Below are 57671 nucleotides of genomic sequence, written 5' to 3'. Positions count from 1 at the left end.
TTCGGGCGGCGTCATGGGCGGTGACCTGGTCCGTGATGCGATGGCCGCGCTCAATGCGGGCATGAACATCGCCGCCGGTCTCCACCAGCGGCTGCGCGACGTGCCCGAGCTGGCCGCGCTGGCCCGGGAGAAGAACCTGCAGCTGTTCGACGTGCGCGATCCGCCGGCGGATATGAAGGTGGGCAATGGCTATGCCCGCGCCGGCCGCCGCATCCTCACCGTCGGCACCGATTGCTCGGTCGGCAAGATGTACACCACGATCGCCATCGCCGATGCGCTCAAGGCGCGGGGCGAGAAGGCCGATTTCCGCGCGACGGGCCAGACCGGCATCCTGATTGCCGGCTCGGGCGTGCCGATCGACGCTGTCGTCGCCGATTTCATCTCGGGCGGGATCGAGGCGCTGGCGCCCGAGCGCACCGATGGCGGCTGGGACGTGATCGAGGGCCAGGGCTCGCTGTTCCACCCGAGCTTCGCCGGCGTCTCGACCGGCCTGCTCCACGGCGCCCAGCCCGAGGCGCTGATCCTCTGCCACGATCCGAGCCGCAGCCATATGCGCGGCATTCCGGGCCGTGCGCTGCCGGGGCTGAAGGAGTGCCTGGAGGCCAACCTCCAGACTGCGCGCCTGACCAGCCCGAACGTTCGCGCCGTCGGCGTCTGCCTCAACACTTCCCGCATGGAGAAGGTCGAGGCCGAGGCTTTGTGCCGGCGGATCGAGGCCGAGCTTGGACTTCCCTGCACCGATCCGATCGCCTTCGGGGTCGAGGCGATCATCGACGAGTTGCTATGCACCGAAGTCTCGCGGCCCGTCACGACCGCTTCCTCCTGACCAGGCCGTTCCGCATCTCGCGCGGGGTGAAGACCGAGGCCGATGTGGTCACGGTCACGATCCGCGCGGGCGCGCTGGAAGGGCGGGGCGAGGGCGTGCCCTATGCCCGTTATGGCGAGAGCGTCGAGAGCGCGCTGGAGGCGATCGAGGGCATCCGCCCGGCGATCGAGGCCGGCGCGGGGCGCGAGGAGCTGCTGTCGCTGCTGCCGGCCGGCGCCGCCCGCAATGCAGTGGACTGCGCGCTGTGGGATCTTGAGGCGCGGGAGGCGGGCAGGAGCGTTGCCGAGCTGATCGGTGCGCCCGAGCCGGGGCCGCTGGCCAGCGCGCTCACCATCGTGATCGACACGCCGATGATGATGGGCGTCGCCGCGCGCCGTGCCGCTGCCGCGCCTTTGCTCAAGGTAAAGGTCGATGGGCGCCTGCCCGATGCGCAGATTCGCGCGGTCCGCAACGCCGCGCCCGATTCGAAGCTGATCGTCGACCCCAATGAGAGCTGGGACGCCCGGCTGGTCGAGGCGATGCAGCCGGTGCTGGCGGAGCTGCGGGTTGATCTGCTCGAGCAGCCCGTCTCCGCCGAGATCGATGCCTGCCTCGAGACGTTCCAGCACCGCGTGCCGATCGCTGCGGATGAATCGATCCACACCAGCACGGAGCTGGACCTGGTCGCCCGCCGCTACGAGGTGGTGAACGTCAAGCTCGACAAGGCCGGCGGGCTCACCGAGGGGCTGCGGCTCGCCAACGCTGCCCGTGCGCGCGGGCTCGGGCTGATGACCGGCTGCATGGTCAGCTCATCGCTGTCGATCGCGGCCGCGCTGCACATCGCGCGCATGTCCGATTTCGCCGACCTTGACGGTCCCCTCTGGCTCGCCAAGGATCATCCGGGCGGCGTCGAGGATCGGGACGGCACGCTTTATCCGCCCGTCAAAGGATTTTGGGGAACGCCATGAAGGTCGCGCTGCTGCTGGGTATTGCCGCTGTCTCACTGGGAGCAGCCGCCGCGCCGCTCCCGCCGCAGAAGGTGGACCTGCTGATCCGCGGCGGCACGATCTATACCGGCTCGGACGCGCCGTTCATCGGCGATGTTGCGATCAGTGGCGATCATATCGTTTCGGTGAGCCGGCACGCCACCGTCACTGCGGCGCGGATCATCGAGGCCAAGGGCATGATCGTCGCGCCGGGCTTTATCGATCCGCACACCCATATGGGCGGCGACCTAGCCTCGGACGACCAGGCCAGGCGGCTGGTCCCGGCCTTCCTGATGCAGGGCGTTACCACCGCCTTCATCGGCAATGACGGCGGCGGCGATCCCGATGTCGCCAAGGTGCTCGGCAGCGCGAAGACCAAACCGGTGGGCATCAACTATGCGGCCTGGGTCGGCTTCGGTGCGATCCGCGAGAAAGTGGTGGGCGAGGACAATCGCGCACCGACGCCGGAAGAGCTGGCCAGGATGAAGGGGCTGGTCGCCTCGGCGATGTGCCAGGGCGCGCTTGGTCTCTCGACCGGCCTGTTCTACGCGCCGCAGAGCTTCGCCAAGACCGAGGAGGTCATCGAGCTGGCCAAGGAAGCCGGCAAGCGCGGCGGCAGCTATGACAGCCATATCCGCGACGAGAGCAGCTACACTGTTGGCCTGGTCGCGGCGATCGACGAAGCGATCCGCATCGGCCGCGAGGGCGGGCTGCCCGCGCATATCAGCCATATCAAGGCGCTCGGCGTCGACGTGCAGGGCGACGCGCCGAAGATCATCGCGACGATCAACGCGGCGCGTGCCCGCGGCGAGAAGGTGACGGCGAACCAGTATCCCTGGTCGGCATCGGGCACGAGCCTGGTCGCTTCGCTGGTGCCGCTCTGGGCGCAGGATGGCGGCCGTCCGGCGTTGCTCAAGCGCTTCGACGATCCGTCGCTTGCCGAGAAGATGCATGCCGGCATGGTCGAGAACCTCCGCAAGCGCGGCGGGGCGGACAAGCTGCTGATCGTCGAGGGCAAGTACAAGAACCGCTATCTCGATGCAGTCGCCAAGGAAATGAACCTGGCGCCGGTCGATGCCGCGATCGCGGTGATCCGCATCGGTGATCCCGGCACCGTCTCGTTCAACCAGAGCGAGGCCGATATCGCCGCCTTCATGCAGCAGCCCTGGGTGATGACCGGGTCGGATGCCTCGGGCGGCCATCCGCGCGTCTATGGCTCGTTCGCCCGCAAGTACGACAAGTACGTCAAGACCGACCATGTCATCACGCTGCGCCAGTTCATCGAGCGCAGCTCGTCGCTGACCGCCGACACCTTCGGGCTGGCGGGGCGCGGGCATCTGCGCGGCGGCGCCTATGCCGATGTCGTGGTGTTCGATCCCAGGACCTATGCATCGCGCGCCACTTATGAGCAGCCGGCGCTGCTCGCGGCCGGTGTGCGGACCGTGGTGGTCAACGGCGTGGTCGCGGTCGACAGGGGGGCGATGACCGGCAAGGCGGCCGGACGTTCCATTGCCCACAAGCCGAGCGCGGGGAGCTGCAACTGATGGCCTGGTGGTTCGGCACGGCGCTGTGGAAGCGCGTCCTCGCCTTTCTCGTCCTCGGCGTGGTCTTTGCGCTGGTGCTGCCGCAGGGGGCTCCCTATCTCCAGTTCATCGGCGACCTGTTCGTCCGGGCGATCCGCATGCTGGTCGCGCCGATCGTGCTGGTCACCATCGCCTCGGGCATCACCTCGCTCGCCGATCCGAAGCGGCTGGGGAGCCTGGGCGGGCGGACGGTGGGCATGTTCGCACTGACCACCTTCATCGCCGTCTCGGTCGGCATGCTGGTCGCCGCGATCGTCCAGCCGGGCGTGGGCGCGCCGCTCGGTACGGCCGAGGCACATGTACTCGGCAAGCCGGTTACGCCCTATGAGCAGCTGATCAACATCATCCCCACCAACATCTTCGACGCGTTGGCCAAGGGCGATATGCTGGCGCTGATCTTCACTTCGATCCTGATCGGCTGCGGCACCGTGGTGGCCGGCGAGCCCGGCAAGCCCTTCGCCAATCTGCTGCAATCGACGTCCGCAGTGCTGCTCCGCGTCGTCGGTATCGTCATGGAAGCGACGCCCTTCGGCGTGTTCGCGCTGATCGCCAATGCGGTGGCCGCCAATGGCGCGGCGGTGTTTGTCCATGTCGGCTGGCTGGCGCTGGCGGTGGTGCTCGGCTCGCTGATCCAGATGCTGGTGGTGCACAGCCTGCTGCTGCGCTTCGTCGCGAAACTGCCGCTGCTGCCCTTCTTCCGCGGCATCGTGGATGCGCTGGCGGTGGCCTTCTCCACGGCGTCCAGCGGCGCGACGTTGCCGGTGGCGATGCGCGTCTCCGAGCAGAATCTCGGCATCGGCCGCCCGGTCTTCTCGACCGTGCTGCCGCTTGGCGCGAGCATCGGCAAGGACGGCACGGCGATGTATGTCGGCCTGCTGAGCATGTTCGCGCTCCAGGCATTCGGCGTTCACCTGACCCCGACCGTCTATGCCACCGTGCTGCTGACCGGCGCGCTGGCGGCGTTCGGCACCGCGCCGGTGCCCTCGGCCTCGCTGTTCATGCTGGCGGCGGTGCTGAGCGCGGTGGGCGTCTCGCCGGAACAGACTGCGCTCGTGGTCGGCTTCGTGCTGCCGTTCGACCGGCTGCTCGACATGACCCGCACCGTGCCGAGCGCCTCGGCGAACCTGACCGTCGCCACCTTGGTCGCGCGCTGGGAAGGGGAGCTGGACGAAGAGGTCTATCGCGCGCCCGATATGGCCTGAGCCTTTCATCGTCATTCCCGCGCGGGCGGGGAGGACGACGGTCCTACACGGGATGCGGGTGCGACCCGTCAAAGTACACGAAGGACAGGCCAAGAGCGGGTTTTCCGGCCCGAAATCTTCCCTGTTTCCTCGGGTATGCGCCGCATCTCGCAACATTGTTGCGTGCGCGTGATCCTATTTTTCCTGCGGGGTCAAAGAGCGGCTGGGGGTAACCCCGGCTGTGGGAGCCGAGCAGGCAAAATCCTACATTGCAAGTTCAGCCCACTCCCGCAGGCGGGAGAGGGAGATCAGTCCGCCAGCGAAACCTCACGCCCGCCAACCCAGACCCGCTTGACCGCGTACAGGTCCCGGAACGTCACATCCGGCGCGCCGGCGACCAAGACGAGGTCGGCGCGGGCGCCCTTGCGGATCACGCCTTCGTCCTTGCGGCCCATGATCTCGGCGCTGACCTTGGTGCCTGCCTCGATCGCCTCGGCGGGGGTGAAGCCCAGTTCGGTGAGGATGCGCATCTCGCGCAGTGCGCCGAAGCCGGGATAGACGCCCTCGATGCCGGTATCGGTGCCCACACCGATGCGGATCCGGGCGACCTGGAGCCGGCGGATATTCTCGCGCATGATCTCCCAGCGCTTGCTGTCATAGGGGGCGATTGCCTCGCCCTTGGCCAGCCGGGCGGTCTCGCGTGCCTGCTGCTCGGGCGTGAGCAGGGCCAGTTCCTCGGGCGCCAGCACGCGCGCCTCGAGCGGCTCATAGGTCGCGAGCGTCGCGACATAGGCCATGTGGTGCTTCTTCATCAGGCCGATCAGCTCATTGTCGACCAGCGCATCGCCGACGCCGTGGGCCAGCGAGTCCACGCCCGCGCGCGCTGCGATCTTGGCGCCTTCGAGCGTGACGGTGTGGGTCATCACCTTGATGCCCGCCTTGTGCGCATCCGCGACGATCGCCGCCAGGGTCGGCTCGTCGATGCTCGGCTTGTCGGGGCGGGCGGGATCGCCATAGCGCCAGCCATCGGCGAACACCTTCACCATGTCCGGCTTGTAGGGCAGCGCCCTGGCCATTGCCGCATGCGCCTCCTCCGGACTGGTGACCTGGAGCGTGATCGCATTGGTGAACTGGCTCTCGGTGCCATGCCCGTCAGGCACGCCCAATCGCACCGCCAGCGTCAGGCGCGGCGTATCGGCGCGGAGCGCGCGGATGCCGGCCATCATCTCGCCCGAGACAGAGAATTCGTTGATGCTGGTCACGCCCGCGCGCAGGTACGGCGCGTAGAAACGGTGCAGCGACGCGGCGTCGGTAAAGGCCTCGCGCCTTGTGTGGATGTGGAGGTCGTGCAGACCGGGGATCAGCGTCAGCCCGGTCGCGTCGATCACCTCGGTGCCTTCGGGCACGCGCAGCTTCCTGCCGACGCGCACGATCCGGTCACCCTCGATCAGCACGTCGCTCAGCTTCGCCTTGCCGCCGGTGCCGTCGAACACCCGGGCGCCGTGGATCAGCGTCGCGCGCTCCTGCGTCTGTGCCTGGGCAGTGCCCGCTCCGGCCAGTGCCGCCGCTGCCATGATCACCCTCATTTCAGATGCGCGTCGAAGAAGGAGATGGTGCGGCCATAGGCGGCGAGCCAGTCTGCATTGCGGAAGAATTCGTGGCGTTCATTGGGGAATACGAGCTCCTCATGCGGGATGCCGCGCGCCGCCAGCTCGCGGGCGAGCAGCAGCGACTGGGCGAAATCGACATTGCGGTCATCGTCGCCGTGCACGAGCAGCACCGGCGAGCGCCAGGTCGCGATCGAACCCATGGGCGAGCTCTCCCATTGCTTCTGGCGCGCCGCGACCTGCGCATCGGGCGAGAGATTGCCATCGACATTGCGCAGCAGGGTGTGGACGCCATGGAAGTCGGCGCCCGCCTTGAACAGGTCACTGTTGCGGGCGAGGGCGAGGGCGGTGAGATAGCCGCCCCAGCTGCCACCCCAGATGCCGATCCTGTCGGCCTCGACATCCTTCTGCGCCGCGAGCCAGCGCCCGCCGGCGAGCACGTCGCGATATTCGGTGGCGCCGTCGCGGGCGATGCCGGGGGCTTCGCGGAACGCCTGGCCATAGCCGGTGCCGCTGCGATAATTGACCGACAGCACGGTATAGCCCTTCGCCGCCAGCACCTGGTTCATCACATAGGCGTTCGAATAATATTGGCCGTGATGGAAGCCGAGCAGCATCTGGCGGCGCGGCCCGCCATGGACGAAGATCAGCGCGGGATGCCTGCCCTTGCCCTGACCACGGAACAGCTGGGCATGGACGGTCACGCCGTCCTCGGCCGTGTAGGTCACCGCCTCGGGCGTGATTGCGCCCTTCAGCTCGGCGACCTCGCCCAGCGGCGCTAGCCCCCTTGCGAGGACCGGATGCGCCGTGTGGCTGGCATCGGCCGCGATGCCGGCAAGCTGGCCGCCGCCGAACAGGGGCAAGCTCTCGCTGCCCTTGCCCTGGGTAACCCGCTTCGCCGCGCCACCGCTGGCCGGCACTTGCCAGAAATGGCGGCGATCGGCCTCATCGGCATTGGCGGCGAAGGTGACGACATCGTCGGCGCCGAGGAGGAAGGTCTCGACCTCGAACTTGCCCGGAGTCAGCTCCCTGGGTTCGCCGCCCCTGGCGGCGTCGATCGCATAGACATGGAGGAAGCCGGTGCGCTCCCAGGGGAAGAGCAGCTGACCGGCCTTGCTCCAGTAGAGATTGTGCTGGCGGGTGCCGTAATAGCGGCCGCCCATGCCTTTCGGCGCGCTCCACAGCGTGCGGGCCTTGCCGGTGGCAGCATCGGCGACGCGGATCGACCAATAGGGCCCGCCGTCACCCGCCGCGCCGGCGGGCGGATCGAGATACTGGATATAGGCGACCTGGCTGCCGTCCGGCGACAGCGCCGGCTCGGCCGAATAGCCGAGCGCCGGGTCCATGTATGTCAGTTTGCCGGCATCGACGTCGAGCAGGGCGACGAAGCCGTGCCCGTCGCGATTGTCGACGAAAAGCAGCTTCCTGCCGTCGGGCGTCCATTTCAGGTCGCTGACTCCGCCGCCGACCGCGCCGATCCGCGCCGCCTTGCCGCCGGCCCAGACCCAGATCTCGCCGCGCTTCGTGAAGGCGATGCGCTGCCCGTCGGGCGAGAAGGCGGGCATATGGCCTTCGCCGATCGCGACCGGGGGCTGGCCGTCCTCGGCGAGGAAGAGCTGCTGGTTGGGCGTGAAGGGCAGCGAGGCGGTGTTGGGGATCTTGCCGTCGGGGAACTCGTCATCGCCGCCGCGCACGAACGCGATGCGCTTGCCGTCCGGGCTGAGCGCCACGTCGTAGAGCATCATGCCGTCATCCTCGGCATAGCCCGTCACCTGGCGCGCCTGCTGGCCGGCATCGGCCACCCAGAGGTTGCGTGCGCCGGCCCGGTTCTCGACCCAGGCGAAGCGCGGCACGTCGCGGGCGCCGGCCATCTGGCTCGCAGTCGGCAAGGCGAGCGCGGCGGCCAGGTCGTTGGTCTGGGCAAGCGCGGGAGCGGCACTTGCGAGCATCGTCGCGCAGGACAGGTTGAGGGCGATCCGGATCATCTTCATTACGCGAACGTGCCGGTGCCATGTTGCCGGTACAATGCTGGCATGCGCGGTGGTTATGCCGGGGCCATGCCTCTGAATGATCGCGGGTTTGCACGCCGCACGGGCGCGGTTACGCTTGCGGCATGAAGCACATCGCACTTGGTCCTGTCGCGCTCGGCATCGCCCTGACGCTCGCCACCCCCGCGCTCGCGCAGCAGACGCTGGAGCAGCGGGTCGCCGCCAAGCTGGCCGAGGCGCCGCAGGGCACCCGCTTCGGGCTGGTGGTGGTGGACGACAGCGGCAAGGAGATCATCGCGATCAACCCGGACGGCCGCTTCATCCCCGCGTCGAATACCAAGGTCTATACGACGGCCACCGCCTTCGCGAACCTGGCCGACATCAACGCGCCCGATGCGGCGGCCGGTACCGCGGTGCGGTTGCAGGGGCAGGATGTCGTGCTGGAAGGGCGGGGCGACGCGCGGCTGTCGAGCGCAGACGATTGCACCGTCGATTGCCTCGCCACGCTGGCCGATGCGATCGCGGCGAAGACGAAGCATGTCCGCAACATCATCGGCGACGACACGCTCTTCCCGGACCAGCGCTGGAGCCCGGGGATGAGCTGGAACAACATCCCCAGCTCGTCGGGCACCGGCATCTCGGCGCTGACGCTCGACGATAACGAGCTGAAGCTCACCGTTGCGCCCGCCAAGGCCGGAGAAGCCGCGAAGGTCGAGCTCTGGCCCTATTTCACGATCGACAACCAGGCGAAGACGGTGCCGGGCGACAAGACCGAGCTGGGCTGGGACCGTGATCCCAACAGCAAGCTGCTCCACATCACCGGCACGATCGGCGCGGACGCCAAGCCGCGGGTGTGGAAGCTGGGGATCGACGATCCGGCTGAGTACGCGGCGTGGCGGCTCAAGGTGCTGCTCGAGGCACGCGGGGTGAAGGTGAAGGGGGCGATTCAATCGCTGCATCGGCGACTGACCCCGCAGGATGATCGTGCGAACCGCACCTTCCCGCCGGTGGAGGTCACGGTGCCCGGCATCCCCGCGCTCGCGCGGCTGACCCCGGCGCCGTTCGCCGAGGACCTCAAGCATATCAACAAGGTCAGCCAGAACCTTCATGCCGAGCTGACCTTGCGTCGGGTCGGCCTGCTCGACGGCGGCAGCGGTTCGATCGCGGACGGGGTCGCGAAGGTCGAGCAGGTGCTGGTCGCCGCAGGCGTGCCGCGCACCGCCTGGGACTTTTCCGACGGATCGGGCATGTCGAGCTATAACCGGGTGAGCCCGCGCGGTTCGGTGCTGCTGCTGCGCTGGGTGGCCGCACAGCCCTGGGGCGCGCAGTTCCGCGACACGCTGCCGATCGCCGGCTTGGACGGCACGCTGTCCCGCCGCTTCAAGGGCACGCCGCTGGAGGGCAGGCTGTTCGCCAAGACCGGCACGCTCAACCAGACCAACGCGCTGGCCGGCTATTTCACCGGGGCGAGCGGGAAGAACTACACCTTCGCCTTCTACGCCAACGACGTGCCGCAGGATGCGAGCGGTACGAAGTATATGGACGACGCGCTGAACCTGGTGGCTTCCGCCAACTGAAAGCCGTCATCCCCGCGAATGCGGGGATGACGTTTCCTAAGGTTACTTGTTCTTCGCTGCCCAGTCCTCGGCCTGCTTGAGCACGCGGAGCACATTGCCGCTCCAGATCTTCTCGATGTCGGTATCCGAGAAGCCTTCCTTCTTCAGCCGCGCGGTGATCTTCGGCAGCGCGGTGATGTCCTCCATTCCGCGCACGCCGCCGCCGCCGTCCCAGTCGGCGCCGATGCCGACATGGTCGACGCCCATCACGGCGATGCAGTGGAGCAGGCTCTTCATGAACAGCTCGAAATCGGCGCCCTGATAGGGGTTGGTCGCGTCCGCCTTCGCCTTGTCGGCGATCAGCTTCTTCTGCTCGGCATCCGACAGCGCGTGCCAGTCGTCCTGGCGGTTCGAGATCTTGTTGCGGGCATCGTCATGGTCGCCATCGACCAGATAGACGCTGTTGACCTGGAGCACGCCGCCCGCCTTGGCGAGCTTGCGCATGCGATCGTCGTCGAGGTTGCGCGGGTGGTTGTAGATCGCCTTGGGGCCCGAGTGCGAGGCGATGATCGGGGTCTTGGACAGCGCCATCGCCTGGTCGAACACGTCGTCCGACGAGTGGCTGACGTCGATCACCATGCCCAGCCGGTTCATCTCGGCGACCCATTGCTTGCCGAGCGGGCTGAGGCCGTTCCACTGCTTGACCTTGTCGGTGGCGCTGTCGCCGAACTGGTTGTTGCGGAAGTGGATCGGGCCGGCCATGCGCACGCCCTGGTCGTAATACCACTTCAGCAGCGTGAGGTCGGTGCCGAGCGGGTAGCTGTTCTCGATCGACTGGAAGACGACGCGCTTGCCGGCCTTGGCGATGCGATAGGCATCCTCGGGCGTGGTCGCGAATTCCATCTTGTCGCTGTTCGCGGCCACGACGCGCTGGATCCACATCTCGCGGGTGAGCGCGGCGTCGCGGGCCTTGGCATAGCCTTCGGGGGTGAGCGGGCCCTGGCCGGTGTAGATCACGAAGAAGCCGCCATCGAGGCCGCCCTGCTCCATGCGCGGCAGGTCGATCTGGCTCTTGTCGAAGTCGCGGTCGTGCCACTCGTCGAACTTCCAGCCGGGATGCTCGAACAGCTCGGGCGTGTCGAGATGGGTGTCGAGCACCAGCATCTGCTGATGCGCCAGCCGGTCGGCGGGGGTGGGCGTGTCGCTATCGGGCCCGGACAGGGCGATGGCGAGAGCGAGGAGCGAGATCATAGGGCCTCCCAGGCAGTGATGACGGCATCCCCCGTCGCGGGGCGCAGCACGAAGATGCCGCTGTCGAAATGGCGCGTCGGGTGGACGCGGTTGGTGAGCAGGGTCCAGGCGAGGCCGCGGTCGAAGTCGATCCACAGGCCGGTGCCGGTGAAGCCGGTGTGGCCGATGGTCTCGTCCGAGCAGGCCTGGCCGCCCGACCAGCCGGCGAACTTGCGTTCCCAGCCGCAGGTACGGTGGCTGTATTGTGGGGTGCGGATCGCCGCGAGCATCGCGCCCGAGAAGCTGCCGGACAGCACCCCTTGCGCGAAGTCGAGCACGCCGGCGACGGTGCCGAACAGCCCGGCATGGCCGGTCTGCCCGCCCATCGCCGCGCAATTCTCGTCATGGACCTCGCCCTTGAGCACGCGGTTGCGCCACATGCAGCGCTCGGTCGCGACGGCGGGGCCGGGGGGCGGGCCGTAGCTGAGGCCGGGGCCGAGCGGCCATTCGCCCAGGGGTTTGCCGGTCACCCGCTCGATCGCGATGCCGAGCAGCAGGAAGTTGATGTCCGAATAGACCGGCTCGGCGATATGCTTCCACTCGCGCTGGAGCACGAAGGCGCGGAGGCGGTCCGGATCGTCGCCATAGGTGTAGATCGGCTCGACGGCGGGGAAGAGCGTGCGGTGCGCCAGGCAGTCGCGGAACGTCAGCGTGCGCTCATAGGCGCCGGCGACGTCGTACTGGCGGAGGTCCGGGATCACGCTGGTCAGCGGGGCGTCGAGATCGATCCGGCCCTCGTCGGCGAGGCGGAGGATCATCGTCGTGGTCGCCACCACCTTGGAGACCGAGGCGAGGTCGAACCAGTGGTCGAGCGTCAGCGGCTCGGGCTCGGGGACGAGGGCTGCCATGCCGGTATGCGTCACCCAGCGCCGCCCGTCCGCCGCGACCACGCCGAGCGTCGCGCCCGGGATGCGGCCCGAGGCGACGGCCTCGGCGGCGGGTGCGAAAGCGCGCTCGATCATGCCGCGGCGCCTGCGGGCGTGTCGTCCGGGCGCGGCTTCGCCTTCACGATGAAGGGCAGGAACACGAGCGCGCCGAGGCTCATCGCGCCGGCCATGATGAAGAAGCCATCATAGCCGATCGCCTTCTGGAACACGCCCGACAAGCCCGCGAGCAGCCTGGGGATCAGGAAGGCGAGGCCGGAGAACAGCGCGTACTGCGCGCTGGGGAAGCGCGGGTTCACCAGCAGCGAGAGATAGACGACGAACACCGCGCCTTCGAAGCCGTGGCCGAACTGGTCGATCGCCATGGCGAGATACAGGTCGAAATCGCCGGCGGTCACCTGCACGCCGAACAGCGAGAACCACACCGGCCCGCCCGGCGACTGATAGGCCAGCCAGGCGAAGATCCAGTTGGACAGCGCCGACATCACCGCACCGATCACCAGTGCCCAGCCCATCGGCGCCTTGGCGGCGAGGATGCCGCCCATCGTCACGCCGAGCATGCCCGCGATCAGCGCGACGAAGCCGTCGGCGACGCTGATCTGCTCGAGCCCATAGCCGAGATGGTTGAACATCGGATGGGAGAGCGCGTTCGCCATCACGTCACCGGTGCGATAGACCGAGATGAACAGCAGGATCGGGATCACGACGAGCCCATAGCGCCATGCCACATCGACATAGGGACCGACCGCGGCCGAGCGGCGCAGCGGCGCGTCCCAAGGCAGTTTCTTCAGCCAGGGCACCGAGGCGCCGAGGATGATGAAGGGCAGCAGGCAGACCGCGAACACCCAATAGCTCACCACACCCGGGTTGCTGATTCCGACCGAACCGATCGCCGAGAGCAGCGCCCAGCCGACCAGTCCGACCGCGACGATGCTCGCCACCATCGCCACCGCGCTGGCGACGATGCCCGTGACCAGCGCGACCGAGCGCCCGCCGCCGCCTTCGGCCTCGGGCCGCATCGCGGCGAGGATCGGGAAGGGCACGAAGGCCAGCACCGCGACCGACAGATAGGCGATCGTCCAGTCGAACTTCGCCGCCATGAAGATCGCGCCGCCGCTGGCGATCACCATCGAGGCGCGATAGCCCCATTGGTTGGCGGCGACGAGCGGGCCCTGTTCCTCGGCATTGGGTGCCAGCTCGACGCGCCAGCCATCGGCGGCGATCTCGAGCGTGCTGGTCCAGAAGGCGAGCAGCACCGCAAACAGCGCGGTCATCGGCAGATTGGTGTCCGAGGCAGTGAACGCCATGCCGATCGTCGAGGCGAAGATCGCGAGCTGAGACAGCATGATCCAGCCGCGACGCTTGCCGAAGAAGCGGCCGAAGCCGGGGACGTCATATTTCTCAAGCAGCGGCGCCCAGGCGAACTTGATCGTCGACATCAGCGAGACCCAGGCGAAGAAGCCGATGATCACGATGTCGACGCCGTGCCGCGCGAGGCGCAGCGAAAGCGTGGCGCTGAACAGATAGAAGGGCAGGCCGGCGGCAAAGCCGAGCAGCAGGTACAGGCCCATGCGCCCCCAGCCGGGGCGGACCGCTGCCGCAGCGGGACTCGGCGCCTCAGTCACGCGGCACCGGGCAATAAAAACGCTTCATGCAGGCTCCCTCGCCCTGGTTTCCCTAACGCTCGGACGGGGCGGCGGCGCAGTCAATGGCGACGCTAGCACGCTTGTGTTGCAGTCGTGTCACGCTTTCCCGCAGAAACGTCTCATTTGATGCCACTGGGTTATGCCCCGGTGCACAGAAACTATGGCGCGGCGCAGCATTCTTGATACCTAATGCCCTCTCACCGCGCGGGAAACGCGGTTTCAGGGGGTAAGACAACATGATCGAAGCGAGGACTCTCAGGAGGATTCTTGTCTCGGGCGTTGCGTTCGCCGCCATGGCGAGCGCCATGCCGGCCTGGGCGCAGAGCACCGACACCACGACGCAGGAAGCCGCAACGCCAACGGGCGCGGTTCCCACCACGGATTCCGACGAGAGCGGCAAGCCGAGCAAGGGTAACGAGATCATCGTCACCGGCTCGCGCATCAAGCAGGACCCGAACAATTCGGCGCTGCCGCTGCAGATCATCACCCAGCAGGAAATCACCCGCAACGGCATCAGCAGCCCCGAGCAGCTGATGATGTTCCTGACGACCAGCGGCAGCGGCGCGGACAATCTCGCTTCGAACTCCGACGTGGTCACCGGCGCGCAGCGCGGCACCAACGGCCTGTCGGCGGCGAACCTGCGCGGCCAGGGCGCCGGCGGCACGCTCGTGCTGCTCAACGGCCGCCGCGTCGCCGCGCACGGTCTTTCGGGCTCCGCGGTCGACGTCAACCAGATCCCGTTCGCGGCGATCGAGCGCGTCGAAGTCCTCAAGGACGGCGCCTCGGCGATCTACGGCACCGACGCGGTCGGCGGCGTGATCAACTTCATCACCAAGAAGGACTTCCAGGGCCTCAGCCTCAACGGCTTCACCGACACCACCGAGCAGGGTGGCGGCAACATCTATCGCATCGGCGGCGTCGCGGGCTTTGGTGACCTCGACGAGGACGGCTTCAACGTGATGGGCGCCGTCGCCTATAGCTGGAACAAGATGCTGCGCGGTTCGGAGCGCAGCTTCGTCAACGGCAGCCAGCCCAATCGCGGCCTTTCGGTCGATACGCGCGGCACCCCGGTGGCGACGGCATTCAATATCGGCGCGAACACCCAGCCGGGCAGCATCACTGCCGGCGGCACGCTGCTCACCGGCCTGACGCTGACGCTGCCGAACGGCGCGAACGGCGCGTCGGGCGGCATCAACATCCTCGACCTGCCGGGCGGCGCGGGCTGTGACTCGATCGACGGCGGCATGGCCTATGACGAGCAGCTGTGGAACACGCCCAGCGCGCAATATGCCTGTTCGTGGGATACGGGCCGCGCCGCGGTGATCCAGCAGCCGATCCAGACGCTGACCTATTACACCAAGGCGACCTGGCGCATCTCGGGCGACCATATCGTCGCCTTCGAAGTGACCGGATCGGACGCGGACTCGGCCAAGAGCTTCTCGAACGCGCAGCTCACCGCGAACACCACCAACCTGCCGATCGCCTATCCGCGCAATGCGGCGACGCAGGCGCAGTATGACTCGGTGTTCAACGCGATCCGTTCGGCGTTCGACGTCCCGACCAACCCGAACCGCACCGCGCAGATCGCGGCGCTCAACGCGCGCTTCGGCCAGCCGATTTCCTATCGCTGGCGCTGCATCCCCTGCGGTCCGCGCGAGTACAAGACCAACACCAGCACCTTCCGCGCCGCGCTCGGCTTCGAAGGCCCGCTCTGGACCGGCTGGGACTATCGCGCGGGCGCATCCTATGCGCGCAGCGAAAGCTCGTCGGTGCTCGGCAGCGGCTATTATTATCGCGGCACCAACGCCAACGGCAGCTATGACGTCAACGCACCCGCGGTTGCCGGCGCCGGCCTGATCAACGGCCAGCAGGCGCGCGGCCTGGTCGGCGTGATGAACTCCGGCCTCATCAATCCGTTCAGCCTCACCCAGACCGCAGCCGGCCTTGCCGCGCTGGAATCGGTCTCGGCCTATGGCGCGACGCTCTATGGCGGCCGCTATGAAGTGAAGCAGGCCGATGCCTCGATCTCGGGCCCGCTCTTCCCAATTTGGGGTGGCGACGTCCAGCTCGCCGCGGGCGTCGATTATCGTCGCGAGACCTATGAGTTCAACGGCTCGGCGGCGGCTGCCGCGGCGGCGCCGGTGATCTTCCTGGCCGCGTTCGACAACGTCAACGCGCTCACCCCGAAGAAGCGCGACGTGAAGGCGGCCTATGCCGAATTGCTCGTGCCGCTGTTCAAGGGCTTCGAGCTGACGCTGGCCGGCCGCATCGACGATTACACCGGCTTCGGCAGCACCAAGAACCCGAAGATCGCGTTCAAGTACCGTCCGATCAACGAGCTGATGTTCCGCGGTTCGTACAACACCAGCTTCCGCGTCCCGACCTTCAACCAGATCTACAACGGCATCACCGAATCCCCCTATGCGGGTTCGGACATCGCCGATCCGGTGAAGTGCCCGGGCGGCGTGCCGACCAGCAACTTCGGCAGCGGCCTGCCCTGCGCGCAGATCCGCCCGAACATCTGGACGGGCGGCACGGCGGACCTGCGTCCGGAAACGGCCAAGCAGTTCAGCGCCGGCGTGGTCTTCCAGCCGATGAAGGACATGAGCCTGTCGGTCGACTTCTGGTCGATCGCGGTGGACAACACGATCCAGCTGCTGACGCTGCGCCAGCTGATCGACAATGCCGCACTGTTCTCCGATCGCTTCGTCCGCGACGCGAGCGGCACGGTGCAGGTGATCGACGACCGCTGGATCAACGCGGGTTCGCGCCGCACCCAGGGCCTGGAATTCACCTATCGCAGCGGCTTCGAGGCGCTGGGTGGCAAGTTCTCGACCGGCCTGGACGGCACGCTGCTGCTCAAGAAGCGCGAGAAGCTCACGCCCAGCTCGGCCTATGGCCCCAGCCTGATCGGCGTGTTCAGCTATGCCGGCGACCTGGGCATCAAGTGGAAGCACAACGCGTTCGTCAGCTGGTCGAACGACCAGTGGTCGATCTCGCTCAGCCAGATCTTCCGCCAGGGCTTCAAGAACGGCGCCCTTCCGGGCATCGCGGCGGGCACGGTCACGCGTCCGGACTATAATGTCCGCACCGACGACTACATCATCTACAACGCCTCGATCAGCTTCAACGGCCTGGCACCGGGCTATCGCCTGAGCCTGGGTGTGAAGAACATCTTCAACACCGATCCGCCCTTCACCATCACCTATGACGGCAACAGCGGCGCCGGCAGCTCGTGGGATCCGCGCGTCGCCGATCCGCGCGGCCGCGCCTACACCGTCTCGGCGCAGGTGCAGTTCTGATCCTCGATTGACCGAGGCACGCAGGGAAGGCCGGGGCAGTGATGCTCCGGCCTTTTCCTTTCCGGCCGGGTGGTGCAGGGACCGTCGGGTCGCCGGAATCAGGCCCCGGCTCGTCCCGTCGGATGCCATCGGGTTATGGCGCCGGGAACAGAAATTATGGCGCTGCGCAACATTCTTGGTACCTAATGTTCCCTCACCGCACGGGAGTTGCGGGTATCAGGGAATTGGCGACATGATCGAAGTAAAGGCGTTTAAGAAGCTACTTGCGGGCAGCTCGGCGATCGCGGCGATTGCAACTGCGATGCCGGCCTGGGCACAGACCGCGGCTCCGGAACCGCAGGCGACCACGGCGCAGACGGCACCTGCCGAAGAGGGCGAGATCCTCGTTACCGGCTCGCGCATCCGCCGCGACGGGTTCCAGGCTCCGACGCCGCTGACCGTGCTGACCCAGCAGGACATCCAGAACACCTCGCCGACCAACAACATCGCCGACTTCGTCAACCAGCTGCCGCAGCTCGCCGGCTCGACCAAGCCGGCCAATTCGCGCCTGAACCTGTCGAACGGCTCGGCGGGCATCAACGCGCTCAACATGCGCAACCTCGGCGAAGGCCGCGTCCTCGTCCTGCTCGATGGCCGCCGCTCGGTCGGTTCGACCATCTATGGCTGGGTCGACATCAACACGATCCCGCAGGCGCTGGTCGATCGCGTCGAGGTCGTCACCGGCGGCGCCTCCTCGGCCTATGGCTCGGATGCGGTCTCGGGCGTGGTCAACTTCGTCCTCAACAAGAAGCTCGAGGGGCTGAAGATCGAGGCCGATACCGGCATCACCACCTATGGCGACGGCGGCAATTACTCGGCGAGCATCGCGGGCGGCAAGTCGTTCGCCGGTGGCCGCGGCCACATCCTGCTCAGCGCCAATATCGATCATCAGGACGGCATCTTCGAGGTCGGTGACGATCGCGAATGGAACCACACCGGCTATGTCCGCGTGGAGAACCCCGCCTGGGTTTCGGGCAGCAGCACCTTCAACCGCTACTTCACCACCAAGCGCCAGGTCGGCGCGTCGAACTCGACCCCGGGCGGCCTGATCACCGGCTCGGCCGGCACCACCGCCAACGCGCTGCGCGGCCTGTATTTCGGCTATGGCGGCGCGGTGAACACCTTCGACTATGGCACGTTCACCTTCCCGGCCTTCACCCGCGCGGCCGGCTCCTCGGCGCCCAGCGTCACCCAGGGCGGGTCGTGGCAGGTCAATGATTCCGGCACGCGCATCGGCCTGATGCCGAAGGACGATCGCTGGGGCGTGTTCGGCCGGCTGAGCTACGAAGTGGCCGACGGCATCGAGCTGTTCGCCGAGGGCTCGTACAACAAGCAGAAGGTCTTCTTCAACGCGGGCCCGAACCTGTCGACCGGCATCACCTACAACACCACCGGCTGCACCACCGTGCCGGTTCCGGTGACCTGCAACGCCTTCGCGCTCCAGGCGCTCGGCGCGTCGCGGCTTGCCGGCGTCACCAGCGTGACGGTGGCGACCACCGCGGCCGACCTGCCGTTCCGCGCGATCGACAATGAGCGCAAGGTGCAGCGCTATGTCGTCGGCGCCAATGGCGACTTCGAAGCGTTCGGCAAGGCCGCGCACTGGGAAGTCTATGCCCAGTACGGCCGCTCCGACGTGCGCGAGCAACTGCGCAACATCATGCACAATACGCGGATGGCCAATGCGACCGCCGCTGCCTTCGCGCCCGCAGGCAATGCCCGCGGCTATGCGACCGGCTCGATCCAGTGCCTGATCAACGTCGATACGAGCACCACCAACGACGATCCGAACTGCGTGCCGCTGAACCGCCTCGGCGTCGGCGTCGCTGATCCGGCGGCGATCAACTATGTGCTCGGCAACCCGTATCGCGACCAGGTGCTCGAGCAATATGTCGCCGGCACCAACTGGTCGGTCACGCCGTTCGCCACCTGGGCCGGGGACGTCAGCGTCTCGGTCGGCGGCGAAGTCCGCAAGGAGAAGATCCGCGGCAGCGTGCCGAAGGAATATCAGCCGGTCATCACCACCACCGGCACCACCAATGCGTGGTCGGTGGGCAACTACCTGCCCTTCACCGGCGAATACAGCGTGAAGGAAGCCTATCTCGAGACGGTGGTGCCGCTCGGCCTGGGGCTGGAGTTCAACGGCGCGGTCCGCGCGACCGACTATTCCAACGCCGGCTATGTCACCACCTGGAAGCTGGGTGCGACCTGGGCGCCGATCCCGGACATCCGCTTCCGCGTGACCCGCTCGCGTGACATCCGCGCGCCCAACCTCAACGAGCTTTACCAGGCCGGCACCGCCAACAGCGATTCCGTCCGCAATCCGAAGTACACGGCGGACGGCCTGAACGGCCCGCAGACCTTCGGCTATTCGGGCCTGGTCACCGGCAATCCGAACCTGCGTCCGGAAATCGCCAATTCGTGGAATATCGGCGCGGTCGTCTCGCCGCGCTTCCTGCCGGGCTTCACCGCCTCGGCGGACTATTTCCGCATCGATCTCGAAGGGGCGATCGACTCGATCAGCGCCCAGGAGATCATGAACCGCTGCGCCGAGGGCCTTGCCGACTATTGCGCCGCGATCAGCGACGATCCGGTCCGCTCGACGCCGACGGCGCCGTACAAGCTGATCCGCAGCCAGCCGTTCAACTTCGTGCGCAAGCTGGTGCGCGGCATCGATTTCGACATGGCCTATCGCATCCCGGTCGGCTCGGACGCCTTCACCCTCAAGGGTGTCGCGACGCGCTATATCGAGAACCTGTCCGACACCGGCATCGCCGGCCAGGTGGCGGTGAACACCGTCGGCGCGAATGGCGGCCAGGCGAGCACGCCGACCTGGATCTTCCGCGGCAGCGCGACCTATGAGACCGAGACCTTCTCGGCCACCGTCACCGGCCGCGGCGTCAGCGCCGGCAAATACTCGGCCACCGGCATCGAGTGCACCACCAGCTGCCCGGTCACGACGACGACCTCGACCTACCAGACCTATGACAACAACCAGGTCTCGGGCCTGTTCTACGTCGACCTCAACCTGAGCCAGACGGTGAACTTCGGGGACAACAAGGCCCAGTTCTTCATCAACGTGACCAACCTGTTCAACCGCTGGCCGCTGCTGGTGCCGGAAACCGGCCTCGCCGCGAACAGCACCTATTCGGACATGCTCGGGCGCCAGTTCCGCGCGGGCATCCGCATCAGCCTGAAGTAACGCCCATGCCGGCTCCCTCTCTCGTGAAGGAGCCGGCATGATCGCCGCAGCGCTCCTGCTGGCGGCATCGGACCCGGTCGCCGCGGTCCGGATCACTTTCGACACGCATGGGGAAACTTCGGTCAGCCTGAAAGGGCTGGCCGACCTTTCCACGTCGCGGCCCGTCACCGCCGATGATCCGGTGCGGATCGCCTCCATCTCCAAGCTTGTGGTCGCCATCGGTGTGATGCGGCTGGTCGAGCAGGGCAGGCTCGATCTCGACGCCGATGTCTCGCGCTGGCTCGGCTGGACGCTGCGCAACCCGGCCTTCCCGGACAAGCCGATCACGCTGCGCCTGCTGCTCTCGCACCGCTCCAGCCTGACCGACCGGGTGGACTATGTCCTGCCGCTCGATGCCGATATGCGCGCGGTGCTGCAGGACCCCAGGGCCTGGGACGACAAGCACGCCCCCGGCAGCTGGTGGGCCTATACCAACTTCAATTTCCCGGTCGTCGCCGCGGTGATGGAGCGGGCCACTGGCGAGCGTTTCGATCGGCTGATGGATCGCCTCGTCCTCCGCCCGATGAAGCTCGATGCCTGTTACAACTGGGCGAGTTGCAAGCCGGAGACGGCTGCCCGGGCGATAGTCCAGTATCGCGCGCGCAAGCCGACCAAGGACGACAACCAGGGTGTCGCGCCCGCCTGTCCGGTCACCCCGGCAAGGGATGGCAGCTGCGACCTCGCCGTCTGGCGCCCCGGTGCGAACGGTGCGGTCTTCGCGCCGCAGGGTGGGCTGCGCATCTCGGCGCGCGGGCTCGCCCGGATCGGCCGCATGTTCCTGAACAACGGCACGCTCGACGGCACCCGCATCCTGTACGCGCGCTCGGTCCGCATGCTGGAGACGCCGCTCTGGACCTATGACGGCCACAACGGCGACGTCGGCGGCGACATATCCGTCGCGGTGCCGACCGGCGGGGCGACCTGCGCCTACGGCCTGGCGGTGATGTTCACGGCGACCAACGCTCCGGGCTGCCGCGACGATCCGGTCGGCGACGGCGCCAAGCGCTTCGGCCATTCGGGCGATGCCTATGGCCTCAAGTCCGGGCTGTGGGTCGATCGCGCGGCGGGCAAGGGCGTGGTTTATTTCGCCACCGATGTTCCGGATGTGCCGGGGAAACGATCGGCCTATACGCCGACGGAGGAATCGCTCGCCCGCCCGGAGTAGCAACTTGCGCCACGACGCCAATCTCACCGCCGACCGTCCCACCTTCGTCACCCATCTCGAATGCTCGATGACCGGCGAGCGCTATGAGGCCGACCAGCTTCACGGCCTGTCGCGTGTCGGCCGGCCGCTGCTGGTGCGCTATGACCTGGAAGGCGCGAAGGCGGCGCTGCCGCGCGACGAACTCGCCCGCCGCCCGGCGGACCTGTGGAAATATCGCGAGCTGCTGCCGGTTCGCGCTACCCGGAACATCGTCAGCCTGGGCGAGATCGCCACGCCGATCATTCCGCTCGACAAGCTCGCCGCCGAAGCCGGGGCGAAGCACCTCTGGGTCAAGGACGAGGGGCGGCTGCCTACCGGCTCGTTCAAGGCGCGCGGCCTGGTCATGGCGATCGCCATGGCCAAGGAACTGGGCGTGAAGACGATCGCGATGCCGACCAACGGCAATGCCGGCGCCGCCGCCGCTGCCTACGCCAGCCGGGTGGGGATCGAATCCGTGATCTTCTGCCCGGCCGACACCCCCGAAGTGAATGTCCGCGAGATCGCGGCGCAGGGCGCGCGGGTGTACCGCGTGAATGGCTATATCGACGATTGCGGCAAGCTGGTCGGGCAGGGGGCGAAGGAGCGCGGCTGGTTCGACCTGTCGACGCTCAAGGAGCCGTACCGGATCGAAGGCAAGAAGACGATGGGCCTCGAGCTTGCCGAGCAGCTCGACTGGGAGTTGCCCGATGTGATCTTCTATCCCACCGGCGGCGGCACCGGCCTGATCGGCATGTGGAAGGCGTTCGCCGAGATGGAGGCGCTCGGCTGGATCGGCAGCAAGCGCCCGCGGATGATCGCGGTCCAGGCCGAGGGTTGCGCCCCGATGGTCCGCGCCTTCGAGGCCGGCGAGCGCCATGCGACGCGCTGGCAGGACGCGCACACGATCGCGATGGGCATCCGCGTGCCCCAGGCGGTTGGCGACTTCCTGATCCTCGACGCGGTGCGCGAGAGCGGCGGCGTGGCGATGGCGGTTAGCGACGAAGCCATTGCCCAGGCGGTGGAGGATGCCGCGCGCAAGGACGGGCTGCTGCTCTGCCCCGAAGGCGGCGCGACGCTGGCGGCGTGGCGCAAGGCACTGGCGGAGGGGCTGGTGTCGGCTGACGAGAAGGTGGTGCTGTTCAACTGCGCCACGGGGCTGAAATACCCGCTCGCCGACCAGTCGAAGACGCTCGACAAGGATGGGGCGATCGACTTCGCGGCGCTCTAACCTTTAACCGTCATCCCCGCCTTCGCGGGGATGACGGATAGAATTAGCGAGCGTGGGTAGCCAAGCTCCGGAACGTCACAGACCACCGGCTGGCGTCCATCGGCGCGATGCTGTGTTCCCAGCCGTGCCGGGCTTCGCCGAACAGATGATAGCCGCCGCGCGGTTCCAGCGGGATCTCCGCGCGGTCGAACCTGCCGTCGGCCCGTCGCCGACGCAGCCGGAATACCGCAGGCGCGCCCAGCGATATCCCGACGACATGCTCGAACACCGGCCGGTCGCGATGCCAGCCGATCCCGGCGCCGGGATCGTAGCGCGTCACCAGCGCCTGGACGAGGGTATCCGCCGCAAGCCCGGCAGCTTCGGCCGCCCTTGCGCGTGCCGGCAGCAGCCAGTCGGGCAGGGGCTCCGCCTCTGAAAGACTTGCGTCGGTGAAGTCGTAGCGCCAGCCGAAACTGCGCGTCAGTCGCTTGCCCAGCCATTGCTGAAATCGGAACGGCTCCAGTGCCGAACCATTGATCCGACGAATCAGATCAGCTTCTTCCTCGGCGCTGACGATATTCTTCGCCTGTTCGATTCCCGGTGGCAGCGGATTCCTGAAAAGCTCGGGAAACAGTGTGGACACCTCCGGGATATGGGAAGTGCGACTAGCAACTTCCAGACATGAAGATCTTCACATTTATATGGAATTCCTATGTCTTTCCCGCGAGATAGCGGTTGCAACCTGGGGCTAGCCTCCCTAGCTGTCCGCACCGTGAAAAACGAAATGATCGCAGTTGTTGATCGCGCCTCCTCGTTCTTGAAGGCGCTATCGGGTCGAAGCCGTTTTCTGCTGCTCTGCCATCTCCTGGATGGCGAGAAGTCGGTAGGTGAGCTCGCACGTCTTACCGAGGCGCGCGATACCGCCGTATCGCAGCAGCTGGCACTCCTGCGACGCGAGGGCATGGTTGCCGCGCGTCGTGACGGGCAGATGATCTTCTATTCGCTGGCCAGCGACGAAGTCCGCCAGATGTTCGAGGCGATGTACGGCCTGTTCTATCGCACCGAAGCGGATCAGCCGCGCGAAGCCGTTCCGGCATAAAGCCGTTCGACATCCTCCCTGCGGGCCAGCTCGGTCGCGGGAGTCATCAGCGTCGCGGCTCCGGCGGCGATGCCATAGTGTAAAGCGTCCTCGATCCCCTTGCCCTGCGATGCGGCAAGGGTGATCGCCGCCACCATCGAGTCCCCGGCACCCACCGTGCCCTTGGCCTCGACCGGGATGGCCGGCACCCGCAATTCCACGCCTTCGCCGGCCAGCAGCGCCCCGCGTTCGGCGAGCGACACCACCACGACTTCAGCAAAGCCGCGCTTCCGCAGTTCGCGTGCCGCCGCCATCTCGTCTTCCTCGCCGTGGATCTCGCGGCCAAGCAGGTCGGCGACTTCGCGCAGGCTCGGCTTGATCAGCCAGGCACCGGCGCCTTCACAGGCGGCAAGGGCTGGACCGGAGGTATCGATCACCAGCTTCACGCCGGCCTCTGCGCAGCGCGAACCGATCCGCGCGAGGATCGCCGGATCGCAGCCCGGCGGCAGGCTGCCGCTCACCACGATATGGCTGACGTCCTTCACCCCGAACAACGCGTCGAGCAGCGCCGCCTGTTCGTCGGCGCTCAGCTCGGGGCCCGGCAGCACGAAGCGATACTGGTCACCCGGCCGGCCTTCATCGACGGTGAAGCTCTCCCGGGTCGCGCCCTTGATGGGCACGGGCAGGATCGGGACCCGTTGTTCCTCGAGCAGCTGGACGATCGTCGCGCCCGCCGGTCCGCCGCTCGGGAACACCGCGACCGCATCGCCGCCCAGATGCGTGATGACCCGCGCGACATTGATCCCGCCGCCGCCCGGATCGAAGCGGGGCGGGGAGCAGCGCAGCTTGTGGCCGGGGCGGACTTTCTCGGTACAGGTGGTGAGGTCGAGCGCCGGGTTGAGCGTCAGCGTCGCAATGGTCACGGATCAGTGGGTCCGGTCCAGCGCGGCGCGCGCCGCGGCGACGATCGTCTCCTGCGGGCGGTTCACCCGGATGCGGTGCCAGTGGATCTCGCCCACCGAGCGGCGCGACTGTTCGCGCACCACCATCTCGGTCGCATCCGAAGCGTCGTTTTCGCGCGCATTCACCCGGGCGATCCGGTCGCGCTCTGGCGCTTCCAGCCAGATGCCGGTGAAGGCAGCGCGGTAGCGATCGGCCAGCGCCTCCACCACGTCGCGCTCGCTGCGCGCCATGAACACCGCGTCGAGGATCACGCTGTTGCCGCAGGCAAGGTGATCGTCGGCGGATTCGAACAGCGCCTCATAGGTCTCGTCGTCATTATGCCGGGTATAATGCCTGGGGGGCAGCCGGGTTTCCGGGCTCACGCCCGCGAGGCGCTTGCGGAATACGTCGGAGCGCAGCACCCGCGCGCCGGGCAGGCGGCCGATCCGGCTGCCGAGCAGCCGCGCCAGCGTCGACTTGCCGGTGCCCGAAAGCCCGCCGATCACCACCAGCCGCGGCCTGGCCGGGGCGAGCAGGCTGTCGGCCAGCTCGGCATCACCGTCCAGGCTGGCGCGCAACGAGAGATAGAGCGGCAGCAGCGCCCAGCCGGTCGCTCCCTGCGGCGCGACGTCGAGATAGCGGTTGGCCAGCGTGTTCGCCTCGCCGGCCATGCCCGCGCGCATCACGTCGAGCACGGGGCGGGCAAGGTCGTGGAGCACGTCCAGCGGCTCGCCCATCACCGCGCGGATGCGGCCGGCGGCGATGCGGCGGCCGATCGAGTCGGTCTGGGCGGCAAGCTCGGTACGCTGGGCGTCGGTGGTCGCGCTCAGCGCCAGCGTCTTGCGGAAGGCGGCGCCGTCGCCCTTGGGCGCGGCGAGGTGCGCTGCGGCGATCCGGTCGGCAAGGGCGTGCAGCTGGGCCGTGTCGAGTTCGCCGCCCAGCAGCGCCTCGAAATCCGGGTCCTGGCTCACTGCCAGCGCCGCCATATCCCACCCCTTTCTCGTCCGTCGAATCAGCCCCTAGCACGAGTTTCCTGAACGATCTTGGACAAGATCGACCTATCGCGCCGCGGCACCCGCAAAGGCATCCCGGATCACCCCATGGAGTGCCTTTGGCTGGTACTGGTCATTATTGGGCGTGGCGCGCTGCAATGTCTTGTCCTTGCGCGGCTTGAACCCGTTGAGCCAGGTGAAGCGATCGCACATGCCCCAGGCGAGCACGTCGCGGAGCTGCGGGTAGGAGAACATGATCTCCAGATACGCTGCGGCATAGTTGGCGACGATCCCGTCGCGCAGCTTCGCGTCGGTCGGCAGCAGGTGGTCGTCCACGTCGAACTCGGTGACGGCCAGCTTGTAACCCATCTGGGTGGCGCTATCGAGGAAGGTGCGCCACGGCTTCTCCTGCCGGCTCACCAGCGCGCCCACCGTGCCGTCGCCGGTCAGGCCGATATGCGATTGCACGCCCAGCGTGTCGCAGGGGATCCCCCTCTTCCGGAAGCCTTCCAGCAGCTTGAGCACGCCGTAGCGGTGCCCCTCATTGCCCAGCTCCCAGCTCATATAATCATTGTAGACCAGCTCGACGCCCGGGGCGTGCTCGCGGGCGGTGTGATAGGCGAAGTCGAGCATCGCCTCGGTCCCGCCGAACGCCTTGGAGAGCGACGAGGTGCGCAGCGCGCCGGTGCCTTCCTCCACCGTCTCGTTGACCACGTCGAAGCTGACGATGCGGTTGCCGTAGAGCTTGCACAAGGTGCGGATGTGCTGGCCGAGGATCTTCTCGGCTTCCTTCACCGGGCTGGCGCCGAAGTCATGCTCGTTCAGCCATTTCGGGAAGTACTGCGTCTTGTGCCACAGCAGCGTGTGGCCGCGCATCGCCATGCCGTTGGCCTCGGCATAGTCGAGCATGTCGGAGAAATGATCGAGGTTGAAGGTCTTGGCGTCGGGCCGGATCGCCTGCCACTTGAACTCGTTCTCGGGCACCAGGATGCCGCAGTCGCGCTTGAGCAGCTCGGCATATTTCGGATTGGCGAAGGATCCGCGATCCGCCCCCGAAGGTCCCCAGGCGAAGCAGGAGCCGAAGCGCATGCCCTTGGTCTTCGCCACCGCATGGATCCCCTCCACCGCCTGCGCGAGGGCAGGGAAGGGCAGGATGGCGAGCGCCGCCCCGGCGCCCAGCAGTCCACGACGCGTAATGTCAGTCATCAGCAAGCCTCTCCCGCTCACCAGTTGAACAAGGTTCCGTCCTCGAGCCGTGCGACGGGGAGATAGGCGCGCTTATATTCGTATTTCGCAGCCAGTTCCTCGTCGATCTCGACACCCAGCCCCGGCGCATCGCCCGGGTGCATCATTCCGTCCTTGAACGAATAGGCATGCGGGAACACCGCGTCGGTCTTCGCCGTGTGCGGCATCAGCTCCTGGATGCCGAAATTGGGCACCGACAGGCCGAAGTGGAGCGCCGCCGCCATGCAGACCGGGGACAGGTCGGTCGCGCCGTGGCAGCCCGTGCGCACCTGATAGAGGTCCGCGAACGACGCGATCCGGCGCATGTGCGTGATCCCGCCCGCATGCACCATCGTCGCGCGGACATAGTCGATCAGCTGCTCTTCGATCAGCTGCTTGCAGTCCCAGATCGTGTTGAAGATCTCGCCCACCGCCAGCGGGGTGGTGGTGTGCTGGCGGATCAGGCGGAAGCCGGCCTGGTTCTCGGCCGGGGTCGCATCCTCGAGCCAGAACAGCCGGTACGGTTCCAGCTCCTTGCCCAGCCGCCCCGCCTCGATCGGGGTAAGCCGGTGATGGACGTCGTGGAGCAGGTGTACATCCCAGCCCAGCACCTCGCGCGCCTTCTCGAACAGCGGCGCCACCGAGCGCAGGTACTTCTCGGTCGACCACAGGCTTTCGGTCGGCAGCGCGCCGTCGGCCGGCTCGTAGCGCTGGCCCGGCTTGGCGACGCCGTAAGTGGATTTCAGCCCCGGCACACCCGCCTGGAGCCGAACCGCCTTGTAGCCTTGCTCGACATGGCGGACGGCTTCCTCGATCGTCTCCTCGATCGTCGCGCCGTTTGCGTGTCCGTAGACCATGCAGCCCTCGCGGCTCGCCCCGCCGAGCAGCTGGTAGAGCGGCATGCCGGCGAGCTTGGCCTTGATGTCCCACAGCGCCATATCGACCGCGGCGATCGCGCACATCGTCACCGGGCCGCGCCGCCAGTATGCGCCCTTGTAGAGATACTGCCAGATGTCCTCGATCCGGTGCGCGTCGCGCCCAATCAGGCAGGGGATGACATGATCCTGGAGATAGGCGACCGCCGCCATCTCGCGGCCGTTGAGCGTCGCGTCGCCGATGCCGGTCGTGCCGTCGGCCGTCTCGATCTTGAGCGTCACGAAATTGCGGTCGGGGCAAGTGACGATCACGCGCGCGGATACGATCTCGGCCATGACGTTCCCTGCTTCCCCTTCCTGGTCCGGCGCGTCGTCGCCGCGCGCCACTATGCTTGGTAGCGCTACCATTGTTGCGCTGATACAAGCTTGTCAACGGCGGCGTATGACCGCGTAGAGACGGGAAGAGCGATGCTTCGGAAATTGCTGGCTATTTTGTCTGCGTTTTTGTGTTTCGGCCTTGCGAATCAAGGTCATGCCGAAGACGGATATGACCTCTGGCTGCGCTATCAGCCGCTCGAATCCAGTGCGAAGACGCGTTACGAGCCGCTGGTCACGCATCTGGTGGCGCCCAATGCGCGCCCGACGATCCGGGCTGCCACCGACGAGTTGCAGCGCGGCTTCAAGGCGATGTTCGGTTATGACCTCGTCCAGCGCGAGACACTGATGGGCAACGGCGCGGTGCTGGTCACGCGTGCCGATTCCCCGAACCTCAAGGGGCTCGACCTGCCCTTCGCGAAGCTGGGCGAGGAAGGCTATCTGATCCGCACCGCGGTGATCGCCGGCAACCGTACGACGATCATCGCCGGCAACAGCGATGTCGGTGCGCTCTACGGCGTGTTCCGCTTCCTGAAGCTGCTCCAGACCGGCCAGCCGATCGACAATCTCGACATCACGGACGCGCCGAAGCTCAAGGTCCGCGTGCTCAACCATTGGGACAATCTCGATCGCCATGTCGAGCGCGGCTATGCGGGGCAATCGCTCTGGGACTGGCAGAAGCTGCCGCTCCACAAGGACCCGCGCTACACTGATTATGCCCGTGCCAATGCCTCGATCGGCATCAATGGAACGGTGCTGACCAACGTGAACGCCAATGCCGACATCCTGCGCCCCGATTACCTGCAGAAGGTGAAGGCGCTGGCGGAAGTGTTCCGTCCATACGGCATCAAGGTCTACCTCACCGCGCGTTTCTCCGCGCCGATCGAGCTCGGCAAGCTCAAGACCGCCGATCCGCTCGATCCGCAGGTCCAGGCCTGGTGGAAGGCCAAGATCGACGAGATTTACAGCGTCATCCCCGACTTCGGCGGCCTGCTGGTCAAGGCGAACTCGGAAGGCCAGCCAGGCCCGTCCGACTATAAGCGTACCCATGCCGAGGGCGCGAACATGCTTGCCGATGCGCTCGCTCCGCATCACGGCATCCTCATGTGGCGCGCCTTCGTCTATGCCGCCGAGAATGCCGAGGACCGGCACAAGCAGGCCTATACCGAGTTCCAGCCCCTCGACGGCAAGTTCCGCGACAATGTCCTGGTCCAGGTCAAGAACGGCGCGATCGACTTCCAACCGCGCGAGCCCTTCCATCCGCTGTTCGGCGCGATGCCGCGCACGCCGCTGATGATGGAATTCCAGATCACCAAGGAATATCTCGGCTTCGCCACGCACCTCGCCTATCTCGGCACGATGTGGGAGGAGGTGCTCGAGGCCGATACCTTCCGCCCGCGCAAGGGCAGCACCGTCGCCAAGGTGATCGAGACGCCGATCGATGCCGGCGCCGCCACCGGCATGGCCGGGGTCGCCAATATCGGCAGCGACCGCAACTGGTCGGGCTCGCAGTTCGACCAGGCTAACTGGTATGCCTTCGGCCGCTTCGCCTGGGATCCCGATGCGAAGGCCGAAGCGATCGCGCGCGACTGGGCGGCGATGACCTGGGGCAGGGAAGCCGCCGACCCTGTGGTCCGCATGATGATGGGTTCGCGCGAGGCGGTGGTCGATTACATGACCCCGCTCGGCCTCGCGCACCTGATGGCGACGGGCCACCATTACGGCCCCGGCCCCTGGGTGTCCGACCTGGCCCGCCCCGAATGGAACCCGGTCTATTATCACAAGGCGGACGCGGTCGGCATTGGGTTCGATCGGACGGCCAAGGGCAGCGACGCGCTTTCGCAATATGCGCCCGAGGTCGTGAAGGCCTGGGGCAGCCCGAAGACCATTCCGGAGAATTTGCTGCTCTGGTTTCACAATTTGCCCTGGGACTATCGCACCAAGTCCGGCCGCACCCTGTGGGACGAACTGGTCACCCGCTATGACGCGGGGGTGGATGCCGTCGGGAAGATGCAGGCCGACTGGACCGCCCTGCACGGCAAGGTCGACGAGGCTCGCTGGGCCGAGGTCCGTGACTTCCTCGCGATCCAGCACGAGGAAGCTCTATGGTGGCGCGACGCCTCGATCGCTTATTTCCAGTCGATCTCGAAGCGCCCGCTGCCGGCGGGGCACAAGCCACCCGCGCATGACCTCGACTGGTACAAGGCGATCACCAATCCCTATGCGCCGGGACAGGGGAAATAGCCTTTCCCGAATTCCCTCTCCCGCTCGCGCGGGAGAGGGATAGAGTGCCTAGCCCTTCTGCAATCCGCGCATCAGATATTGCCGGATATATCCCCGGAGCTGCGGGGTCGGTTCGCCCAGCACGCCGCGCATGTCGTCGGGCATGTGCCCGGCGGGGTCGCCATGTTCGCGGAACACGAAGGTATCGAAGAAGGCTGACCAGGCCGCGCGGCGATCGGCCGGCAAATGGCCGATCGCCAGCACCGCATGCATCATCGCATCGAAGCGCATGTCCTGTTCGGGGGCGTCCGCCCACCAGAAATTGACCAGCACGTTGAACGGCGACAGCGCCTCCACCTGGTGCCACCAGAGCGCGGGGATGAAGATCGCGTCGCCCGGCTCCAGCTCGGCGACCAGTGCCGCGTCCAGCGCCGCCCGGAAGCGGGGGAAACGGTCGAAGTCAGGGGCATTGGCATCGACCATGCTGGTCGGCTGCCCCGCCACCGTATGGTCGAGCGGGCCGACATAGAGGTTGGGCGTCTGCTCGGGCGGGAACAGGGTGAAGCGCCGCCGCCCCGCGGCGACACAGGCGATATTGTCCGATGCGTCGAAATGGGTGCTGATCCGCGAGGCATTTCCGATCCAGATCCGCGGCTCGGCATCGAGCCCCGCCAGCAGCGGCATCGGATTGGCCTCGGTCAGACCCGGCAGGGCCCACCCGGCCTCCACCGCGCCGGCATAGACGGCCGGTGCATTGTCGCGTCCCTGCAGTGCCAGCAGGTAGCGCAGCAGGTCGGCGAAGCTGCCCTTGCGCCGCTCGAAGTTGAAGCCGCGCAGGTCCGGCGCATAGAAGAACCGCCCTTCGATCGCCGGTTGCCCGACAAAGGCTTCCGCTGCCGCACCGCCGTCAAAGCCCAGCAGATAGTCGCAGGCGCCCTGTGGCGAGGTACCGGCGGCCACCAGCGGCCAGTCCTTCACCAGCCCGCGCAGCACCACCGGCGCATAGCCGGCGACCAGCGCGCGGAAGGCTTCGGCATCGGGCGTGCCCTGGATTTCGCGGATCGGTTGCATCGGCATCGCTTTTCAATATCCCGGAAATGCGCCGGCCACATCCCGGTGGTTCGTTTCCGGGGCATGTCGGTGAACTCGCTCGATCTTTCGCTCAATCCACGCCCTGCGGCGCAGCTCTCGCATATCGGCAGGGAAGGGGAGCCCCTGCTTCGGCTCGACGGGTTGATGCGCGATGCCGGGCAACTCGTCGACTATGCCGCGCGGCAGGGCGGGTTCGAGCCGGTCCATGGCCCGGCCGGCGGCTATCCCGGCATCCGGGCGCCCGCGCCGCTCGATTATGTCGGGGCGGTGGTCCGTGCGCTCGATCCGGTGCTGCGCGAAGCCTTCGGGCTGCACGGCGTCCGCCTCGGCCGGGCCGAGTGCAATTTCTCGATCGTCACGCTGGGGGGCGGGGATCTCGCGCCGTCGCAGCGCGTGCCGCACATCGACACCACCGATCCGTTGCAATTCGCCTTCCTCCACTATCTCTGCGGCCCGGAGCAGGGCGGCACCGCCTTCTACCGTCACCGCGCGACCGGGTTCGAGGCAATCACCCCCGAACGTCAGCCGCACTATGAAGCGGTGCGCGCCACCGAGCCCGAGCCGGCGCCCGGCTATATCGCCGGCGACACCGCCGAATTCGAACAGGTTGCCGCCGCCGATGCCGTGTTCGACCGGCTGCTCGTCTATCGCAGCCGCCAGCTCCATTCGGGGCTGGTGACCGGCGCTGGCTCCAGCGACCCCCGGCAGGGCCGGCTCACCGCCAACATCTTCGTCAGCTACCGCGCCGGCTGAACAAAAAAATAGGCGCCGCCGGTTGGAAACCGGCAGCGCCAGGCAGGGTGTATCTCGGATCAGAAGTTGAAGCGTGCGATCGCGGCGAAGCGGCGGTCGTTCATGTACCAGCCGCGCGGCACTTCGATGATGCCGCCCCCGATCTTCGAGATCACCGCGTTGGTGCGGGTAACCTCGTTGGTCAGGTTCGAGCCCTGCACGCCGATCTTGATCTGCGGGGTCACCGCGAAGAAGATCGATGCATCGAGCTGGCCGGTCGCCTTGTTGATGATCGGGTCGTTCGGCGTGATCACGTCACGCACCGTGAGCAGGAAGTCCGAACGCCACGAATAGCTGGCGCGCAGCGAGAGCGGGCCATAATCGAAGAACGGGGTGATGTTCACCTGGTGCTTCGACAGCCCCTGCAGCGGCAGCAGCGAGGTGTTGACCGTGGTCACGCGGCCGGCGGCCACGTCCGGATCGGTCTCGGACAGGGTCGACTGGGGCACGCCCGAGCTGTCGACATAGGTGTAGTTCGCCTGCAGGCCCAGGCCCTTGAGCGGCCCCGGCAGGAAGTCGAAGGTCTGCTGGTAGCTGACTTCGACGCCCTTGATCTTGCCCTTCTCGGTGGCGTTGATCGGGGTGGTGATGACCACCGGATAGGTCTGGCCGTTGTTGGTCAGGTCGACGCGGCGGGTGTCGTTGGTCACCACGCCCGACAGCACCTTGTAGAAGGCCGAGACGGTCAGCGAGCCGACCCGCGAGAAATACCACTCGGCGGTCAGGTCGAAATTGTCGGCTTCCACCGGCTTCAGATACGGGTTGCCCGCGGTGGTCACGCCCTGGAAGCGGAAGCTGCCTGGGACGAGATTGCCGTTGGCATCCACATTCTGCACCACCGACAGGTTCGCCTGCAGATAGTTGCGGATCAGGCCGGTCTGGGGCGGCGAGACGCCCTTGAAATAGGCGGCGCGGAACTGGAGGCCGCCGCCCGCCTCGAGCTTCAGGTTCACGCTCGGCAGCCAGTAGGTATAGTCGAGCGAGACGTGCGACGGGGTCAGCGCGCCGTTGACGAAGGCGCGAGCCGCGTTGCGATCCGCGATGCTGTACGAGCAGAAGGGCGATGGCGTCGCCGGCGGCGTCACCGGCGCGGCGCAGCTGGCGTCGGTCGGGAAGGCCGTGGTGTTGGTGAACGAGACATAGCCGTCGGTGTCGCGCTTGGTCTTGGTGTAGCGCACGCCGACGTTACCGGTCAGGTGCAACCCACCCAGATGCGTGTCGATCTTCGCCATCAGATAGGCGGCGTAGTTGCGCTCGCGGATCGGGTTGATCTCGTCCGGCAGGAACGGCGTGCCCTGGATCACGCCGCAGCGATTGGCCAGCGCGTTCCAGCCGCCATTGACGACGCGGCCATCGGCGCAGGTGCCGGTCGCCTGCCATTCGCGCGAGATCGCGTTGGCATAGTCGATCATCGCGGCATAGTCGGACGCGGTGTTGCCCGAATAGTAGAGCCGCCCGTCCCCGCCCAGCGGATTGCTGACCTGCCCGCGGAAGAAGTTGTTGAAATAATAGGCGGAATTGGACGTATTCGCCGTGCCGTCGGTGTGGTTGGCGTTGTTGCCGTTCACCGGCATGCTCAGCCAGACCGGGCCGTTATTGCCCCACTGCTCCGAAAGCACGCCCCAGTTGTAGCGCGAATAGCGCGAGACCTGGTCGCGATCGGCATAGCGGATGCCGCCCTGGATCGACTTGAGGAAGCCGTTCTCGGGCAGGGCATAGTCGAGGTCGAGGCGGAACGCGTCGGAATTGCCGCTGCTCTGCTCGATATGGTCCATCGCCGCGCGCGGGAAGCTGTTGTACGGATCGACGAAGCTGGTGTGGCCCGCGCCGAAATAGGTCGGGTTCGCCGAGCCGCCCAGCGCCTGGGCGCTGTTGCAGTCGAAGCCGGTGCCCGGCGGGTTCTGCGAATTCGCGGCGGGGCCGTTGCAGACCTGCGGCGCGACGAACGCCACCGTCGGGAAGTCCGACCCGTTCAGCTTGATCGACGCGTTCTGGTAGGTCGAGTTCCACAGCGTGTTGTCGAGCACGTTGGTGGTCGACTTCACATGCTGATAGTCGAAGATCACGCCGAGCCGGTCAGTTGCGTTCCATTTCAGGTTGAAGCCGTAATCGTCGGTGACGAGCTTCTCCTGGTGGTCGCGGCGGATGTTGTTCGACTGCAGGCCCAGCATCGGCACGCGTGCCGCACCGGTGTTCTGGTCGCCGCGCCAGCCGGTCGGGCCGGTGATCGTGCCGCTGACGAACATGCCGTCGCTGTCGAAGTCGAGCGTGGTGCCCGGCACCCGGCGCGAGTCGCCATTGGCCGAGACGTTGTCGGTCGCGATCTCGATCGTGCGCTCGCTCCAGGCCTGGCGCGCGTCGGAGCGCAGGAACTGGGCGACGGCCTCCACCGAGCCGTCATTGCTGCGATACTGGATCGCCCCTGCATAGCCGTAGCGCTCGCGGTTGAACTCCTGGCGGCCCATCACCGCGCCGCGCGGGAAATAGACCTGCTTGCTGATCGTCGTGCCGCCATTGTCGACGACGTCGCCGTCCGAATAGAGGTTGCGGATACGGAAGCTCGAGACCTGGAAGCGGTCCGACTGGCTCTTGAGCTGCGAATAGGAGAAGTTGGCGAGCACGCCGAACTCGCCGATCCCGGTGTCCCAGCGGTTGCTGACCATGATCGAGCCGGTCGGCGTCCACTTCTTCTCGAAGTCGCCGTAATTGCCCTCGAGCGAACCGGCGACGATCAGGCCCTTCTTGTTGTCGAAGGGCTTTCGCGTGCGCAGGTTGACCACGCCGGCGATGCCGCCTTCGATGCGGTCGGCCGAAGGCGACTTGAACACGTCGACGCCGCCCATCATTTCCGAAGGCACGTCGGCGAAGCTCAGCGAGCGGCCGTTATTGGCGGTGAACGCCTCGCGGCCGTTGAACTCGGAACGGACATAGGTGAGGCCGCGCACGACCACGCCCGAACCCTCGACCGAGAAGTGGTCGGGATCGACGCCGGCGGCGAAGCGGTTGATCGAGACGCCCGGGATACGCTGCAGCGTTTCGGTGACCGAGCGGTCGGGCAGGGCGCCGATGTCCTCGGCCGTCACCGAATCGACGATCACGTCCGAATTCTTCTTGAGGCTCTGCGCGCTCTGCAGCGACTGGCGATAGCCCTGGACGACGATCGTGTCTTCCTGGGTGGTCTCGCTGGTCGTCGGCGCGGGCGTACCCGCGGCCTGGCTGTCCTGTGCCCAGGCAGGTGCCGCTACCGAAAGGCAGGCAAGCGCCGCGGCCGACACGCCGGCGCGCAATGCGCCGGTGCGGAGCCTGGCGGTCCTGTCGATGTGATGAATAGAATCGTGCTTGCGCATCGAGCTGTCTCCCCTCCCTGTTAGCGCTATCATTTCCGAGCGCGTTTCTTGTTTGTGTCCAAACTAATGTAGGAGTTATGGAAAGATCAAGCCGTCTTGTTACGCTTTCATGTAAACCTCGGATTTGTGGTGTTTTCGCAACGGTTTCGCTGCGTTGCGGCACGAATTTCGCACCTGCGAAGGGGCCGGGAAGGCTTCGAATCGACCGCCGGAACGATTGACGGTTTCGCGACGGGAGCGCTAACATTCGGGCTGGAGAGGGGCATCGCAAGAATGCTGATTGGGCGCATACTCGTGGTCGGCGGGGGCACTGCGGGGTGGATGGCCGCCGCCGCACTCGCGCATAAATTCGCGGGCACGGGCATGGCGATCGCGCTGGTCGAATCGGCCGAGATCGGCACGGTCGGCGTCGGCGAGGCGACGATCCCGCACATCCGCCATTTCAACGCCACGCTCGGCATCGACGAGGCGGAGTTCCTCGCGGCGACGAAGGGCACCTACAAGCTCGGCATCGAGTTCGTCGACTGGGGCCGCAAGGGCGACAGCTATATCCATCCCTTCGCCGAGTTCGGCGCCCCGATCGATGGCGTGCCCTTCCACCACCAATGGCTGGCAAGCGAAGCGGCAGGGGCGTTCGAGGAGTTTTCGCTCCCGATCCAGGCCGCCCGCAAGGGCCGCTTCCGCCGGCCGGACGGCGATCCCTACAACTATGCCTATCAGTTCGACGCCGGCCTCTACGCCCGGTTCCTCCGCATCTGGTCCGAATCGCGCGGCGTTGTCCGGCGCGAGGGCAAGGTCACCGATGTCGCGCTCGACGGTGAAACCGGCTTCGTCCGCTCGGTCACGCTCGAAAGCGGTGAGGTACTGGAAGCGGACCTGTTCGTCGATTGCTCGGGCTTTCGCGGCCTGCTGATCGAGCAGGCGCTGCATGCCGGCTATGAAGAATGGACGCACTGGCTGCCCTGCGACCGCGCCATCGCGCTGCCCTGTCCCAATACCGGCCCGCTGCCGCCGCTCACCCGCGCCACCGCGCAGGAAAGCGGCTGGATCTGGCGCATTCCGCTCCAGCACCGCACCGGCAATGGCCATGTCTATTCGAGCGGCTTCACCAGCGACGATGCCGCGCTGGAGACCCTGCTCGCCCAGCTTTCCGCCGATCCGCTTGCGGAGCCCAACCGCCTCCGCTTCGTCACCGGCAAGCGCAAGCGCCAATGGGTGGGGAACACGATCGCGATCGGCCTCGCCTCGGGTTTTCTCGAACCGCTCGAATCCACGTCGATCCACCTGATCCAGGTCGCGATCGGCCGGCTGCTCGATCTGTTCCCCACCCAGGCATGGGACCCGCTCGACGCGCAGGAGTTCAACCGGCTGATGGCGCTCGACTATGAGCGCGTCCGCGATTTCCTGATCCTCCATTATCACTGCCAGCAGCGCGAAGATTCGGAGTTCTGGCGCCACTGCCGGGCGATGACCGTGCCGGACTCGCTCGCCCACAAGCTCGAGCTGTTCCGCGAGCGCGGCGTCGTGGTCCAGTATCGCGAAGGCACCTTTCTCGAGCCGAGCTGGCTCGCCGTCTATCTCGGCCAGCACGTCACCCCGCGTCACACGGACCCGCGCGCCGGCGGGCCGCGGGTGGCCGCTGCCATGGCCGCGATGCGTGCCGAAATCCTCGCGACAGCCGAGGCGATGCCCAGCCACGAAGCCGCGCTGGGAATGGCGGCATGATCGCGCGCATCGGCATTGTCGGCACCGGCGTCGCCGGCTGGATGGCCGCATTGGCGCTCACCCGCGCGCTGCCCGGCACCGAGATCATCGTCATCGCGACCGAGGGCCCGGACCACAGCCTCGGCCCCTTCGGCTCGGCCGAGACGAGCCTGCCGGACTTCCCTTATTGGCTGGCCGATCACGGCGTGGACGAAGGGGGACTTCTTCGGGCAGCCCAGGGCAGCTTCTCGCTCGGCACTGCCTTTTCAGGCTGGGCAGGGGAGGCGGACTGGTTCCTGCCCTTCGGCACGATCGGCGCCCCGCTCGCCACTACCGCCTTCCACCAGCTGGCGGCACGCCTGCGCGAGACCGGTCAGCCCGTACGCCTCGCCGATTTCTCGCTTGCCGCCATCGCCGCCGCCTCGGGGCGCTTCATCCGGCCGAGCGAGGATCCGCGCTCGATCCTGTCGAGCTACGGATATGGCCTCCATCTCGACCGCGCCGGCCTTGCCGAAACCCTGCGCACCGCCACCGGCTTGCAGCCGGTCGGCAGCTTCCGCGCCTTTGCCGACGATGAAGTCGAGCTGCAGGACGGCACCCGCCTGGCCGCCGATCTCTGGCTCGATTGCTCAGGCCCGGCCGCGCTGGTCGCCGGCGACAGCGGCTGGGAAAGCTGGGCCGAATGGCTGCCCTGCAACCGCGTGGTCGAGAGCTGGAACCCGGCCGAGGGCATCCCGCCGCCCTATGGCCATGCCGGCGCCTTCGAGGCCGGCTGGCAGCGCACTGTGCCGCTGGTCGGCGGGCAAAGCGGGGCGCTGTTCTACAGCGCGGCACATCTCCCCGAGCAGCCAGGCGCGATCCCGATCGTCCAGGGTCGCCGCACCCAGGCCTGGGCCGGCAACGTCATCGCGCTGGGCGCCGCCGCCACGCTGGTCGAGCCGCTCCACGGCTGGAACCTCGCCCTCCTCCAGAACACGCTCGCCCGACTGATCGGCCTGCTTCCCGCCGCCCCGAATGGCCCCGAGCCCGCCGAATATAACCGCCTGACCGCCGAGGAAGCAGACCGCGTCCGCGACTTCGCCATCCTCCACTACAAGACAAATGGCCGCACCGGCGAACCGCTCTGGGACCATGCCCGCACCGCACCGGTCCCCGAGACGCTCCAGCACAAGCTCGACCTGTACGCGAGCCGGGGTCGCGTGCCGCTCTATGACGGTGAGCTGTTCGAAGCCGAGGACTGGATCGCGGTGCTCGACGGCCAGGGCATCTGTCCGCGCCGCCACGATGCGCTCGCCGATGTCATTCCGGAGGAAGCGCTCGCGCAGCATTTCGGCCGCATCCGTTCGCTGATCCTCGACGCGGTCCGCGCGATGCCGCACCATGGCGCCACGCTTCGTGCCGAAGGACTGATCGCATGACCGCCCCCGCGCCGATCCGCCAAATCGTCATCGTCGGCGGCGGCACCGCCGGCTGGATGGCTGCCGCGGCGCTCTCGCGGCTGGTCCCCACCGGGGTGTCGGTCACGTTGGTCGAGTCCGAGCAGATCGGCACGGTCGGCGTCGGTGAGGCGACGATCCCGCCGATCCGCAACTTCAACGCGCTGCTCGGCCTCGACGAGAGCGACTTCCTCGCCAGGACCCAGGGCACGATCAAGCTCGGCATCGAGTTCCTGAACTGGACGCGCGAGGGACATCGCTATGTCCACCCGTTCGGCGAGTTCGGCTTCGATATCGAGGGCGTGAAGTTCCACCAGATCTGGCGCAAGCTCCATGAAGAGGGGCGCGCGCGAGAGATCGACGATTACAATGTCTGCGCGCTGGCGATGACCGCCGGGCGCTACCAGCCGCCGGTGCAGGACCCGGGCTCGATCCTGTCGCGCATGGCCTATGCCTATCAGTTCGATGCCTCGCTCTATGCCAGGTACCTGCGCACCTATGCCGAACAACGCGGCGTCGTCCGCGTCGAGGGCAAGGTCGCCCATGTCCCGCTGCGCGCTACCGACGGTTTCATCGAGGCGGTGGTGCTCGAAGGCGATCGCCGGATCGAAGGCGAGTTGTTCATCGATTGCACTGGCTTCCGCGCGCTGCTGATCGAGCAGGCGCTCCACACCGGCTGGGAAAGCTGGGCGCACTGGCTGCAATGCGACCGCGCCGTCGCGGTGCCCAGCGCCAGCCCGGGGCCGGAGATCACCCCCTTCACCCGCAGCACCGCCCACCGCGCCGGTTGGCAATGGCGCATCCCGCTCCAGCACCGCGTCGGCAACGGCCATGTCTATTGCAGCGCCGACATCTCGGACGACGAGGCCAGCGAGACGCTGCTCGCCAATCTCGACGGCGCCCCCTTGCGCGATCCCTTCCTCCTCAAGTTCGAGGCCGGCCGCCGCAAGCGTGCCTGGGAGAAGAACTGCATCGCGCTCGGGCTCTCCTCCGGCTTCCTCGAGCCGCTGGAATCGACCAGCATCCACATGATCCAGTCGGGCATCCACAAGCTGATGGCGCTGCTGCCCGACACCGGCTTCTCGCCCGTGGAGCGCGACGAATTCAATCGCCTGACCGACACCCAGATGGAGCAGGTCCGCGACTTCATCATCCTCCACTACCACGCCAATGAACGCCAGGACGGCGACCTCTGGCGCCGCGTCCGCGAGATGACGATCCCCGAGAGCCTCACTCGCAAGCTCGCCCTGTTCCGCAACCGCGGCCGCTTCTTCCGCTACGAGGACGAGCTGTTCGCCGAATCGAGCTGGATCGCGGTGCTGCTGGGGCAGGGGGTGATCCCCGCCGGCTGGGATCCGCTGGTCGACGGGCTCGACGAGGACAAGCTCGCCACCAGCCTGTCGCGCATCCACGAAATGTTCGCCCGCGCCGCCCAGGCGATGCCCCGCCACGAGGAATGGCTCGCCCGCAACGCGCCCGCAAGGAACGACGCATGACCGACAAAGACCCAACGGATCGCAATATCCGCTCCATCCTGATCGTAGGCGGTGGCACCGCCGGCTGGATGACCGCCGCCACGCTCTCGCGCATCCTCGGCCCGGACTATGCGAAGATCACGCTGGTCGAGAGCGACGAGATCGGCATCATCGGCGTCGGCGAGGCGACCATCCCCCAGATGGCCACCTTCAACCGCATGCTCGGCCTCGACGAGGACCAGTTCATCCGCGAGACCAAGGGCAGCTTCAAGCTCGGCATCCAGTTCGTGAACTGGGGGCGGATCGGCCACCGCTATTTCCATCCCTTCGGCCGCTACGGGCTCGACATGAAGGGCGTGTCCTTCCACGCCTATTATCTCCGCATGCGCCAGCTCGGCGAGGCACCGGACGTCGATGAATGGTCGCTCCAGGCGATGGCGGCGCGCGACGACAAGTTCATGCGCGGCATCGATGCCGGCAATTCGCCGCTCTCCGACATCGCCTATGCCTATCATTTCGATGCCGGCCTCTATGCCAAGTTCCTCCGCCGCTATGCCGAGGATCTCGGGGTGGTCCGCCGCGAGGGCAAGATCGTCGATGTGCAGCTGCGCGGGGAGGACGGCTTCGTCCAGTCGGTGAAGATGGAGGACGGCAGCGAACTGGCGGCCGACCTGTTCATCGATTGCTCGGGTTTCCGCGGCCTGATCATCGAGCAGGCATTGAAGGCCGGCTATACCGACTGGTCGCAGTGGCTGCCCTGCAACCGCGCCATCGCCGTGCCCTGCGAGAGCGTCGATGCCTGGACGCCCTATACCCGCTCCACCGCACATACGGCGGGCTGGCAATGGCGCATCCCGCTCCAGCACCGGATCGGCAACGGCCATGTCTTCTCGTCCGACTACATGTCCGACGACGAGGCGACCGCGATCCTGCTTGGCAATCTCGACGGCGCCCCGCTCGCCGATCCGCGCGTGGTGCCGTTCAAGACCGGCCACCGCAACCGCATGTGGGTCAAGAACTGCGTCGCCATGGGCCTGTCGGGCGGCTTCCTCGAGCCGCTGGAATCGACCTCGATCTGGCTGATCCAGTCCGGCCTGTCGCGCTTCCTGACGATGTTCCCGGACCGCGACTTCAACCAGGCGGACATCGATCGCTACAACCGCATCATGCAGACCGATTACGAGGAGATCCGCGACTTCCTCGTCCTGCACTACCACGCGACCGAGCGCACCGATTCCCCCTTCTGGAATTACTGCCGCACGATGGAGATCCCCGAGCGGCTCGCCGAGAAGATGCGCGTCTTCCGCAGCCATGGCCGCGCCTTCCGCGAGAATGAGGAGCTGTTCAACGACACCAGCTGGTTCGCGGTGATGCTCGGCCAGCTGATGGAGCCCGCCGGCCATGACCCGGTCGCCGACGTCATGCCCCTGGAAGAGACCCGCTCGCGTCTCGCCCATATCCGCGAGGCGGTCGCGAACAGCGCCGCCTACATGCCCAGGCACCGCGACTTCATCCGGGACAATTGCGCAGCATGAACCGATTCCTGACCACCGCCGCCGCGCTGCTCCTCACCGCGCCCGCCATCGCCCAGCCCGTCGCGACCTTTTCCAGCTTCACCTATAGCGGCAGGGACGCGTCCGACGCGCTCACCGCCGGGCCGAACGACTATCGCAACCCGATCCTCAAGGGCTTCTATCCGGATCCGAGCGTCACCCGGGTCGGCGACGACTTCTACCTCGTCACCTCCACCTTCGGCTGGTACCCCGGCATCCCGGTCTTCCACAGCCGCGACCTGGTCCACTGGACCCAGATCGGCAACGCGATCGACCGGCCGGGCCAGCTCGACTTCAAGCAGCTCGGCCTGTCGCGCGGCGTCTTCGCGCCGTCGATCCAGGCGAAGGACGGCATTTTCTACCTGCTCAACACCTGCGTCGATTGCGGCGGCAATTTCCTGCTGACCGCGAAGAACCCCGCCGGCCCGTGGAGCGACCCGGTCTGGCTGCCCGATCTCGAGGGTGGCATCGATCCCTCGATGTTCTTCGATGACGACGGGCGCACCTGGGTGGTCAATAACGGCCCCACCCGTGGTCAGCCGCTCTACCAGGGTCACCGCGCGATCTGGGTCCAGGAGTTCGATCGCAAGACCAGCAAGACCTTCGGTCCGCGCACGCTGCTGGTCGACGGCGGCATCGACATCTCGAAGAAGCCCGTCTGGATCGAGGGACCGCACATCTTCAAGAAGGACGGCTGGTATTATCTCAGCTGCGCCGAGGGCGGCACCGCCGAGGGCCATAGCCAGGTGATCCTGCGCTCCAAATCGGTCACCGGCCCTTACGAGGCGTGGAGCGGCAACCCGATCCTCACCCAGCGTGATCTGCCGCGCGACCGGCCGATGCCGATCACCTCGGCCGGCCACGCCCAGCTCGTCACCACCCCGGACGGCAAATGGTGGGCCACCTTCCTCGCCGTGCGCCCGTACGAGGGCGATTTCTACTCCACCGGCCGCGAGACCTTCCTGCTGCCGGTCGAGTGGAAAGACGGCTGGCCGGTCATCCTGCCCGCCGCCACCCCGATCCCCTGGACGCACGCCAAGCCGGCGCTGCCCCAAAGCAAGGCGCCGATCCTCACGTCTGGCGCCTTCACCATCCGCGACGATTTCCGCGGCAAGCTCCCGGCTTATTGGATGATGCTCCGCAACCCGCGCGAGGACTGGTACCGCACCGGCGCCGCCGGCCTGATGCTCAAGGCGCGCGCCGCCGGCCTCGGCGACAACGCCAACCCGTCGTTCCTCGCCCGCCGCCAGCAGCACACCAACGCGGTGGCCGAAACCACGGTGAAGTTCGCGCCCGAAAAGGACGGCGACCGCGCCGGGCTCGCGGTGCTGCAGAACGACGACTATTGGTTCTTCGTCGGGGTGAAGCGGGTAGGGGGCAAGGCCGTCCTCACCCTGGACCAGCGCGAAGGGCCGGATAGCCCGAAGCTCGGCAAGACCCTGGCCACCGTGCCCGCGCCCGCCGGCCCGGTGCGGCTGCGCATCGCCGTGCAGGGCCGCAGCTACGCCTTCAGCTATGCCGCGCCCGGCGCGAAGCCCGCCTGGAAGCATCTCGGCAAGGTCGAGACCGACAGCCTCACGACCAAGGTCGCCGGCGGTTTCGTCGGCTCGGTGTTCGGCGTGTTCGCGGGGCGAGGGGAGTGAAGCTCGCCGACAAACTCCCCTCCCTGCAAGGGAGGGGCTGGGGGTGGGTCGATGCACGCGATACGGCGCGCTCGCGCGATCGGATGCAGTATCGCCAGGCCACCACCCACCCCTCGATCCCCTCCCTTGCAGGGAGGGGAGCCGCGCTCCTCCTCGCTGCACCCTTGCTCCTCGGTGCGAGCCCGCCCGCGACGCCGATCAACCTCAACCAGCTCGGCTTCCAGCCCGGCGATCCCAAGATCGCGACGCTCGACGACGAAGGGGCGGCGTTGCCCTGGGAGTTGCAGGACGCTTCCGGACGCACCGTTGCGCGCGGCACCGCGAGCGTGTTCGGCAAGGATCCGGCCTCTGGCGAGATCGTCCAGCGCATCGATTTCAGCAGCTTCCGCACGCCCGGCAGCGGCTATCGGCTGGTCGCCGGCAACCATGCCAGCGTTCCCTTCGACATTCGCCCGAACCTCTACCGTCCGCTCGCCCGCGATGCGCTCGCCTTCTTCTACCACCAGCGTGCCGGCGTCCCCATCGAAGCGCGCATCGTCGGCGCGAAATGGGCGCGCCCTGCCGGCCACCCGCATGAAGTCGCGAAATGCTTCACGGGCAAGGACGAGCGCGAGATGCTGTGGCTCGGCGGCTGTCCCTACAGCCTCGACGTCACCGGCGGCTGGTACGACGCCGGCGACCACGGCAAATATGTCGTCAATGGCGGCATCGCGCTGTGGACCCTGCTCAATGCCCATGAGCGCAACCCCAAGGCGCTCCCGGCGGGTCCGAACGGCGCGCCGAGCCTGCTCGACGAAGCCCGCTACGAGATGGACTTCCTGCTGCGCATGCAGGTGCCGCAGGGCACGCGCATGGCGCTTCCCTCGGGGCCGTCCAAGCCCCTGGCGAACAGCCCCGGCTGGCGCTCGGTCCCGGCGGATCTGGCCGATCTCGATGTCTCGGGCATGGCGCACCAGAAGGTCGCTGATCGCTGGTGGACCGCCTTGCCCACGCCACCGCAGAACGACACCCAGGAACGACTGCTCTATCCGCCGACCACCGCCGCGACGCTCAACCTCGCCGCCACCGCCGCCCAGTGCGCGCGGATATGGAAGACGCTCGACCCGGCCTTCGCCGCCCGCTGTCTGGCCGCCGCCGAGCGGGCCTTCGCCGCGGCCCGGCGCAACCCGCAAGTCTATGCCACGAACAGCTTTACCGGCTCGGGCGGCTATGGCGACGAGCAGCTCTCCGACGAATTCTACTGGGCGGCTGCCGAGCTGTTCGTCACCACCGGCAAGGCGAAATACCAGCAGGCGCTGGCCGCCTCGCCGCATTTCTGGAACCCGGCGGGCGAGCCTGGCTGGCCGCAAGTCGCGACGCTCGGCACGATCACGCTGGCGACCCGGCCCTCGGCGCTGGCCGCGCCTGACGTGAAGCGCCTCCGGGGCCGGCTCACGGCGCTGGCCGATCATTTCCTCGGCGATGAGGCCGGCAACGGCTATCGCATCCCCTATCTGGCCAAGGACTATCCTTGGGGCTCGAACGGCGCGCTGCTCAACCGCGCGATGGTGCTGGGCGTCGCCTCGGACCTCACGCACGATCCGAAATACCGGGCAGGGGTGATCGACGCGATCGACTATATCCTCGGCCGCAACCCGAACCACGTCTCCTATGTCAGCGGCTATGGCACGGCCTCGATGCAGCACCCGCACCACCGCTTCTGGGCGCCCTCGCTCGATCCGACACTGCCCGGCCCGCCGCCCGGCGTGCTCTCGGGCGGCCCCAATTCCACCTCGATGGTCGATCCGGTGGCGCTGCAGATGAAGGGGAAATGCGCGCCCCAGACCTGCTGGTCCGACGACGTCCGCGCCTATGCGCTCAACGAAGTCGCGATCAACTGGAACGCCCCGCTTGTATGGGTGGGGGCGTGGCTGGCTGAGTAGCGAAATGAGAAGGCCCTCCCTGGAAGGGAGGGGTTTGGGGTGGGTATTTGCCCGCGATACGGTGAAGCAGGGTGGGTGTTGGCCGTATCGCCCGGCCTACACCCACCCCTCGATCCCCTCCCTTCCAGGGAGGGGAAGCGCGGTCACCGAACCGTCAGCGTCGTGCTCTTCAAATCCACCGAGTTCGGCCCGGCCGAGATCGTGAACGTCCCCGGCTCCACCACCCGCTTCATCTGCACGTTCCAAAGCGACAGGTCCGCCGGGGTCAACTCGAAGCTCACCGTCTTCTTCTCGCCCGGCTGCAGCGTCACGCGCTGGAAGCGCTTGAGCTCGATCGTCGGCCGCGTCACGCTCGCCTCGTCGTCGCGCACATAGAGCTGGACGACTTCGTCCCCGGCGCGCTTGCCGGTGTTGGTCACGTCGACACTCACCTTCACATTGTCGGCGATCCCGATCGTGCCCGATCCCAGCACCGGTGCCCCGACCGAGAAGGTCGAGTAGGAAAGGCCATAGCCGAACGGGTAGAGCGGGCTGGTATCGCCGAACAGATAGCCGCGGCGGGCGCTCGGCTTCTTGTTGTAGTAGTTGGGCAGCTGGCCGACATTGCGCGCGATCGACACGGGCAGCTTGCCGCCCGGGTTGAACCGGCCGAACAGCACGTCCGCAAGGGCATTGCCGGTCTGCTCGCCCAGATACCAGCCCTCGATCAGCGCCGGCGCCTTCTCGGCGAGATAGTTGACCGCATAGGGACGGCCGTTGAGCAGGATCACCACCACCGGCTTGCCCAGCGCGATGATCTCCTTGGCCAGCTCGTTCTGCGGCCCCGGCAGCTCCAGATTGTCGCTGTCGCCCAGATGGTCGTCGGCCCAGGCCTCGCGGCTCAGTGCCTCGTTGCCGCCCAGCACCATCACCACGACATCGGCGTTCTTCGCCGCCGCCACCGCGTCGGCGCGCAGCTTGTCGTTGGTCGCCGCGTCGGTCAGCGTCACCTTGTCCTGCGCCCAGACGCGCCCTTCGGTCAGCCGCACGCCTTCCGAATAGTCGACCTCGAACTTGCCCTTGCCCTCGGCCTGCATCGCTTCGAGCAGCGAGACGACATGGTTGGGGGTGTCCGAATAGCCGCCGATCGGGGTGTCCCTGGCGTGCGTGCCGATCACCGCCATCCGCTTGATGCCGGTGGCGTCGAGCGGCAGCAGCCCGTTCGAATTCTTGAGCAGCACCACGCTTTCCCGCGCCGCCTGGCGGGCCAGCGCGATCGCCTCGGGCGTGTTGGTGCGCTTCTCGGCCAGCTTCACATCGGCATAGGGGTTCTCGAACAGCCCGCCTTCGAACTTCATTTCGAGCACGCGGCGCACCGCATTGTCGATCTGGCCCGTGCTGACCTTGCCCTCGCGAACCAGCTGGATCAGGAAGTTGAATCCCTCCCCGTCGGGCGTCTCGACATCGACCCCCGCATCGAGCGCGCGCGCGCCGGCGTCCTTGACGTCCTTGTACATGTGGTGGCGGGTCACCAGCTCGCGGATCGCGAAATAGTCGCTGACCACCGCGCCCTTGAAGCCCCATTCGCCGCGCAGCACGTCGTTCAGCAGCCATTTGTTGGCATGGCTCGGGATGCCGTCGATCTCGTTATAGCTCGCCATCACCGCGCGCACCGGCAGCTGGGTCACCGCCTTTTCGAAGGGCGGGAAGAAGTCCTCGCGCAGTGTCCGCTCGCCGAGCGAGGCCGGGCCGATATTGGTGCCGCTCTCGGGCTGGCCGTGCCCGGTCATGTGCTTGAGCGTGACAAACACCTTGTCCTTGGCCAGCGGCAGGGTGGTGCCCTGGAAGCCGCGGATCGCCGCCAGCCCCATCTCGGAGACGAGGTACGGATCCTCGCCATAGGTCTCCTCGATGCGGCCCCAGCGCGGATCGCGTGCGACGTCGACCACCGGCGCCAGCACCAGGTTTGCGCCGCGCGCCCGCGCCTCTGCGGCGGCGACGCTGAACACCTTCTCGAGCAGCCCCGGATTCCAGGTCGAGGCAAGGCCGATCGACTGCGGGAAGCTGGTCGCGCCCGGTGCCACCAGCCCGTGCAGCGCTTCCTCGTGCATGATCATCGGGATGCCCAGCCGGGTCTTCTCCATCGACCATTTCTGCGCGGCGTTGATATAGGTCGCGGTGTCCACCGCGTTGCGGTTGGCGGTCGCGTCGGCGCCGGCATTGGTGGTGCCCGCGGCCACGCCCTTGCGGTCGGACGGGCGCGAGATCATGCCCAGGCCATTGGGGAAGGACACGCTCGCCTTGGCCGGATCGAACTCGCCCGAGGGGGTCTGGATCGCGTCCTTCTTGAGCCAGATCGCGACGAGCTGCGCGACCTTCTCCTCCAGCGTCATCCGCGCGAGCAGGTCGTCGACGCGTGCTTCCACCGTCTGGCTGGCGTCCTTGTAGAGCGGCCGATCTGCCTTGGTTTCGGCCTTGGCGGTCTGCGCATGCGCGACCGGAGCAACAACAGGCGTCAATGCCGTGGCGGCGATGGCAAGCGCGGCGATGCGGCGGAAATTGCGCAACGAACCTCTCCCTCTGTGGTGCGGCGCTCGGGCGCCGATCTTGTCTGCGTTATGGTAGCGCTATCACTATCAGCGTAAATCCGGAGCGGTCAACCGGGGCATTCGAACCGATTTCACGCCGATTGCATTTAGGGAAACCGCAGCATATCCCCGTAACGATGAGCAGACCCAGCCGTAGAAGCCGTGGCACGGTCACCGTCCAGGACGTCGCGCGTGAAGCGGGCGTGTCCGCGATGACGGTATCGCGTGTGGTCAATGGTGGTTCCAATGTTAGGGAAACAACCCGCCACGCGGTTCTCGAGGCGATCGCCAAGCTGAACTATTCGCCGAACAGTGCCGCGCGTAGCCTGGCGGCGGGCGAGGCGACCCAGATCGGCCTGCTCTATTCGAACCCGTCGGCGGCCTATCTCTCGCAGTTCCTGATCGGCGCGCTCGCCGCGGCGAGGCGTGCCGGCTGCCATCTCGTGCTGGAGGCCTGTGAAGGCGAGCGCGCGGACGAGCAGGCCGAGGCCACGCGCCAGTTCGCCGCGACCAGCGTGGAGGGCGTGATCCTGCCACCGCCGCTGTCCGAGGCCGCGCCGGTCCGCGCCGAGCTCGAGACCGCGGGCATCCCCTGGGTGTCGGTCGCGATGGGCTTGCCGCCCGAGCGCAGCCTCAACGTCCGCATCGACGATGCCGCCGCCGCGTCCGCGATGACGAAGCATCTGCTCGACATGGGCCATCGCAATATCGGCTTCATCCGCGGCAACCCGAACCAGACTTCGTCGGCCGAGCGCCATCGCGGCTTTGTCGAGGCGATCGAGGCCGCCGGGCTCGACGTCAAGGCGATGCCGGTCGAGCAGGGCTATTTCACTTTCCGCTCGGGCATCGTCGCCGCCGAGCGGCTGCTCGATCGCAAGAACCCGCCGACCGCGATCTTCGCTTCGAACGACGACATGGCCGCTGCCGCCGTCGGCGTCGCGCATCGTCGCGGGCTGCACGTGCCGCAGGACATCAGCATCGTCGGCTTCGACGATACCGCGCTCGCCACCACCATGTGGCCGGAGCTCACCACGGTCCGCCAGCCGATCGCCGCCATGGCCGAGAGCGCGCTGACCCTGCTCCTCGCCCGCCTCCGCGCCCACCGCGCCGGCACCAACGACAAGCTGGAAGAGCAGGTCCTCGATTTCGAGCTGATCCAGCGCGAATCCTGCGGCCCGCCCCCGGGCGCGGGCAAGCCGGCGACGAGCAAGACGGTAAAGCGCTGAAAATCCCCCTCCCTGGAAGGGAGGGGCTAGGGGTGGGTGGAAGCCTGCCGATATTGCTGGTTCAATCCTCGCCTCACCATATCGCCCTGACACTACCCACCCCCAACCCCTCCCTTCCAGGGAGGGGAGCGGAAACGCTTGGCCTCCAGCCCAAACAGGTCCAGCATGACAACGCTGGACGGAGTCGCCCGGCCGCGCGGAACGCCCTTGCTTTTCCCGCCGGATCGAGCCACCGTTACCGCTAACAATTGCCCGATCGGGGCATGTGGAGGGGAACGAACCAGATGAATGATACGGCGCAGAAGGCCAATATCGGCCTGATCGGCGCCATCGTCGCGGTGGCGACGATCGGCGGCCTGCTTTTCGGATATGACAGCGGCGCGGTGAACGGCACGCAGGAAGGCCTCAAGCATGCCTTCACGCTCGACGAAGCCGGCCTCGGCTTCACTGTCGGCTCGCTGCTGATCGGCTGCGTGTTCGGCGCCTTCTTCGCCGGCACCCTTGCCGACGCGATGGGCCGCCGCAACGTCATGCGCCTCGCCGCGCTCCTCTTCCTCGGCGGCGCGCTCGTCCAGGGCTTCGCGCACGATCACACCATTTTCGTCATCGCCCGCATCATCGGCGGCATCGCCGTCGGCGCCGCGTCGGTGCTGTCGCCGGCATATATCTCCGAGGTCGCCCCCGCGAACATCCGCGGCCGGATGACGACGGTCCAGCAGATCATGATCATCACCGGCCTCACCGCCGCCTTCGTGGTCAATTACTACCTCGCCCAGGCCGCCGGCAGCTCGCTCGGCCATCTCGGCGGGATCGAGGCCTGGCGCTGGATGTACCTGATGCAGGCGATCCCGGCCGGCGTGTTCCTGGTCGCGCTGTTCTTCATCCCGGAGAGCCCGCGCTACCTCGTCGCCAAGAAGCGCAACCCCGAAGCGCTGAAGGTGCTCACCAGCCTGTTCGGCGCGACCGAGGGTGGCCTCAAGCTCGCCGAGATCCAGGCGAGCTTCTCGACCGACCATCGTCCGCGTCTGGCCGACATCTTCGCGCCGAACGGCTTCCTCGGCATCCGCGCGATCGTCTGGGCGGGCCTGCTGCTCGCGGTGTTCCAGCAGCTCGTCGGCATCAACGTGATCTTCTATTACGGCGCCACCCTGTGGCAGCTCGCCGGCTTCACCGAGAATGACGCGCTGCTGATCAACATCGTCTCGGGTGCGGTCTCGATCGCCGCCTGCTTCGTGACGATCGCGGCGATCGACAAGATCGGCCGCAAGCCGCTGCTGCTGATCGGCTCGGCCGGCATGGCCGTCACCCTGTTCGTGATGGTCTATGCCTTCAGCCAGGGCACGCTCGATCCGGCAGGCAAGCTGGTGCTCACCCCGCAGCTCGGCATGGTCGCCGTCGTCGCCGCCAATCTCTACGTGATCTTCTTCAACGTCAGCTGGGGCCCGGTGATGTGGGTGATGCTCGGCGAGATGTTCCCCAACCAGATCCGCGGCTCGGCGCTGGCGGTCTGCGGCTTCGCGCAGTGGGGCGCCAACTATGTCATCGCCCAGACCTTCCCGAGCATGGCGAAGTGGAGCCTCACCGGCGCCTACACCTTCTACGCCGTCTGCGCGGTGATCAGCTTCTTCCTGGTCCAGAAGTTCATCCACGAGACCAAGGGCAAGGAACTGGAGGCGATGGAGGGCTGATCCCGGCCCTTCACGTCGATTGAGTACAGGGGAGGGGCGCGGGCCGCAGGGCTTGCGCCCCTCTGCACACAAGAGGAAGTTATGACCACCCGCACCCCCGTCCGTCCGTTCCGCTCGCGCGAATGGTTCGCCGCGCCCGGCCGCGCCGACATGGCGGCGCTCTATCTCGAGCGCTTCATGAACTACGGCATCACCCCGGAGGAACTGACCTCGGGCAAGCCGATCATCGGCATTGCGCAGTCCGGCAGCGACATCGCCCCGTGCAACCGCATCCATCTCGAGACGGTCAAGCGCGCCCGCGCCGGCATCCTCGCGGCGGGGGGCGTGCCGATGGAGTTCCCGCTCCACCCGATCTTCGAGAATTGCCGCCGGCCTACGGCTGCGCTCGATCGCAATCTCGCCTATCTCGGCCTGGTCGAGATCCTCAACGGCTATCCGATCGACGCCGTCATCCTCACCACCGGCTGCGACAAGACCACGCCCTCGTCGCTGATGGCCGCCTCCACCGTCGACATCCCGGCGATCGTCCTCTCGGGCGGCCCGATGCTCGACGGCTGGCACGAAGGCGAGCTGGTCGGCTCGGGCACCGTTATCTGGCGCTCGCGCCGCAAGATGGCCGCCGGCGAGATCGACGAGGCCGAGTTCCTCAAGCGCGCGATGGAAAGCGCCCCTTCGTCCGGCCATTGCAACACGATGGGCACCGCCTCGACGATGAACAGCATCGCCGAGGGCCTCGGCATGTCGCTCCCCGGCTGCGCGATGATCCCGGCGCCGTACCGCGAACGCGGCCAGATGGCATACGAGACCGGCAAGCGCATCGTCGAGATGGCCTATGACGATCTCCGCCCCTCGAAGATCCTGACCAAGGCAAGCTTCCTCAACGCGATCAAGCTGCTCACCGCGATCGGCGGCTCGACCAACGCCCAGCCGCACCTTGTCGCGATGGCCGCGCATGCCGGGATCGAGATCACCCCGGACGACTGGCGCCAGGGCTATGACCTGCCTTTGGTGGTCAACATGCAGCCCGCCGGCCAGTTCCTGTCCGAGCGCTTCCACCGCGCCGGCGGCATCCCTGCCGTGCTCACCGAGATGCTCGCCAACGGCGCGCTCGACGGCTCGGTGCTCACCTGCACAGGCAAGACGCTCGCCGAGAACATCGCCGACAGCCATGTCTCCGATCGCGAAGTGATCTTCGACTGGGACAAGCCGCTCAAGGAGAAGGCCGGCTTCCTCGTCCTGTCCGGCAACCTCTTCGACATCGCGATCATGAAGACCAGCGTGATCGGCGAGGATTTCCGCGCCCGCTATCTCTCGCGCCCCGGCCATGAAGGCGTGTTCGAGGGCCGCGCGATCGTGTTCGACGGGTCGGACGATTATCACCACAATATCAACGATCCGGCGCTGGGCATCGACGAGAACTGCATCCTCGTCATCCGCGGCGCCGGCCCGCTCGGCTGGCCCGGCTCGGCGGAAGTCGTCAACATGCAGCCGCCCGATCACCTGATCCAGAAGGGCATCATGAGCCTGCCGACGCTCGGCGACGGCCGCCAGTCGGGCACCTCGGACAGCCCCTCGATCCTCAACGCCTCGCCCGAGAGCGCGGCGGGTGGTGGCCTGTCCTGGCTGCGCTCGGGCGATATCATCCGCGTCGATCTCAACGCCGGCACCTGCGACGCGCTGGTCGACGCGGAAGAGATCGCCCGCCGCAAGGCCGAGCCGGCCCCGCCGATCCCGGAGAGCAACACCCCCTGGGAAGAGCTCTACCGCGAAAAGACCGGCCAGCTCGGCGACGGCGCCGCGCTCGAATTCGCGCTCAAGTACCGCCGCACCAGCGAGAAGGTGCCGCGGCACAATCACTAGTGTCTTCCCCTCCCTAGAAGGGAGGGGATCGAGGGGTGGGTCGCGTCCTGGCGATACGGAGAAGTTCTGGACTGGCTCTGCCCTATCGCGGCCATCCACCCACCCCCAGCCCCTCCCCTGCAGGGAGGGGAGCTTTACGCCGCCACCCCCAGCGCCACCTGCGCCGTCACAGCCTCATACCAGTCGTCGATCATCCCGCTGATCCGCTGCAGCGCCGACGGCACATAATGATGCGCATGGACCAGCTCGTCGGCGGCGAGTTCGTCCCCCAGCTCGACCAGCGTGAACACGCCCGGATGCCGCGCCGCCACGCCGCGCCAGTAATGGTTGAGCACCGGGTGCCACACCCGGCTGCGCTCGGGCACGCAGCCTTTGTGCAGCTCGTACATCTTGAGGGCCAGCCCCTCGGGCGGCAGGAACAGCAGCACCTGGTGCCCGCCGGTCACGGCCATCTCGACGAAGCGGTCGGCGCAGTCGAGGAACAGCGCGTAATCGATCTCGCGCGAATAGGCTTCCCAGCGCCAGTCGATGTAATCGCTCGCCGCCGCATAGACGAGGTGGCGCGGGAAATGCTGCTCCAGATAGGCCCCGGTCTTCATCTGGGGCAGGCTGAACAGCCGCGGGTTGTTGTCGAAATCGGTCACCGCCTGGTGCCGGCTGTAATGGTAGAAGGCGCCCGACTGGCAATCCGCCATGATCCGCAGGTCGACCTTGCTCCAGTCGCGCGGCGCTTCCTCGGCCAGCACGCGCGCGCGCACCTCGGCATCCGAATAGGAGAGGGTGGTGATCGCCCGCGACAACTGGGCCGGCAGCGGCTTGCGGAACGCCGGGCTCGCCTGCAGCGGATAGCCGCGCTCGGCGAGCATCCGGATCATCGCGTCCTCCACGCCCATGTGCATGATCCGGCACGAAAAGGCGAAATGCTCGAGCGTTTTCGTCCGGAAGGCATACACCGCCACGCCGACCAGCCCGTAATAGCCGTATTTGTCCCACACGAAGGCGCAGAGCACTTCGTAATGGTCGATGTCCTGGATCTTGTCGCGGATCGTGCCCGGCGCGATCCGGCTCTGGGTATAGTTGAGCTGGTTGGAGCGATTGATCAGCTCCTCGATCCGCTCGGCGAATTCGAGGTTGTCCATCCGGTCGGTGAAGGTCGCGCAGATCCCGCTCTTGAGCAGGAATTCCTCGTCGCTCAGCTGCTCGCCTTCGCGTTCGGCCACCCTGGTCTCAAGCAGGCGATAGTCCGCCACCCGGCTCTTCGCGACATGCGCCTGGCCCGCCAGCAGCTCCTCCAGCAGCACATCGCATGCGCCCGAGGTCGCATCCACAACCCTGATCCCCGGCACCGCATCGGCGACTTCGTGGAGATTGTGCGGGTTGTCGTCGACGAACAGCACATTCTCGGGCCGCAGCTGCATGTCCGCGATCATCCGCCGGATCACCGCGCCCTTGGGCACGAAGGCGATGCGCGGGAAGACGAATTCCTCCCACAGCCCGAAGCGCTCCAGCTCGGCCCGGGCCTTGGCGAATTCGTTCTTCGAGCAGATCGCCGAGACCACGCCGTGCCGGTTGAACGCCCGGACGAACTCCGCCCGCTTCTCGATCAGCACCGGCGCGTCGCCGTCCGCCAGCGTGCCGTGCCACAGCGTATCGTCCAGGTCCCAGATGATCAGCTTCGGCTTGAACGCCTCGGCCTTTTCCGGCGCGGGCGCATAGGCCTCTGCGATCATCGCTGCAGGCGGCCCATAGGCCGCTTCCACGCGCCCCGGCCGCCCCTGTTCGAGCAAGGCGGCGGCGGCGGCCCGCTGGCCGCTGGCGCCTGCCAGCATTGCCGTACAGAACAGCATGGCATCGTCCATTTCCTGCGGCACATCGAGCGCGCCTTCGGGCAGCGCCGCGATCAGAAGGTCGAGCGCCTGCTGCGCCAGCCGCGGCGGGCAGGCACTGATCGCGCCCAGCGCTTCGCTTGCATCCCCGGTCTCCAGGGAATCGACCAGCATCCCCAGCATGCCGACCAGCACCAGCTGGCCGCGCTCGGTCTCCCAGAAGCCCGCATGGCGTTCGGCGAGCAGCAGGACATTGGGCAGCCTGCCCAAGTCCTCGCGCGTCACCATGTCCTCGGCAAAATGCCCGAATGCCGTCTCGTCCAGATCGCTGCCGATCCAGAATCCCGATAGTTGCTGCACGTCCATCCCCATAAACGTTTGCACGCCTTGCATGGCAGGGGATGGTTAACGGGCGGTAAGCCATGTTGTGGGCCCCGCGTCACCCGGCCTTAATCCGGGGTGACGAGGAGGAGGAACATCCGCACCATACGCCGAAGCTGATGCGCGCTGTTTCCGCCCGCGCCGGAACCGCTTTCATCGCTCCGCACGGAGAGGTCGGCCACCGGCGTCACGCGCGGCTACCCGCTTGCGGAACCACGGCGCCACCGGGCCCAGTGCGAACATCCGCGGCTCAAGCGTCCACAGCGCAACGCGATGCCGCCCCATGTGGGTACGGTACCCCGGCGAAAGCCGGGGCCCAGTTTCGGCGCACTATCGAGAGCGCGGGAACCTAACGACCGACATGGCAACTGGGCCCCGGCCTCCGCCGGGGAACAGGAAGCACTGGTCGGGAACGGCAGCCCTATTCGCCGTCCTCGCGCCCGATCCCGATCAGCGCCGCCAGCACCTCGCGCGCATGCAGCACCTTCTCCTCGCCCATGCATGCCAGCAGCTTGGCATCGATCTCCTCGCGCGCTTCGCGCTGGGTATCCGCCGCCGCGCTGCCGCGCTCGGTCAGCGTCACGGTCAGGCGCCGCCGGTCCTGCGCGTCCACCTGCCGCTCCAGATAGCCGCGCAGCACCAGCGCATCGACCAGCTGCCCGGCCGCCTGCTTGGAAACGCGCAGCTCGCGGATGATCTGGCTCAGCGGTGCCTCGCCCAGCGCCAGCGCGCCGATCACATACAGGCCATTGGCCGGAATATCGTCATAGCCGCGCGCGGCCAGCGCCGCCCGCATCGCCGCGCCATAGGTATGCCGCGCATGCCGCAACAGCGCCGGCATCGCGACTTCGAGCAGGGGGGTAGAATCGGTCACGGGTGAATCTCCAAATCCGTCATCCCCGCGAAGGCGGGGATCCATTCTGGCTGGCCTCCCGGAGGAGCCGCGCCAGCAGCGCGAATGGATTCCCGCCTTCGCGGGAATGACGATGGAGATATAGTATGAAATGGATAGTCAATAATATTGACTATATAGCCGAGGCCCTGACCCGCGCAACCTTAGCCACCTTCGGCGTACAGTTCAGACGCCTTCCCGAACCAGCGTCCCCGCCACCCCCGGCACCGATACCCGGAAGCTGAAAAGGTCTCCCGAACTCGGGTTCGCGGCCTTCTCCTCGGGCGTCAGGTGCTTGTTGGCGGTGGTGGCGAACACAGTCTTCAAATCGGGCCCGCCAAAGGCGATCTTGGTGATCGCATCCACCGGAAATTCCACGGTTTCCAGCAGCTCGCCGGCCGGCGAATAGCGCCGCACCGCCGAACCCTTGTAGAGGCCCACCCACAGGCAGCCCTCGGCATCCACGGTCGGCCCGTCGGGATAGCCCTGGTCATTGGGAATGCGGGCGAATTCCCGCCGGTTGGACAGGCTGCCGTCCGGCGCCAGGTCGCAGGCGAAGATCAGGCCGCCCAGCGTGTCGATATGGTAGAGCGTCCTGCCATCGGGGCTGATCGCCGGCCCGTTGGTGATCGAGCAGAAGGGCGTCGAGGCCACGCAGCCGCCGTCCGCCGCCAGCCGGTAGACCGCGCCGCTGTCCGCCGCCTCGGCGTCGTCCATCGTGCCGAACCACAGCCGGCCATCGGGGCAGACGGTGGCGTCGTTCAGCCGGTTGCCGGGCTTTTCCGGCTCGGGATCAACCAGTTGCGTGAAGGCGCCGGTCTCGGGATCGAAATGGGCAAGCCCGGTCTTCAGCCCGGCGACGAACCCGCCGCGCGCGGCCGGCAGCACGAATCCGACCTGGTCGGGGGCATCCCAGCTCCGCTTGTCGCCCGTCTCCGGGTCATAGCGGTGGATCTTGTGGCCCTTGATGTCGACGAACCACAGGGCGGCGTCGCGCGCCACCCAGACCGGCCCTTCGAGCAGGGGAGCGGCGAGCGACCAGACGCTCTGCGGCGCCGACGTCACCACGCCCATGGCTCAGCGCCAGCCCGCGTCGACGAAGAACTCGTGGCTGGTGATCAGCCGCGCGTCATCCGAGGCGAGGAACAGCGCCATCGCCGCGATGTCGTCGGGCACCAGCCGGCCCTTGAGGCACTGGGCGTTGACGATCTCGGCCTCGCCCTCGGGCGTGTACCATTTCATCTGGCGCGGGGTCTTCACATTGCCCGGCACGATGCAGACCGAGCGGATATTGTCCGGCCCCAGGTCGCGCGCCAGGCTGCGGGTCAGGCCCTCGATGCCGGCCTTGGCGGTCTGGTAGAGGATCAGCCCCTCCAGCGCGAGGTGCCAGGAGATCGAGCCCATGTTGATGATGACGCCGCCGCCCTTGGCCTTCATCCCCGGGATCACCGCCTGGGCGCAGAAGAACAGGTGGCGCAGGTTCACGTTGAGCCGGTTCTCCCAATAGTCTTCCGTCACTTCCTCGATGGTGTGGCGGTCGTCATTGGCGGCGTTGTTGATCAGCACGTCGAAGGCGCCATGCTCCTCGATCAGCCGGGCGATGGTCGCCTTGGCGCCCTTGATGTCGGTCAGGTCGACATTCTCGTAGGTCGGCGCCTTGCCGAGCCCGGAGAGGTTCCCGACCAGCGCCTGCGAGTCCGCGTCGGCGATGTCGAAGAAGGTGACGTCGGCGCCCTGGCGGACGAACCCTTCGACCAGCCCGGCGCCGATGCCCGATCCGCCGCCGGTGATCAGCACCCGCTTGCCCTTCAGGCTCGGATAGATGGCGCGCTGGTCGCGCGTCAGCACGGTATTGGCGGGATCGGCTTCAGACATGGGAATGGAATACCTTGGAAATGCAATGACTAGGGCCGCGCGTGGCGCTCACAGCAGGCCGCGGCCCGCCAGGTTGCGGATCAGCTCGCGGATGCCGAAGGTCCAGGGCGCGGCGGCCTTGGACGTCGTCACGCGGTTGACCAGCGCGCCGAGCTTGGGGCTCGAGATGCGCACCACGTCACCGTCCT

Annotated in this window: 39 protein-coding genes (2 of these 39 cut by a window edge); 21 read left to right on the top strand and 18 right to left on the bottom strand. The window is 67.1% G+C overall.

What is annotated here, in order from left to right; all coding sequences use genetic code 11:
* The 4 genes in view from dgcN to O3305_RS09645 are tightly spaced (each overlapping or abutting the next) and all read left to right on the top strand, a layout consistent with a single transcriptional unit that may run on beyond the window.
* Positions 1 to 826, top strand: the 3' portion of a protein-coding gene (dgcN, locus tag O3305_RS09660; RefSeq protein WP_269576197.1) for an N-acetyltransferase DgcN. It extends 209 nt beyond the left edge of the window; the window shows 826 of its 1035 coding nt (coding positions 210-1035); its start codon lies off the left edge, out of view; it ends in the stop codon at positions 824 to 826.
* The gene (gene dgcA / locus O3305_RS09655; protein WP_269576196.1) at positions 784 to 1773 is read left to right on the top strand and encodes an N-acetyl-D-Glu racemase DgcA; all 990 of its coding nucleotides are present in this window, start codon (positions 784 to 786) and stop codon (positions 1771 to 1773) included. Before dgcN ends, dgcA begins: the two co-directional genes overlap by 43 nt.
* Complete coding sequence (locus O3305_RS09650) at positions 1770 to 3335, top strand: N-acyl-D-amino-acid deacylase family protein (protein ID WP_269576195.1); 1566 nt, start codon at positions 1770 to 1772, stop codon at positions 3333 to 3335. The genes dgcA and O3305_RS09650 overlap by 4 nt, the downstream gene beginning before the upstream one ends.
* Positions 3335 to 4576: a dicarboxylate/amino acid:cation symporter gene (locus O3305_RS09645; RefSeq protein ID WP_342250462.1), complete on the top strand. Its 1242-nt coding sequence runs from the start codon at positions 3335 to 3337 to the stop codon at positions 4574 to 4576. The genes O3305_RS09650 and O3305_RS09645 overlap by 1 nt, the downstream gene beginning before the upstream one ends.
* 287 nt (positions 4577 to 4863) lie before the next feature.
* Here O3305_RS09645 and O3305_RS09640 read toward each other — a convergent pair whose 3' ends face one another.
* Together O3305_RS09640 and O3305_RS09635 are read right to left on the bottom strand one after the other, a co-directional pair.
* The gene (locus O3305_RS09640) at positions 4864 to 6129 is read right to left on the bottom strand and encodes an amidohydrolase family protein (RefSeq protein WP_269576194.1); all 1266 of its coding nucleotides are present in this window, start codon (positions 6127 to 6129) and stop codon (positions 4864 to 4866) included.
* Between the two features lie 8 nt (positions 6130 to 6137).
* Positions 6138 to 8147 carry a S9 family peptidase gene (locus O3305_RS09635; protein WP_269576193.1) on the bottom strand — a complete coding sequence of 670 codons (2010 nt, stop codon included), beginning with the start codon at positions 8145 to 8147 and terminating at the stop codon, positions 6138 to 6140.
* 128 nt (positions 8148 to 8275) lie between these two features.
* Here O3305_RS09635 and dacB point away from each other — a divergent pair, with 128 nt between their 5' ends.
* A complete protein-coding gene (gene dacB / locus O3305_RS09630) occupies positions 8276 to 9727 on the top strand; it encodes a D-alanyl-D-alanine carboxypeptidase/D-alanyl-D-alanine endopeptidase (RefSeq protein ID WP_269576192.1) in 1452 nt (483 codons plus the stop codon).
* A gap of 42 nt (positions 9728 to 9769) precedes the next feature.
* Here dacB and O3305_RS09625 read toward each other — a convergent pair whose 3' ends face one another.
* The 3 genes from O3305_RS09625 to O3305_RS09615 are packed head-to-tail and all read right to left on the bottom strand — an operon-like array spanning position 9770 to position 13505.
* The gene (locus O3305_RS09625) at positions 9770 to 10957 is read right to left on the bottom strand and encodes a dipeptidase (protein ID WP_269576191.1); all 1188 of its coding nucleotides are present in this window, start codon (positions 10955 to 10957) and stop codon (positions 9770 to 9772) included.
* A complete protein-coding gene (locus O3305_RS09620; protein WP_269576190.1) occupies positions 10954 to 11958 on the bottom strand; it encodes a serine hydrolase domain-containing protein in 1005 nt (334 codons plus the stop codon). The genes O3305_RS09625 and O3305_RS09620 overlap by 4 nt, the downstream gene beginning before the upstream one ends.
* Complete coding sequence (locus O3305_RS09615; protein WP_269576189.1) at positions 11955 to 13505, bottom strand: MFS transporter; 1551 nt, start codon at positions 13503 to 13505, stop codon at positions 11955 to 11957. The genes O3305_RS09620 and O3305_RS09615 overlap by 4 nt, the downstream gene beginning before the upstream one ends.
* 314 nt (positions 13506 to 13819) lie before the next feature.
* Between O3305_RS09615 and O3305_RS09610 the strand changes: the two genes are divergently transcribed.
* From O3305_RS09610 to O3305_RS09595, 4 genes are all read left to right on the top strand, one after another.
* On the top strand, positions 13820 to 16828 hold the full coding sequence (locus O3305_RS09610) for a TonB-dependent receptor domain-containing protein (protein WP_269576188.1): 3009 nt from the start codon (positions 13820 to 13822) through the stop codon (positions 16826 to 16828).
* A 232-nt stretch (positions 16829 to 17060) separates the two neighbouring features.
* Positions 17061 to 20066, top strand: a complete 3006-nt coding sequence (locus O3305_RS09605) for a TonB-dependent receptor plug domain-containing protein (RefSeq protein ID WP_269576187.1) — start codon at positions 17061 to 17063, stop codon at positions 20064 to 20066.
* 37 nt (positions 20067 to 20103) lie between these two features.
* Positions 20104 to 21270 carry a serine hydrolase domain-containing protein gene (locus tag O3305_RS09600; protein WP_269576186.1) on the top strand — a complete coding sequence of 389 codons (1167 nt, stop codon included), beginning with the start codon at positions 20104 to 20106 and terminating at the stop codon, positions 21268 to 21270.
* 4 nt (positions 21271 to 21274) lie between these two features.
* Entirely contained in the window at positions 21275 to 22516 is a 1242-nt protein-coding gene (locus O3305_RS09595) for a threonine synthase (RefSeq protein WP_269576185.1), read from the top strand.
* A 43-nt stretch (positions 22517 to 22559) separates the two neighbouring features.
* Here the strand turns inward: O3305_RS09595 and O3305_RS09590 are convergent, their stop codons facing one another.
* On the bottom strand, positions 22560 to 23138 hold the full coding sequence (locus O3305_RS09590; RefSeq protein WP_353739231.1) for an alpha-ketoglutarate-dependent dioxygenase AlkB: 579 nt from the start codon (positions 23136 to 23138) through the stop codon (positions 22560 to 22562).
* Between the two features lie 129 nt (positions 23139 to 23267).
* Here O3305_RS09590 and O3305_RS09585 point away from each other — a divergent pair, with 129 nt between their 5' ends.
* Complete coding sequence (locus tag O3305_RS09585; protein WP_269576184.1) at positions 23268 to 23594, top strand: ArsR/SmtB family transcription factor; 327 nt, start codon at positions 23268 to 23270, stop codon at positions 23592 to 23594.
* On the opposite strand, the gene O3305_RS09580 is transcribed toward O3305_RS09585, so the two are convergent.
* From O3305_RS09580 to manD, 4 genes are all read right to left on the bottom strand, one after another.
* Positions 23567 to 24496 (bottom strand): 1-phosphofructokinase family hexose kinase, encoded by a 930-nt coding sequence (locus O3305_RS09580; protein ID WP_269576183.1) that lies wholly within the window; start codon positions 24494 to 24496, stop codon positions 23567 to 23569. The genes O3305_RS09585 and O3305_RS09580 overlap by 28 nt on opposite strands.
* Positions 24497 to 24499: 3 nt before the next feature.
* A complete protein-coding gene (locus O3305_RS09575; protein ID WP_269576182.1) occupies positions 24500 to 25501 on the bottom strand; it encodes a P-loop nucleotide/nucleoside kinase family protein in 1002 nt (333 codons plus the stop codon).
* Positions 25502 to 25573: 72 nt separating this feature from the next.
* Positions 25574 to 26713, bottom strand: a complete 1140-nt coding sequence (locus O3305_RS09570; RefSeq protein ID WP_269576181.1) for an endo-1,4-beta-xylanase — start codon at positions 26711 to 26713, stop codon at positions 25574 to 25576.
* Positions 26714 to 26730: 17 nt separating this feature from the next.
* Positions 26731 to 27942 (bottom strand): D-mannonate dehydratase ManD, encoded by a 1212-nt coding sequence (gene manD, locus O3305_RS09565; protein WP_269576487.1) that lies wholly within the window; start codon positions 27940 to 27942, stop codon positions 26731 to 26733.
* Between the two features lie 132 nt (positions 27943 to 28074).
* On the opposite strand from manD, the gene O3305_RS09560 reads away from it, so the two are divergent.
* Positions 28075 to 30225 (top strand): alpha-glucuronidase family glycosyl hydrolase, encoded by a 2151-nt coding sequence (locus O3305_RS09560; protein WP_269576180.1) that lies wholly within the window; start codon positions 28075 to 28077, stop codon positions 30223 to 30225.
* Between the two features lie 48 nt (positions 30226 to 30273).
* On the opposite strand, the gene O3305_RS09555 is transcribed toward O3305_RS09560, so the two are convergent.
* Positions 30274 to 31281: a cupin-like domain-containing protein gene (locus tag O3305_RS09555; RefSeq protein WP_269576179.1), complete on the bottom strand. Its 1008-nt coding sequence runs from the start codon at positions 31279 to 31281 to the stop codon at positions 30274 to 30276.
* A gap of 39 nt (positions 31282 to 31320) precedes the next feature.
* On the opposite strand from O3305_RS09555, the gene O3305_RS09550 reads away from it, so the two are divergent.
* Complete coding sequence (locus tag O3305_RS09550) at positions 31321 to 32049, top strand: DUF6445 family protein (RefSeq protein ID WP_269576178.1); 729 nt, start codon at positions 31321 to 31323, stop codon at positions 32047 to 32049.
* Between the two features lie 59 nt (positions 32050 to 32108).
* Here O3305_RS09550 and O3305_RS09545 read toward each other — a convergent pair whose 3' ends face one another.
* On the bottom strand, positions 32109 to 35435 hold the full coding sequence (locus tag O3305_RS09545) for a TonB-dependent receptor (protein ID WP_269576177.1): 3327 nt from the start codon (positions 35433 to 35435) through the stop codon (positions 32109 to 32111).
* Positions 35436 to 35708: 273 nt separating this feature from the next.
* On the opposite strand from O3305_RS09545, the gene O3305_RS09540 reads away from it, so the two are divergent.
* The 6 genes from O3305_RS09540 to O3305_RS09515 all read left to right on the top strand — a co-directional run bounded on the left by O3305_RS09540 (position 35709) and on the right by O3305_RS09515 (position 45168).
* A complete protein-coding gene (locus tag O3305_RS09540) occupies positions 35709 to 37160 on the top strand; it encodes a tryptophan halogenase family protein (protein ID WP_269576176.1) in 1452 nt (483 codons plus the stop codon).
* Entirely contained in the window at positions 37157 to 38557 is a 1401-nt protein-coding gene (locus O3305_RS09535) for a tryptophan halogenase family protein (protein ID WP_269576175.1), read from the top strand. Before O3305_RS09540 ends, O3305_RS09535 begins: the two co-directional genes overlap by 4 nt.
* Positions 38554 to 40071, top strand: a complete 1518-nt coding sequence (locus O3305_RS09530; RefSeq protein ID WP_269576174.1) for a tryptophan halogenase family protein — start codon at positions 38554 to 38556, stop codon at positions 40069 to 40071. Before O3305_RS09535 ends, O3305_RS09530 begins: the two co-directional genes overlap by 4 nt.
* A complete protein-coding gene (locus O3305_RS09525) occupies positions 40068 to 41585 on the top strand; it encodes a tryptophan halogenase family protein (protein ID WP_269576173.1) in 1518 nt (505 codons plus the stop codon). The genes O3305_RS09530 and O3305_RS09525 overlap by 4 nt, the downstream gene beginning before the upstream one ends.
* Positions 41582 to 43246 (top strand): glycoside hydrolase family 43 protein, encoded by a 1665-nt coding sequence (locus O3305_RS09520; RefSeq protein WP_269576172.1) that lies wholly within the window; start codon positions 41582 to 41584, stop codon positions 43244 to 43246. Before O3305_RS09525 ends, O3305_RS09520 begins: the two co-directional genes overlap by 4 nt.
* Before the next feature lie 83 nt (positions 43247 to 43329).
* The gene (locus O3305_RS09515; RefSeq protein ID WP_269576171.1) at positions 43330 to 45168 is read left to right on the top strand and encodes a glycoside hydrolase family 9 protein; all 1839 of its coding nucleotides are present in this window, start codon (positions 43330 to 43332) and stop codon (positions 45166 to 45168) included.
* 143 nt (positions 45169 to 45311) lie between these two features.
* Here O3305_RS09515 and O3305_RS09510 read toward each other — a convergent pair whose 3' ends face one another.
* Positions 45312 to 47714 (bottom strand): glycoside hydrolase family 3 N-terminal domain-containing protein, encoded by a 2403-nt coding sequence (locus O3305_RS09510; protein WP_269576170.1) that lies wholly within the window; start codon positions 47712 to 47714, stop codon positions 45312 to 45314.
* A 158-nt stretch (positions 47715 to 47872) separates the two neighbouring features.
* On the opposite strand from O3305_RS09510, the gene O3305_RS09505 reads away from it, so the two are divergent.
* The 3 genes from O3305_RS09505 (at position 47873) to O3305_RS09495 (ending at position 52509) form a co-directional block, all read left to right on the top strand.
* Entirely contained in the window at positions 47873 to 48961 is a 1089-nt protein-coding gene (locus O3305_RS09505) for a LacI family DNA-binding transcriptional regulator (protein WP_269576169.1), read from the top strand.
* 284 nt (positions 48962 to 49245) lie between these two features.
* The gene (locus tag O3305_RS09500) at positions 49246 to 50649 is read left to right on the top strand and encodes a sugar porter family MFS transporter (protein ID WP_269576168.1); all 1404 of its coding nucleotides are present in this window, start codon (positions 49246 to 49248) and stop codon (positions 50647 to 50649) included.
* Between the two features lie 81 nt (positions 50650 to 50730).
* The gene (locus tag O3305_RS09495) at positions 50731 to 52509 is read left to right on the top strand and encodes an IlvD/Edd family dehydratase (protein WP_269576167.1); all 1779 of its coding nucleotides are present in this window, start codon (positions 50731 to 50733) and stop codon (positions 52507 to 52509) included.
* 134 nt (positions 52510 to 52643) lie between these two features.
* Here the strand turns inward: O3305_RS09495 and O3305_RS09490 are convergent, their stop codons facing one another.
* From O3305_RS09490 to O3305_RS09470, 5 genes are all read right to left on the bottom strand, one after another.
* Positions 52644 to 54695 (bottom strand): hypothetical protein, encoded by a 2052-nt coding sequence (locus tag O3305_RS09490; protein WP_269576166.1) that lies wholly within the window; start codon positions 54693 to 54695, stop codon positions 52644 to 52646.
* A gap of 442 nt (positions 54696 to 55137) precedes the next feature.
* The gene (locus O3305_RS09485) at positions 55138 to 55590 is read right to left on the bottom strand and encodes a MarR family winged helix-turn-helix transcriptional regulator (protein WP_269576165.1); all 453 of its coding nucleotides are present in this window, start codon (positions 55588 to 55590) and stop codon (positions 55138 to 55140) included.
* A 204-nt stretch (positions 55591 to 55794) separates the two neighbouring features.
* Entirely contained in the window at positions 55795 to 56682 is an 888-nt protein-coding gene (locus O3305_RS09480; RefSeq protein WP_269576164.1) for an SMP-30/gluconolactonase/LRE family protein, read from the bottom strand.
* Between the two features lie 3 nt (positions 56683 to 56685).
* Positions 56686 to 57483, bottom strand: coding sequence for a D-xylose 1-dehydrogenase (xylB, locus tag O3305_RS09475; protein WP_184168666.1), 798 nt, complete (start codon positions 57481 to 57483; stop codon positions 56686 to 56688).
* A gap of 48 nt (positions 57484 to 57531) precedes the next feature.
* A protein-coding gene (locus O3305_RS09470) for a fumarylacetoacetate hydrolase family protein (RefSeq protein ID WP_269576486.1) crosses the window boundary here: on the bottom strand, positions 57532 to 57671 show its 3' portion. 964 nt of this gene lie beyond the right edge of the window; 140 of the gene's 1104 nt are visible here — the last part of the coding sequence; its start codon lies off the right edge, out of view; its stop codon occupies positions 57532 to 57534.

The sequence above is a fragment of the Sphingomonas sp. NIBR02145 genome (assembly GCF_027359115.1).
Classification (GTDB): Bacteria; Pseudomonadota; Alphaproteobacteria; order Sphingomonadales; family Sphingomonadaceae; genus Sphingomonas; species Sphingomonas kyeonggiensis_A.
The sequence above is the reverse complement of the archived record's forward strand: the minus strand, read 5'-3'. Positions and strand labels throughout refer to the sequence as shown.

Coding starts and splice junctions, on each gene's coding strand:
- xylB (WP_184168666.1), bottom strand. CDS start 57,483: ATGTCTGAAGCCGATCCCGCCAATACCGTGCTGACGCGCGACCAGCGC.
- O3305_RS09555 (WP_269576179.1), bottom strand. CDS start 31,281: ATGCCGATGCAACCGATCCGCGAAATCCAGGGCACGCCCGATGCCGAA.
- O3305_RS09495 (WP_269576167.1), top strand. CDS start 50,731: ATGACCACCCGCACCCCCGTCCGTCCGTTCCGCTCGCGCGAATGGTTC.
- O3305_RS09545 (WP_269576177.1), bottom strand. CDS start 35,435: ATGCGCAAGCACGATTCTATTCATCACATCGACAGGACCGCCAGGCTC.
- O3305_RS09530 (WP_269576174.1), top strand. CDS start 38,554: ATGACCGCCCCCGCGCCGATCCGCCAAATCGTCATCGTCGGCGGCGGC.
- O3305_RS09645 (WP_342250462.1), top strand. CDS start 3,335: ATGGCCTGGTGGTTCGGCACGGCGCTGTGGAAGCGCGTCCTCGCCTTT.
- O3305_RS09525 (WP_269576173.1), top strand. CDS start 40,068: ATGACCGACAAAGACCCAACGGATCGCAATATCCGCTCCATCCTGATC.
- O3305_RS09625 (WP_269576191.1), bottom strand. CDS start 10,957: ATGATCTCGCTCCTCGCTCTCGCCATCGCCCTGTCCGGGCCCGATAGC.
- O3305_RS09610 (WP_269576188.1), top strand. CDS start 13,820: ATGGCGAGCGCCATGCCGGCCTGGGCGCAGAGCACCGACACCACGACG.
- O3305_RS09650 (WP_269576195.1), top strand. CDS start 1,770: ATGAAGGTCGCGCTGCTGCTGGGTATTGCCGCTGTCTCACTGGGAGCA.
- O3305_RS09600 (WP_269576186.1), top strand. CDS start 20,104: ATGATCGCCGCAGCGCTCCTGCTGGCGGCATCGGACCCGGTCGCCGCG.
- O3305_RS09620 (WP_269576190.1), bottom strand. CDS start 11,958: ATGATCGAGCGCGCTTTCGCACCCGCCGCCGAGGCCGTCGCCTCGGGC.
- O3305_RS09640 (WP_269576194.1), bottom strand. CDS start 6,129: ATGGCAGCGGCGGCACTGGCCGGAGCGGGCACTGCCCAGGCACAGACG.
- O3305_RS09605 (WP_269576187.1), top strand. CDS start 17,061: ATGATCGAAGTAAAGGCGTTTAAGAAGCTACTTGCGGGCAGCTCGGCG.
- O3305_RS09575 (WP_269576182.1), bottom strand. CDS start 25,501: ATGGCGGCGCTGGCAGTGAGCCAGGACCCGGATTTCGAGGCGCTGCTG.
- O3305_RS09635 (WP_269576193.1), bottom strand. CDS start 8,147: ATGATCCGGATCGCCCTCAACCTGTCCTGCGCGACGATGCTCGCAAGT.
- O3305_RS09500 (WP_269576168.1), top strand. CDS start 49,246: ATGAATGATACGGCGCAGAAGGCCAATATCGGCCTGATCGGCGCCATC.
- dgcA (WP_269576196.1), top strand. CDS start 784: ATGCACCGAAGTCTCGCGGCCCGTCACGACCGCTTCCTCCTGACCAGG.
- manD (WP_269576487.1), bottom strand. CDS start 27,942: ATGGCCGAGATCGTATCCGCGCGCGTGATCGTCACTTGCCCCGACCGC.
- O3305_RS09520 (WP_269576172.1), top strand. CDS start 41,582: ATGAACCGATTCCTGACCACCGCCGCCGCGCTGCTCCTCACCGCGCCC.
- O3305_RS09515 (WP_269576171.1), top strand. CDS start 43,330: ATGCAGTATCGCCAGGCCACCACCCACCCCTCGATCCCCTCCCTTGCA.
- O3305_RS09480 (WP_269576164.1), bottom strand. CDS start 56,682: ATGGGCGTGGTGACGTCGGCGCCGCAGAGCGTCTGGTCGCTCGCCGCT.
- O3305_RS09540 (WP_269576176.1), top strand. CDS start 35,709: ATGCTGATTGGGCGCATACTCGTGGTCGGCGGGGGCACTGCGGGGTGG.
- O3305_RS09505 (WP_269576169.1), top strand. CDS start 47,873: ATGAGCAGACCCAGCCGTAGAAGCCGTGGCACGGTCACCGTCCAGGAC.
- O3305_RS09560 (WP_269576180.1), top strand. CDS start 28,075: ATGCTTCGGAAATTGCTGGCTATTTTGTCTGCGTTTTTGTGTTTCGGC.
- dacB (WP_269576192.1), top strand. CDS start 8,276: ATGAAGCACATCGCACTTGGTCCTGTCGCGCTCGGCATCGCCCTGACG.
- O3305_RS09570 (WP_269576181.1), bottom strand. CDS start 26,713: ATGACTGACATTACGCGTCGTGGACTGCTGGGCGCCGGGGCGGCGCTC.
- O3305_RS09535 (WP_269576175.1), top strand. CDS start 37,157: ATGATCGCGCGCATCGGCATTGTCGGCACCGGCGTCGCCGGCTGGATG.